Genomic DNA, 57,671 nt, shown 5'->3' on the forward strand with positions numbered 1-57,671 from the left:
CTGTCGGTCGAGCTCATTGCCAAGTTCTTGGACAAACTCTCCATTATCGGCAACTACAAAACGTTTGCTATCGGCTTCGGTATAACTGTAGCGTTCGTTTTCTAGTTTGCGTTTCCATTCGGTCAAAACGATAGCGCCATCTTCAGTAATCAGGGCACCAACTTGTTTTTGGTAGCGGTTAGCGGCCACCATCATCTCGTCGATCAGTTCGCCTTTTTTGCTATAAGCGGCCAAGATCCAGCGTTCATTAGCGCGGAAGGGGGGCAAAATAGCATAGAGTAGTAGGTCGTAGTTTTCGGTTTGGGCCACCAAAGCTTGCGACTGATAGCGGTCGGGGCCCATACGGCTCATCATGCCATCATCTAGGCCTGGAATAAAGGCCGAAAACTCTCTACCGAGGCGTTTGCCTGAAATATTTTGCCAGAGGTCTCTTTCATATTCTCGTTGCGCCTCGCTGCTTTCCCATTGGTTCTGGTTCAGTTGTAGGGGCAGGGCTTGCTCTTCAAATTGGGCCAGAAATTTGGCATAATTGGCTCGGCCTTCTTCTTTATCTTGCCCCAATTGGCTAAAAGAATACAAGCCAAAGGCAAAAAGGAGGGCCAGGGCCGAAAAACTAAGGATTTTCATAAGCAGAGGATTAAATGAGTTTACTAAACGGTCTATTGGGCTAGATGCACAAAAACCTAGCCTTGGTGCGGGCTTTTTTAGTTAATGCTTCTTCTCCTTAAAAGATAGGGATTTAGGAACTGTTTTTTTATTTTTTTGGGGCCTCCGCAGCAAAGCTGCGGCGCTACGCTTCAGGGCTCGCAGGTCTGCTCGGCCCTGCGGCCTGACGGCCTTGGTCTGCGGCTTTGCCGCCCCCTTTCGCATCGCTAGGCCTGCGGCCCTAGGGGCCTGCTATATGGGCCTGTAGGTTGAAACCTACAGCCAATTAACGAATGCATTTTTGTGTTCAATGGAGGGTTGAAACCCTCCATAAATAAACATTTTAGCCCTTCTTTGCTGATGCAGCCTAGTGGAACAGAAAAATCCCCTCGAATGAGGGGATGGCGTTTTTTTCGATAGCCTAGGGCCTTGGCCCTAGGGTTCCTATGAAATTTATGGGGGAAACAAAAACAAAATCAAACAACCGAAGAAAAAATAATCCTTATTCAAAGCGGTAGAGGATTTTAATCCTCTCCGCACTATAGATGTAGAATGGGGTTGTTGTATGGCTGCTGGTTTCAACCTGCAGCCACAGCGAGCAGGCGGCGAAGCCGCCGCAAAGGAGCGAAGCGACTTGGCCTAGGGGCCTGAAAGGGGGCCGCGCAGCGGCAGACCAAGCCAGCTTGCTGGCGCAGGGCCGAGCAGACCTGCGAGCCCTGAAAGGGCCCGGCCGCCGTAGGCGGCAGGCCCCCCAAAAAAACAGCAGTAAGAAATTTGATATTAGAAATTGGCGCCAAAATGAGCCGCCTGAGCATCTGTTGAAATAGAATAGAATTTTAGTTAAAGTAATTAGGGGTAAATGAAAAATATATTGTATATACTTGTAATCTTTTCTGTTTTTGCTTGTATGCCGCAGGGACCAACAGAGCTGTCTTATGCGGTATATGATGAAAAGGGTGAGTATTGTAATGATGTTCGGCTAAAAGAAGATAGTTCTACGCTCTATTTGATTGACAAGAATTATATGGACCTTGGGTATGAAGTTTTGCTGCCCATTTTTAATGAAAAGGACAGTATAATGTATGTTTCTTATGAAGATTTTATCGTTACTTGCCATGAATGCAAGGCGAAAGAAGCTGTTCTTTATGCCTTATTGGGGCCTTATGTAGTATCCTCGACAAAGGTGGAGGATGTCTATCAAGTAAAGTTATTTTTTTTGACAAAGGATCAATTTGAAGATTATTATGCTCCAGTTTACGATACGCTGTTACATCAGTTTTATTCTATAAATATAGATGATTTTAGTATTGTGGACCAAGGACAAGAGGGGCTGTTTACTGGCGGTGAATGGGCACCAAGGTTACAGTTTTGCGCTGAGGATTAAATTTATAGAACTAAAGATCATGAAGGGAAGAATAGCAAGTAATTTTATAATTTTTATCGCATTGCTGTGGCTAATGTCTTGTGAGCAGAAAGCTCCAGAAAAGAAAGCTATAGAAAGGAAAGCTATAGAAAGGAAAGCGCCTAGCTTGGCGCTTGTTAGAGATACCACAATTTATATTGGGGAAAATAAGAGTTGGGCAGGCCTTCACGGGGCTTATCGAATGAGACAAAGTTATGCAGAAGGTTTAGGGATACGGCTTTCAAGAGAAAAGGGCGTCTTATTAGTAAATAGAAAAGATACTGTTGAGCGTATTTACTTTCCTATCGTAAAGAGGCATTATCTAGATGATTATGTATGGAAAGAAGATAATATTTATAGCCTGAGTCGGACTAGGATGTTTGATGGAAAAAATAAGGGGGGGAGCATCATGTACTTTAACAAATGGGATCGGCAAACAGAAAGCCATCAGTTTAAAGAGATCTTTAGAGGAAATTATATACATACAGCCTACATGATCGATCTACCTTCGGCTGGCTTTGCTGTAGTTTTCAATTTGAATCAAAAAATTATTGTTCTTTTTCTTGATGCAGATGGCAAAGAACAAAAGCGTTATGAATCAGAGAATATAGGTATAGAGGGCAAGAGTGGATTGTCTATTCTTCAGCTTGAAAGAATGGCCGATGGTGGGATTGTGTTGGCTGTTGAAGTGCATTCGTTTTACGAGCAGCCTACTAAAATAATCTTGAAAAAGTTAAAAGATGGAGAGTTGCTTTGGACCAAAAGCTTTGAGGGGTTTACAGATAGAACTTGCAATTACCCTTCTACACAATTCTATTCTACTGATTCCAGCTTTATTTTGTTAGGGAAACATTATAACGCTTTACATTTAGATACAGATGGAGAGCTTATCGCTGAATATGCAGGTAAATTAGAGGCTTGTAGGGACTGCTATTTTTTAAAAGAGGAAAAGAAAAAGATCTATCTCTTTTGTAAGGAGGACGAGCAAGCTTATTTAGTAGAAGTTAATCAGCTAGGAGGGTCTAGAAAGTGGCCCGTGAAAGGCCGATTTTATAATGGTTTTCGCCTATTTGAAAATGGTAAAAAAGGCAGTTGGACCTTAGCCAATCGGGGCGATGATAGTGTGCGACTCATAGATTATCAATGGATTTCAGGAGATTGAGCTATTGACCAATCCAAATGGAGTCAGTCCATTGATTCAAAATAATTTTTTAATGAAGGGATATAAGTTTATATATATTGTTTTTCTTGTCCTTTTAGGAGGCTGTTCTAATTCTAACTGTACTACTGATAACCCAGGTTATTTATGTTCAAATTTTGATCAAAAAAATATGGACTTATTTAGATGTTCTCTTGAAAGGGTCGATAGTTTATGGAATGGCTTTACTGAGGTAGAAAAATCTAATGTAGTTAAGTCATTAATTAAAAGAATTCGAGTATATCAAAGAGGTGCGACATTAAGAGAGCACCTAATCTATGCCGATGATATGGATGATTTTTACGAGGATCAGTTAGTTCTGATAGGAGAAATATCGTCTTTTCTTAAGGAAAAGAAAAAGTGGTATTTTTTGATCGAAGAAGCAAGAAATAAAGAGGATGATGCTTATGCTTTGATTGTGTTTGAAAAGATTTTGTCAGATTGATTTTATAGGGGATTTGGGGCCCGCAGCCAGCAAAGCTGGCCGCCGCTATGCTGCGGGGCTCACAGGTCTGTTCGGCCCTTCAGCCGCCTTTGGCGGCTTTGGTCTGGCCTTCGGCCACCCCTTCGCAGCGCTGGGCCGTTTGGCCTTCGGCCATGGCGGCTTTGCCGCCTGCCATTCATCGCCTAGGGACAAGCCCCTAGGCTAATCCAATGGAGTCAGCCCTAAAGGGCTTTAAATTATGATTTACGGCTTTGCTCTGTTGTGATTGCAGAGAAGAGCCATATCCAAAGGCCCTCGCAGAGGGCTGTCCGCAATAGCTAGCCTAGGGGCTTGTCCCTAGGCAGCAAAAGAGGCACACACAAAATTTTAATATTAGTCCCTCAACTTTTTCTTGGGCGTTTTAAAAAAGGAGGAGGAAAAGAAAGCGTCTTTGGGCAGCTGGGCAGTTTTGGGCCCATGGGCTGAAGCCCATGGTTGTAGACTATGCAAACTGACGGGCTAAAGCCCTTGTTTGCTATAAATGATATGGGCCGATGGTTTTAGGCGGAAACCAAACATTAAAAAGAAACTCTCCTTGGGCGGTATAAAATCTGTTGGTTAGTGCGTAATTCTGTAAGGTTTTTCTACATTTGTCATGGGACAGCTCGAGGTTTTATTGTTCGTCGAAAAAACTTAAATCTACGGGGCTTGTCCCTTTTTTTATGCCTAATTCGCAAGGTTTTTTTGTAACTGGCTGGTTTGGAATGGTTTATTTGTGCAACAAGGCCATATGATCCTTCAAAATATCCAACAAAAATAGGTTTTGATGTTAGTAATTAAGCTGTTAAAATATAGTGTTTTATTCTTGTTGATTTGTTCTTGTAGTATTTATAGATTTGAAGACTTTGATCGACTCGATAAAATAAATAAGCGTAGAATCAAAGGCATTGTTTTGAATGCTGAAAATGTAGGAGCTTTGGATAGGAGCTTTTTTACCGTAGAAAATTTTAAAACTCAATTTCCTAACTTGGAAATAACAAGTATACATGGAGATCTAAATTTAGAGTTAATACTTCCCTGTCTAGTTAAAACAAAGCATCTGAATTTTTATCATGCTCGTAATCTAAATGGGGCGCCTTTAACTTCTTTAGTTGATTACGAAAGCTTGATAAAAATTGGTTTTTTGGCTTGTGATATAGATAGCCTTCCTCCTATCTGTACAGAGATAACAGATCTGAGCTGGATTCAAATATATGAGTCTCCCAATATAAATCATGAACAAGTATTTGCTGTTTTAGCAAATATGAAAAATTTAGAGGTACTATATTATGAAAAAAATCAACTCAAGCAACTACCTGAATCTATACTAAGAGTTAGGCAGCTAAAATCATTGAACTTAAATGAAAATCAACTAACTGATCTTCCTGCATTAGATAGTTTGAAGTATTTGTATACAGTAGATATTTCATGGAATAGTATTTACAGAATATCCTCTTTGTTTAACTAATTTGAGGCAAGATAAGCGAATTGATATTGTTGTAGCTATGAATAAAATTAAAGAAATTCCACTGTCTGTTTTCGATAGGAGATATAGAATATTTAATATCTATGGAAACCCTTTAAATGCAGAGAGCTTAAGGTTGTTAGATAGAAAAATGAAAGCTAAATATGAGACTTGGTGAAACTTTATTTATGATAGATCTCTTTTAAAGGCCCTCGAAGAGGGCCCATGGCCGAAGGCCAAACGGCCTAGGGATGGAAAAGGGGGCGGCGCAGCCGCAGACCGAGCAAAATGAGCCTAGCGAATTTTGCGAAGGGCCGAGCAGACCTGCAAGCTCTGACACAGCCCGGCCGCCAAAGGCGGCAGGCCCCAAAAAAACATCCTCACAGAACTATGTGTATGACGAAATCGGCAATTTGGTTCGAGATAGCTCGGAGCAGATTGAGGAGATTGTCTGGAACGTACAGGGCAAGGTGCAAGAGGTTCATTTTGAGGCGGGCAAGCCGGGGCCTTCGGTATTGCAATATGAGTACGACCCCATGGGCAACCGCTTGGCCAAAAAGAAATTGAATTAAAGATGATTAGTAATAGCGTAGTTGTAAAAAAAATCATGAAAAAATTTTTTATATTTATTGTATTAGGTTGCTTTTTGTACTTTTTGTATCTTATTTTTTATTTTACTTTCTTTGGGCCTTTCTGGAAGGAGGCAACAGGATTTAGAGCCTTTATGAATTTTCTTTTTAGGTTCCCAGTAAATTGGAGCGAACTAGGTGAAATATCTATATTTTTTCTGTTTCTACATGTTGCTTTTTATGGAACATTAACCGGTGGTGTTATTTGGCTTTTTTTTCAGAAATATTTTTTTCGCACTAAGTCTTCTTCTCATGCAACTAGGAAGTAAGTAGTTGTCTGTGCTAGTTATATACTTTGCCCAAAAGTATAGGAAAAACTGCAATAGGAGCAGCTACTTTAACTTTTGGCTTAAAAGGAATTTCTCGAGTTATGTGGGCCATGGCGATTGTAGATGCTATACAGTTTGTCGATAGTAAGATGTCTCATCCAGGGCAAATTATGCCAATTTATACATCAAAAAATGGAAAAACAAATTATAATGCGAGTCTAGATAAAGCTTACAGATCTTGGAGGACTAGAGCTCAGATGCCATTAAAATTTAATGAGCTAGGTATAGCTGTTCCTAAATGATGATAGGTTTTTAAACAAAAAAAGATAGGTTTTTATGATTCTAACTAGTACAGGTTTTTTACAGAGATTAGTGTTGGGAATAGCCATGTTTTTTATGCTAAACTCATGTATTGAGAAGGAGTGTAGTGGAACTAAAGTTTCTCTGACATTGAAAGATGTATTAGAGATGGATAATGGTTATGAAATGCATATTCTGGAGACTCGAAATTATTCTCATTGTAAATACAGGGAAGGAAAATTCAGTCTTATGGAGGATGGAGCCAGCTATTTAGATACTTGTAAGAATAGAGAGAGGGTGACAAGAATATTATTTTTACATGAATTTGATGAAAAGAAATTCTATTACAATACGAAAACTAGAATAATAAGGCCAGAGTATTTGTTAGAAAACCAAATTGGATATGTTGAGGTGAATAATGGCTTGCCAGCAGCTATAGGGAAATATAGCCGTAAATAGGTTTTCGTCGAGACTGTTCATGAAACTGTATTACACATAAAATAAATTCTTTTTGAACAAAAAAAAGATATAATTGTGGACAAAAAAATAGAAGAGATTTGAAAAAAAAGTCTTTAAGAAACTAAAATCTGGTGGCCAATTCAGAGGGAAAGCAGCTGCTCATCCGTACTAGTCGTCCCATCTGTATTGATTGGCAGTTGGGGCCTCCCGCCTTCGGGCTACGTTCGGCAGCTCGCTGCTCGCTCGGCCCTGCGCAAAAAACAAGTTTTTGCTTGGTCTGCGGCTTCGCCGCACTGCCTACCATCGCTAGGCCTGCGGCCCTACGGGCCTGCTATATGGGCCTGTAGGTTGAAACCTACAGCCAATTAACGAATGCATTTTTGTGTTCAATGGAGGGTTGAAACCCTCCATAAATAAACATTTTAGCCCTTCTTTGCTGATGCAGCCTAGTGGAACAGAAAATCCCCTCGAATGAGGGGATGACGATTTTTTCGATAGCCTAGGGCCTTGGCCCTAGGGTTCCTATGAAATTTATGGGGGAAACAAAATCAAACAACCGAAGAAAAAATAATCCTTGTTCAAAGCGGTAGAGGATTTTAATCCTCTCCGCACTATAGATGTAGAATGGGGTTGTTGTATGGCTGCTGGTTTCAACCTGCAGCCACAGCGAGCAGGCGGCGAAGCCGCCGCAAAGGAGCGAAGCGACTTGGCCTAGGGGCCTGAAAGGGGGCCGCGCAGCGGCAGACCAAGCCAGCTTGCTGGCGCAGGGCCGAGCAGACCTGCGAGCCCTGCAAGGGCCCGGCCGCCGTAGGCGGCAGGCCCCAAAAAAACGGCATCCTGATTAGTAGGAATTGTACTCCTTTGGTTCGTTTTTTATCGCTTCATTCCTGCTTAGGGCGCTTAAAAAGGGTTTTCTGTGCTAATTTCCGAGATTTCTGTTTTTCTCTTCTTCTTTTTTGCCCGACCTTAGTACAGAACTTAAAAATAAGTCTCTGATGATTATAGAAATAGATTCTCTTAGCCAGCTGCATAAAATGGCTGGATTGCCTGCTCCTCAGCATCCGCTTATTTCGGTGGTCGATGTTAGTGAGTGGGAGATTAGCGAAGACTTACTGGCGCAAAAATTCTGTTTGCAGCTCTATAGTATTGCCCTAAAAGATGGGGGCTGTGGGATGAATTATGGCCGAAATAGCTATGATTTTTCAGAGGGAGTGCTTTTGTTTACTGCGGCTGGGCAGATCAGCAGCATGCAGGAAAGCCAGAAAAAAGGAGAACGAAGGGGCTGGATGATTTTCTTTCATCCGGACCTTATCCGCAATAAGCAGTTGGGGCAGAAAATAGATGAGTATCATTTTTTCTCTTATGAGGTGCATGAGGCTTTGCATCTTTCTGCGGCCGAGCAAACTATCTTAAATCGCTGTGCGGATTTAATTCAAGAAGAATTAGCGGGTAGAATAGATGATCATACTCAAGACGTGATTGTGGACCATCTGCAGTTGCTATTGACGTATAGCCAGCGCTATTATCAACGGCAATTTAATACTCGTTCTGCTCAAAATAGCGATCTACTCAGCCGCTTTGAGCAGTTGTTAAAGACCTATTATCAAGAAGGCCGTTTTGCAGAAGAGGGACAGCCTGCAGTGGGCTACTTTGCGGCTGAATTGCAGCTTTCGGCCAACTACCTCAGCGATCTCATCAAAAAAGAAACAGGCTATGGGGTAAAGGAAAAAGTACAGCAATTTGTAGTCGAGAAAGCCAAATTGCTTCTGTTGCAATCAGCGTTTAGCATTAGTGAATTAGCCTATCAGTTGGGCTATAATTATCCACATTATTTCAGCCGAATGTTTAAGGCCAAAACAGGGCTGACTCCCAAAGAATACCGAAAGCGAGCTTAGAGAAAAAGGAAAGGAGCAAACAGTTAACTGTTTGCTCCTTTGGTATTTAAGCTTCCTTTTTTAGGCTGTCTAAGGCCTCTTCAATATGCTGAACGGCATTAAATTGCGAGCTAAACTCATGAATTAACTTGCCCTCGGCATTAAAGATATAAGTTACCCGGCCAGGTAGAAGGCCAAACAAGCTGCCCGGAACGCCAAACTTTTTGCGTAATTCCTTTTTGCTATCACTAAGCAAGCGGAAGGGTAGGCGGTGTTTGCTCGCAAATTTCTTGTGTTTTTCTGGTCCATCGGCACTCACGCCAACCACCTTTGCCCCTAAGTCCGAAAAGACCTCAAATTGGTCCCTAAATGCGCAGGCTTCTGCCGTGCAGCCAGGGGTATCATCTTTGGGATAAAAATAAAGGACCAAAGCCTGGCCCAAAAAGTCTTGTTCTGTGAGCCACTGCCCATCTTGGTCCTGCAAACGAAAGGCAGGGAGGCTATCGCCTAAACTGATCTTACTCATACAATTAGAAGTTGTTGATTTTTTCCCCATAACAAAATCGAGGGCCTTTTGTTGGCTTTCAGGGCATTCTTCTGTGCCTAGTACTTTAGATTAACTTTAAATTTACTTACATAAAGCAAGGATAATCAGTTAATTAGCTGTATTTGTACCTATGCAAGCTACCTAATTTAGCTAAAAAGGAGGATGGGGCAACAACAGAACAGGAAAAACTACGTATTTTAGATATTCCCTTTATTTTGCCCCGCCACTCAAAACCAAAAGCCATGACGCCCAAGTTACTCCTTATTAGTTTGTTATTGTTTAGCGGAACGCTATTGGCCCAAAACAAGGCGGCCATAAAGGCCTATAATACGGCCCTGAGCTATTACCAAAGTAGAGACTATGAAACGGCTGCTCCTCTTTTTGAGCAGGCTATTCAGGAATCTCCAGACTTTTACTATGCGCATCGCAGTTTGATCAGTTGCTATGAGCAAATGGGGCAGCTAGATAAAGCGGTGCTGGCCTATTTGGCTGCACTAAAACTGGCCCCACATGATTTTGATTTGCATTTCAATTTATCGCAAACTTATATTCAGCTAGAAGAATGGGCGGCGGCCAAAAAAGCCTTGGAGCAGAGTTTAGATATATCGCCTACAGATAGAAAAGCCTTGCAATCTTTGGAGCAAATAGAGCGCTATTTGGCCCAGAAAGAGGCCCCAAAAGAGGAGCAAGTGATCAAGGAGGAGCGCAGCAGCCCTTCTGATAAGGTGTATAATGCTGCTTTGGCCCTTTATCGAAAAGGAGAGTACCAGCAGGCGCGAGGCCAACTGCAGGCTTTTTCGGGCCAAGTGAGTCAAGCCGATTTCTATTATCTTTGGGCCCTTTGCGAGCAGCAATTGGGGGAACGAACGGCCGCTATTGAGCAATATGAAGCGGCTTTGGCCCTAGATGACCGGCATTTTAATAGTAATTACAATTTAGGGATTCTCTACTACAATGATAGAAACTATGAAGAGGCCCAAGCCCTGCTAGAAACAGCCTACCAAAAGCAACCCAAGAAAAAAGACTTGGCCAAGCATTTGGCCCTTAGCTATTATTTGGGCAATAATATGGAGAAAGCCGAGCCTTTTTTGGCCAAGCTAGCCCCAAAAATACAATCGGCAGAGCTCTACTATTATTGGTCCAAAACACTGCTGCAGTTAGGGCGGAAAAAAGAGAGTCAAAAAGCCTTGGCTAGGGCCAAAAAACTAGACAAAAGCGGAGAGCTGCAGGTGGATATCCAAAACGATCTGGCCGAATATGGACAACTGGCTAGTGAGTACCGAAAAAATGGAAATTATCAAAAAGCTATTGAGGTTCTAGAAGAAGCCATAGCCAAACATGGAGATGAAGCCGCCCTGCATTTTAATTTGGGCCTCAATTACCTAGAGGTGGGCAATAGCCTAAAGGCCCAAAAGGAATTTGCCAAAACCGTAGCCCTCACTCCCGGCCATGCCAAAGCCTATTCGGCCCTAGGCGATATTCATTATCAGGCGGAGAAGTATAGTGAGGCCGCTGCCTATTTTAAGGCTTGTATCGAGGCGGGAATGCAAGATGCTTATAGCTACTATCAGCTAGGAAGTAGCTTGTATAAACTGAACCGCTTTCAGGAGTCTGCCGAAAGTTTTGAGCAAGCTATTGCTAAAAACCCCAAAGAGAAACAATTTTACTTTGCCCTAGGCCTGAGCTATTTGCGCCAAAAGAAAAATGATCTTTCGATCCAGAATTTTGAAAAAGCCCTGGCCTTAGATCCCTATTTTATTGATGCTCAATATCATATTTGCGTCAATTATATTGAAACCAACCGCTTTTTAGATGCCATTGATGAGGCGGAGAAAATTATTGAAAAAGACCCCAAATTTGCCAAAGCTTATTTGACCTTGGCCCATAGCCATAAGCGTTTGGGCAATTTGGCCGAGGCCGATAAGTATAGAAAAAAGGCCATTCGCTTAGATCCTTCTTTGCGTTAATTGGCGTCCTACAGGCCCGAAGGGCCGCAGGCAATAGCCAGATTTAAACGCACTTACTTTTATAGTTTGCAGCAATTTTCGGCTAGTCGTCCCTATTTTTCTCGACCATAGCGAAGGCTATGCCCTTAAAAAATAGCTGGCCTAGCCAAAAATTCATAGCCAACCATGGCCAAAGCAGCGCGATTAAATCTGGCTGAGGGATAGTAGGCAGTGGCCGCAGGCCAGACCTAGGCGCGCAGCGCCGCAGGGCCGAGCGAGCAGCGAGCTGCCGCATAGCCCGACCCGAAGGGGCAGCCCCCAAAAAAGAAAAAGCGAAAACGAACTGAAGCTCGTTTTCACTTTATGATTAGGCTTTGGCCTTTTTGGGCCAGTTGATCCAAAAGACGGCAGCCAGAATTAAGCCAACCCCCAGCCATTGTAGGCTGCCCACCTGCTCATTGAGCAAAACATAGGCAAAAAGAATAGAGACGGGAATTTCCATAGAGGCGATGATACTGCCCAAACCCGTGCCCGTAATCGGCATGCCTTCATTGAGCAAAATAGGAGGGAGGACGGTCCCAAAAACCGCAATTAGCAGTCCCCAGCTAGCAAAATCGGCCCAGCCGAAATTGTCGATTAGGCTGAGGTTCCAGAACAAAACCGTGATGATCAATCCGCCCCAAACCATAAAATAGCTGCGCTCCAAATTGGGCAGACGCAACACCACTCGGTTGGAAGAATAAAGGGTGACGGTATAGCTAGAAGCGGCGGCCAAACCAAAGGCCAAGCCGCGCCAATCAAGGCTTAGGGATTCTTCTTGGCCCAAAATTCCCGTGGCTAAAAAGGTACCGACCAAAACGATAGCGGCGGCCATAATTTTAATGAGGGGCGGAAACTTGCGCTCTAATACAGCTTCTAACAAAATGCCCATCCAGATGGCTTGCATGAGCAAAATAATGCCCACCGAAACGGGAATATATTGGATGGCCAAATAATAAAAGGTACTAGTCAGGCCCATGGCCGTTCCGGCCAACAACAGCTGCCCTTTTTCTTTTAGAGAGGCGGGCGCAACCGCCTTTTTGGCCTTGCCACCAAAGAGCAAGCGCAAAATAAAGAGGATCAAAATGCCCCAAACAAACTGACCCAAGGTCAAATTGCCAATATGGCCGCCATCATTGGTCGCCATTTTTACAAAAGTGGCCAAAACGCCATAGCTGCAGGCCCCAGCGGCCACCAGCAAAATTCCTTTCAATTGTCCCATGAAGTATGCTAAAAAAGGTCATAAAAAAAGCCCTTTGGTCCATAACAGGCCAAAGGGCGCACAAAATAGATAAATCTATTTACAACTCATCTTTATCCATTAAAATTTTTAGCTTGAAGAGGGCCGCCTGCGAAATCACATCCGTAATTTCATCATTTAGGGCCATCTCAATGGCTTGGGCCAAAGGCAGGCGCCAAAGCCGAAGTTCTTCGCTGCTTTCGGGCTGGGCCTGGCCTTGGCTGAGCTCTTGGGCCAAATAGACGATGCCCGATTCATCTGTGACAGAATTGGAGGTGTGCAGCTGCAATAAAGGCCGCCATTTTTTGGCCCGCAGGCCAGTTTCCTCTAAGAGTTCTCTTTGGGCAGCCGCCAAAGGGGACTCCGTTTTGGGGCAGCCCCCTTCGGGAATTTCCCAGCTATAGGCCGAGAGCGGATAGCGATATTGGCCCACCAAATAGGTGTAGCCCTCGGCATCTATCGGAATCACGCCCACCGCAATATTCTTAAAGTGAACGACCCCATAAATGCCCGCTTTACCGCTAGGGTCCAAAACTTGGTCTTCCTCCAACTCAATCCAGGGATTGTTATATATTTTTTTGCGCGACAAAAAGGTCCAGGGATTTTTCTCTTCCATTTATCCGTATTTTTCAATCAGTTCGGCCACCAAAGCGGGCAGGCCCGTTGTGGCAGGCTCCGCCAAAACTTTCAAATTATCTAGATGAGGCAGTTGGGCGGGCTTGGGATCTACATAAAACTTAGGCGAGGCTTTGGGGACATAATGAATCAAACCCGCTGCGGGATAGACCTGCATAGAGGTCCCCACCACAATAAAAATATCGGCTAATTCGGCCCAAGCCGCAGCCACGCCCAGCATAGGCACATCTTCTCCAAACCAAACGATATGCGGCCGCCATTGCCCGCCTTTTGGACAAGTTTGGCCCAACAAAATATCTTCTTTACAAGGCTGAATATTTTCGGGATCTAGGCTAGAGCGCTTCTTAAACAGCTCGCCATGCAAATGCAAAACCCGACTGCTACCCGCCCGCTCATGCAAATCGTCCACATTTTGGGTAATCACGGCCACCTCAAAATGCGCCTCCAAATCCTTGAGGGCCAAATGCCCCGCATTGGGCGCCACCTCATGCAGTTGCGCCCGCCTTTGGTTATAAAAATCAAGGACCAAAGCCGGGTTTTGGGCAAAGCCTTCTGGGCTAGCTACCTGCATCACATCATGCCCCTCCCAAAGTCCATTGGCATCTCGAAAAGTCTGTATGCCCGATTCGGCACTGATTCCTGCACCCGTCAAAATGACGACCTTTAATTTTTCTGACATCTGTTTATATTTTTTTGGGGCTGCCCCGCCCTGCGGGCGGGTCGGGCTGTGTCGTGGCTCGCAGGTCTGCTCGGCCCTGCGGGGCTTTCGCTTCGCTTCAGCCCCTGGGTCTGCGGCTGCGCCGCCCCACTTTCCATCCCTCAGCCGCGTCGCTTCGCTCCTGTAAAGCTTGCCCCTTAAATGTTAAAGTTGGAAAAAAAAGTGACAGGGATTTGTGGATTAAAATCTAATCCCTACATTTGTATTGTCTTTGTGTTTATTTGTTTGGGTTTTTAGGGGAGGCTGTTCCGAATAGGAGCAGCCTCTTTTTTTGTTTAGGCCATTTCGTAAAGGCTAATCAGCTCAGCGTCAGGGACATAATTGCGGACCAAATAGCTCATGAAGTTGAAAGAGCGGTCTACACGGTCCAAAATCCAGGCATCGGAGCTGGCGGTTAGTTTATTTAACTGCACCAATTCTTTATCGGGATTAAAAGCGAGCTCTACCTCCCAGGGCCAATTATTTTCTTTGGCCATTTGCAGCATTTCTTGTTTGAGTTTGCCAGAATTAGAAATGGGGCGGTCAAAAATCCAATGTGCTTTTTCTACTTCTAGGTCCAAAAGGGCTTGGCCCATAATTTCGATAGCCTTTTGGGTTTCCATCACTTTTTTGTAGCTACCGTGTACAGAGGCCAGGTCTCGGATTTGGCCATCTTCACATTCTAGCAAATAGCCCTTAGAGAGGGCGGCCTCCATGCCAATGAGTAAATTATAGCCATCAATATAGAGCGTTTCGCCAGCCAGCATTTCGGCTGGAATTTGTTTGTTGAGGCGATTGGCTTGGGCTTCTTGGCCAGAGCTCATGAGGAGCAGGGCCTTTTTTTGTCTTTTGCGGAGGCGGTAGCGATTGCCTACGAGTTCGGAGGCAGATTTTTCGGCATAGCCGCGGTCCAATAAAAAGGAGAGATCTCTAACGGCCTCTTGCAGGCTCCAGAGTTGGGTTTGTTGTCCAAATAATTGTTTATCCTGAGGGTGTTTTCCTCTATGTTTCATTTTCTTATTTCAAGGGGTTATATAAAAAGTGGGGGGAGTAGTTGGGCGCCCGTAGGGCGTTTTTCTTGCGCAGCAAGTTTTCATTTGGCCTAGCGATGTGGAGCAGTGGCCGAAGGCCAGACCAAGGCGGCTTTGCCGCCGCAGGGCCGAGCGACCCGACCAACGGGAGCCGACGCAGCGAAGCAAGTAATAGCGAGCTGTGGAACGTAGCGCCGCAAGGCGCAGCCGCAGCGGAGGCCCCAAAACTTAATACTTAATACCGATCGACTTATAGATAAAGTGCAGCAGCCAGGCGGGGCCCACCAACAAAAACTGCAGATCCTCTAAAAAAGAGGGTTTGGCGCCTTCAATTTTGTGGCCGATAAACTGGCCAATCCAGGCGATAAAGAAGAGGCCAAAGGCTAGCCAACCGTAGGCGAGGCCCCAACTAGCGCTGGCTTGGGCCAGATAATGATTGCCATACAATAGGCCGAGGCCAATGGGCAGAAAGCCCAGGAAAATGGGCAGCGATAGCCGCAGATAATAGATAAAAGTGAGGCCGACCAAAATGCTGGCCCAATTGAGCAAGGGTGCAGGCTCGATAAAAAAGGGAATACTATACAGCAGCCCGAGCAGGCTAAACATAATTGTAGGCACGCAAATCCAGTGAATGGCCTTATTGATAGAATTTTGGTGGCTTTCGCCATACTTTTCGAGAAGGGTATCGATGGCTCGCTTTGGCATATCCATTAGCTGTTGAGGAGGTAAATACTGGCATTGAGCAGGGCGGCAAAGCTGACCCAGGCCAAGTAGGGAAATAGGAGGTAGGCGGCTTTGGGCTGTATGGACCAAAATAGGCGGATGCAGTAAAAAATACTGGCCCAAAGTAGGGCAATTTCGACCAAAGCGGCGCCGGGAGATTGGGCAAAAAAGAAGAGAAAAGACCAAAGTCCGTTGAGGCCCAACTGCAGCAGGAAGACAAAGCGGGCTTTGGCACTATTGCCTTTGCCTTCTACCATTGCCCAGGCAATGGCCATTAGCGTATAGAGTAGGGTCCAGACGGGGCCAAAGAGGTAGCCTGGGGGATTAAAGCTGGGCTTTTGGAGTTGAGGGTACCAATCTTCCAAGCCTTGAGCATTAGCCCAGCCGCCTAGGGCGGCTACTCCAAAACAAAGGAGTAGGGCCAAAAGTAAACGTTGCCAAAAGGACCAATTTTTCATTTAGACTTGACGTATTTTGAGCTCTTCATAATAGGCGCCCCAATAGGCATCTTTATGCGCTTTGGCCTCTTCTAGGCTATCAAAAACAAGGGCTTTCATGGGTAGGCTACTATAATTGTATTTTCCCATTAGGTATTCTTCTTCGGTGCCATTGAGGCGATAAAGGACAAAGCCAGGGCGCTTGAAGCGGTAGACCATTTCCTCCATTTCTCGCATTCTTTTGTGCAAGGGGTCTTCGGTAGAGACCGTTTCATCTTGGATGGTGGCTAGGGAAATGCGAATTTCCTCGCTACTTTCCTTCTTAATTACGACTTCTTCCGTTGTTTTTGGAGCCTGGGGGGCTGCGGCCTTGCCCGCTTGATAGCCGTCAAAGTAAATTTGCTCTAAAATGGGGATCAGGGTTTCTGGGGCCATTTGGGCCAGGGCAAGCAGGTCAATTTCTTGCTGCCCAATTTTTAGCAGATGTTCTTTATTCATTAGTAATTTTGATGAGTTTGTCCATTAAATTAAGTTTTTTGCAGCAAAAAAGGGCCATTTGAGGCATAAAAAAAGCCAGTCCGAAGACTGGCAGATAGACCGATAGTTCTTTATGGCTTGATTAGGCGCAAATTGCGGACAATTCCATTTTGTTCTAGGCGAATAATATATTGCCCCGCAGGCCAGTCATTAATAGGTAAACGCAGGTTTTGCCCATTTTGTTGAACCTGCAGCGGAAGGGCTTGCCCTAGTTGATTAAAGGCTTGTAAATTAGTATTTTCTAAGCTTTGAGAGCTGCTAATTTCTACCCAATCTTTGGCGGGATTAGGGAAAAGTGTAAGTATTGCTTGCTCACTGTCTACAAAAAGCGATTTAACCGAAGAGAAGCTATAGCTGCCATCTTCTTCCCAAATTTTGAGGCGGAAATAATGTTGGCCAGGGCCCAACTCTTCCTGTAGGTAGCTATAGTTCTGAATTTCGTTTTGGTTGCGAGCGGCAATGAGGGTTTCGCTCTGCCAGTCTAGGCCATCTAGGCTATGCAGGAGCTCAAACTCCAAAAGGTTTTCTTCTTGGGCCGTTTGCCAGCTCCATTGGGCCTTGTTTTCTTCTGCTTGATTTACCTCAAAGCGAATTAAATCTAGCGGAAGTGGGGTGATGGCCTCATTGATAGAACCCAATGTCACAATATCGCCATCTTCTAGCTCTACATTGGCAAATAAAATTTGCGTGGCGCCAACAGGCGTGCCCATACGAACAGGGACATCATTATCAGCAAAACCGTCGCCATCTCGGTCAATCAACAAACGGAGGTCATTGAGGTCGAAACGATTGAATTGGGCTACATCAAAAATGATATCAACGGCTCCTAGATCGCCAGTTTCTTGCATGCGCCAGCTTCTGTTGAGGCGGGCTTCGATGATTGTTCCATCCACATCGCTGGTATTATTAGTACTAATATCGGCATTGTTGTGGCCCCAGAGTAAAAACTCGCCATCCTCCATATTTGAGGGATTATTGATGCGGATAAAAGAAGAGCCTTGGGCATCATCATGTAGGTTATTGACATCATCTCGGCCAATACCGGCCACCTCATGTCCATAGGTATTCTTAAAGCTGAAATAGTCGCGGGCGATAGTCATATTGTATTTGGCCGCTAGATAGTTTTCGACAATTACTCTTTGGGCCGAATTAAGCGCATAATTGAACTGGATAAGCTCGGCATATTCGCCACCAAAATAGGTCCCATAATCAACATTAAGGGCGCCGATACAGAGGTCTTGGTTGGAGTTGGGCAGCGTGCTAGAGCTCTCTGCCGCTGTGCGAATAAGCTGTCCACGCTCATAAATTTTACTTCTTTGGCTACTGGCCAGACTACCATCAAAAATAAGGCTAGGCATATAGTTTACGCCATTGCTAAAGCTGTTTGAAGTAGAAAAACGGTTGTTTTGGGTATGAATATCGGCCGTAATATTATTGCTGTTCCAAAAAAAGAAGGTATAGGCATATTCCACACTAACGGTATAGGTAATGCGTTTGCCAAAAATACCTCTTGGGTTGCCATCAATATTATTGCCTCGAACGACAGAGAAGAAGGTCAGGCCATTGCTACCATCTAAAATATCGGCATCGGGCACAATCATTTGGTCGTTGCTGCCATCAAAAAGAAGGGCCGGTTGGCCATTGATATTGGAGTTGCTAACATAAGTGGGTTGGCGGCCTGCTACGGCATGTTGGGCATGGTTGGCATTTCCGCTTTGGTCGGGCCAAAAACTGATAGGCGTTCCATCGGCCACTTCGGGAATGGCATCTGCGGCCAGCCAAAGGCCATTATTGCTGCTATTGCCCACGCCTGCGGGGCCAAATTGCGCTTGTACAAGCTGCTGAGAAAAAAGGAGGGCTAGGAGTAAGTAAAAATTCTTATTCATCATTGTTATTGGTTTCATATATTCATATAGATAGCTGAGGGACAGCTAAGTCACAAAATGAACGGAAAAAATCGTACGAATGTATAGCCTCAATTTTGGCCCGAAATACATTATAGTTTTATTTAATATGTTTTTTGCGTGGGATAATTAAAGCGTGAAGCTAATTTGTAGGAATAGTATTCTGTCTAATATTTTTTCCATAGAATTATATTCTGAATGTTAAAGTCTTAGTTTTTAATATTAAATTAACTAACCGCTTAAATTTCATTAGGGGTTTGGGGCCTCCACTGCGCTACGCTTGTGGCGCTATGTCCGCTAGCTCGCTATTCGCTCGGCCCTGCAGCCCTGCGGGCTTTGGTCTGCGGCTGTGCCGCACTAGCTCCCAGCGCTAGGCCTTAAAAAGGCGGCGAAGCCGCCTGCGAGCGAAGCGAGCCATGGCCCAGCGCTGCGCAGCCGTGGCCGTCAGGCCAGACCGAGTTTTTTGAGCAGAGCGAAAAAAACGAAGGGCCGAGCAGACTTGCGAGCGGCGCAGCATAGCGGCGGCCGCCCGCCCTAATTGGGGCGGCCGCGGGCCCCAAAAAAAAGGAAAAAAGAACCAATTGTCCACCCTGAAAAAAGGCCATTTTCTATGGCTTGCCTTAAATTGAGACATGTCAAAATTTGTTAACCGAACAAAGCGTTTTAGATGAAAATTAAAAAGATAAAGCCAGAGGAGTTTCAGGCTGGCTTGGCTTGGCCAAAGTACAAAAAGTTCTACCTGTCTTGGGGGGAAGAGCTGGCTGTGGACCACAACAGTCCAGAAACAGCTACGGGATATTTTTTGAAAGTAGACTATAAGTACTCGGATAACCCCAAGGAGACGCCCATTTTGGTGGTCGGTTTTTTGGCTCCCGCTTGGAAAAAAATCGCCAAGGAAGAGCTAAAAAAGAACAAAAAGATGGTCAGTGTGGGCAAGGCCTATATAGAAGGTGTAGCGGAAGGCGATGCGACTATTTGTTTGATCGTGAGCAAAGGAACCTCTAAGGCGCCCATTTTGAAGCAGCTCAAAAAGGCCCTTAAAAATAAATATAACTTCAAGTTCGTCAATGCCGATGGCAGTGAACTGGGAGCAGAGGAAAATGCTGTTGTTGCTCAAGCGCCTGAAGTTCAGGAGGAAGAAAATGCGGTGGAGCAAAAGGCGATCAATGCCAAAGTGAAGCAAGCTTTTGAGCAATTGCAAGCTGGGGTGATGGACAGTAAGCCAGAGCTTAAGCAAAAAGTAGTGGCCAACCTCAAGCAGTTTGTAGAAAACTTTAGAAAGAAGTTTGCCGATCTGCCCGAGGAGTACACCACCGCCTCTAAATTTTATGATGAGGTTTATGATTTTGTTTCTAACCTTCATGTAGAAAAAGCGCCTGTAGAGCTCTTTTCTGCTGGGGCATTCAAGAGTATTGGAGGAAGTCCGGGTTGGGGTTGGAGCGATCAGTACAAAAACATCTGTAAGGCCTTAGAAGAATATGAAAAGGTGAAGAATGACCCCATTGCGGGGCCAGCCTTGCTCAAGCGCCTAATAGCAAATATGGACGCCTGGGAGCAGCGTTATCCTGCTGCTGGCCGAAATAGCACCGAGCGTAAGCAAGCCAATGCCATTGCCCAGCTTCGTCAGCAAATCAATGCAGGCAATGGCCAGCTAGGCGATAGCGATATGGAGAAAGCTGCCGCTCAGGGCACTAAAATGTTTGAAGAGCGGGCGGGTTCTGCTGCTTCATCGGAGCGGGCGGCAGAAATGCTAAACAGCAGCGTAGATGAGCGGGCCAGAAAATTGGCAGAATTGCTCAAAGGCGGCAAAGCTTCTTCTTCTGATACACTTTTCTCTGCGGTTACACTTTGGTTGGTGGACAGTGATGACTTTGCCTTGGACCAAGAATATCGTAAGGCCGTAGTAGAAATTTTTGGTCATAACAGCTTGGGCATTTTGCCTGATCTACAAAAAGTATTTGGGGCCGAAAGCTTGCAGTTTCTCTACCTAAAGCAGCATTATCAGGATAGCGTTTCCAACTTTGTTCGTCCGGCCATGGCACTTGGCCTCTTGGGCAAGGGCTGGTTTGCCAAAGAAGTAGGCGATGCTTTTGCCTATATGAATTCAGCGCTTTCTTCTGCAGAAATTGATACGATTCTAGATATCAATAAGGCAAAATCAGATCGTTTTGCCCTGGCCATTAACCAGAAGATTGGAGGCAAGGATAAATATCGGGCTCAAATGCAGGCGCTCTCTTTGCTCAAGCGAGAGGATGATGTTAGCCAAGAGTTGCAGACCATCAATAATACCACGGGAAAAAGCTATACCTCTAAGAGCGATTACTACCTTATGGCGAGCTTCAACCGCCTAGGTAATGATTTTGAGGGCCTCAAAAAAGTGATCAATGAGTGGTTAGAAAACTCTACTCCTGAAGAACGGGCGGCTGTTTTGAATAGCAACAGTGAGTTTTCTAAAAAACTAAAAGACTCTGCTGATGGCGTATTTACAGGTCTAAAAGACAGCGAAGCTGCTTATTTGCGTTCTTTGATCGAGTTTCATTCAGAGCCTGTTCAGGGCCAAGAGTCTACTCGCGTTATTGATCAAATGAAGCAGCTGGCCAAACAGCAGGCGCAGAAAGGAAGCTACAGCAAGTGGAAACAGAATGAGGAAATGGGCCAAAAGATGCAAGATTTGCTCTTTGGAGAGAATGTAGAGTCTCCCCAGGAAACCCTCATCATGAAGTTCTGTACTGCCGCAGAATTGGCAGAGTTTACTAATCCCAACACAGATCCAAATCGGAAAACGGCCATTTTAAATAAGGCCAAGAAACATCTGATTCCCATCCTTAAAGAGGCCGCTATCCATGATGACTATATGGTCAAAATTCTGGATATGGTAGATAGTGATGGGGCTAGAGGCGACAATTACCGCCAATTAGAAAAGCTCACTGATAGTAACTTTTTTGTAGCCGAAAAGGCCATGAAGGTAATTAAGGACCTAGATCCAGATTCTAAGGAAATTGTAGCGATCAAGCAGGACATCGGCATGCTCCAACGCCTAAAACAAAATGCCTTAAATGGTACCTTTAAGGGCGATACCGAAAAAGCGGAGTGGAAAGTGGCCATGGCCAAACTCGGTCTACCTCCTGCTCCCTCTCTAATTGAAGAGGCTAGAAAAGCGGGGGACCAAGAGCTTGTTGAATTGCTCGAATGGCAAACAAAAATTGCTGATCCGGAGATTGAAGCGACGGCTACAGATAGCGCCACTGCCGAAATGATCAGCAAGCCCAAGCGGCACAAAATGATGAGCAAGGCCGAAATTAAGGCTGCTCAAGCTGAGGAAGAAAAGCGCAAGGAAACGCCAATGTATTGGGCTGCCCGTATGGCAGAAGAGCATAAAAGCGATACCTCTAAGGCCATGTTGGCCAATATTGCCTATGAGGCCAGAAACTCAGGGATTGATATGCAGGAGGTCTTGGCAGAATTGGGTAAATTAGGCTACACGATTAGCAAAGAGGTCGATGCCCTAACCTACCAAATTTTCCATGGAGAGAAGCCTTCTGTTATCGATATGCTTAAGCATAGCCGAGATGATACCTTCTTGCAACGCCGTGTTCCCCTAGAAGATATTGAAGCCCTTACCGAGGGAGTAGATGCGACGGTCTTGCTCAAGGATTGGTTCGATATTCCCAAGCTCAAGGGGCAGATTGCCAGCAAAAAAGAATTGGTAGAGAAGATTAGAGCCCTCCAAGACAAAGCTGCACAAACAGCGGAAGATGTGGAGGAAATGGAGGCCCTAGAAAAGCAATTGCAGCAGGTTTCTGCTCAAATTCGAGCCTTCGACATCAAAAAGGATATTCAACTACAACTCGATCAAACTGCTTCTGGCGATAAAATTGCCGATTTTAAAAAGGGCTTGAGAGAACAGATTGCCGCCGCCCTAGAAGATCCTGCTCAGCTAGACGATATTCGAGGGGTTTTGGGTGAGGCTGGACTTAGCGATGCTGAAATTCAGATGCTAGGGGCAGATATTAAGGCCATTTCTACTGTAGAGTACCAACGTCAACTACAAGAAGGTATCCAATGGAGCTCACTCAGCTCTAGATCGCAGCAAAAAGAGCATGAGGGCGCCAACTTCCTCAAAGAAGGCTGGAAAGGAAGAGAAAAACTCGATGCGCTAGCTACTGCAGATCCCGAAGTACTGGCAGAAGAGCAGGCTAAATACACTGGAAACCTAGCCGATGCTAGCGAAAAACTAGAAGCCGCTCAAGAACGCTTCCTAGAAACTAAAGAGAAGTATGACGGTCGCCTCCGTATGGTGGTTTCTATTGTTGCTGGATCTATTTTGATGGCTGTTTCTAGTATGGCTGGAATTCCCGCCGCTCCAGTTCTTATGCAGATGCTTTGGGCCATGACTTCTACAGCTATTACTACGGTGATCAATGAGGCCGTAGAAATGGCCATAAAAGGGAACAACTATGGAGGAGCTAGCGAGTTTGTCGCCCAGTTCCTTGCCAACCAAACGGCCAATATGATGACTTTCTGGGCCGGTGCTGCCTTAGATGCTATTGACCTAAAGGGCCTATTGACCAATCTTGAAAAAGGCATCACTGGAGGAGATAAAGATACCCTATTCTTGAACCCCCTCAAGGAAATTCTACTAGGAGCTCCTACTGATATGGCTGATCTGATTGCCGATTCTATTACAAATAGTATCTTCCATGAGAAAACAAATCCAGTAACCTCTACAACTGCTGAATTGCAGGCTTGGGGAAAGGATTTCTTTCTTTCTATGCCAGCCACTTATCTTAAGGGCGTATTGGCAGAAGGCGCTGGTCAACTCAAAGATGGAGCACTAGACCTTATCTTTGGAGAGGATGCTTCTAGTAACTTTAATTTTGATGACGCCTGGGGCGAAGATGAGGACGAAGGAACAGAAACCTATTTGGTGGCTGCCGAAAATCCTAGCGAGTTCTTTAGCGCTATGGCGGCTAATATGAAAAATCCTCAGGTTTACATCAATATCGTTAATGCTGTTCTCGAAGGAGAGGCCGATGAAAATCTGGATATCTCATTAGGGACCCAAATTGATGAGTTTGTTTCTAAGAAGATGGAAAAACTCAACAACTTAGATCTTCCCGAAGATGTTGAACTTCCTGATCCTGAAGAGGTGAAAACCGAAATGCTGGCCTCGCTCAAAGAAGCACAAGCCAACTTTAAGGAGAATATGGCTAAGGAATTGGCTAAGAAATCAGCCGATGAACTAAGCGCTATGGGCTTGGCGCCTGGCCAAGATTTGTCTAGCCTTTCTCTGGGCCAGCTCTTGAGCATGAGCAATAAGTTGCCCCAGCCTTATGAGTCAGCCGATGCTGTTCGCGCCGCTATGGCCACCTATATTAACATAGAAACCTCAATCTGGGCGGGCTTTAGTTCTTGGATGGAAAAGGATAACAAAACCTACTCTATCGAAGAGTATGTCGACCTTTATCAGGCGGCTAAGCTTTGCCTAAGCGATGGAAACTTTTTGTCCGATGTAGTGACTGGAAAAATTTGGGGCCAATATACCCTAGATTATGGCGACGGAGAGACCGAGCCCATAAAATTAGGAGATACCTACCATTTGTCCGATATTTCTGACTACTACGAAAACTGGCAACAGCTTCCCGAAAATGCAAAAGCCTAATTATTCAACCCCACAATCAATTATAAATGGAATCTGTAATTAGAATGAGAGGAGCGCTCATGAGCCTCCCTTTCATGACCGACGATAAGGAGGGCCTCCTCCGCCAATGGCTGGGCCAAATGCGCCCCTTCATGGAAGAGCAAACTAGGCTGCTCAATAGCACCGCTTTCAATCAATCTGATGTCTGCTGGGGGGTAGAATCTAGCGACCATAAGTTGCTGGCCAACCGCTATGCCGAATTTGTGAAAATGGCCGGACTAAATGCCAATGAGCTCAAGGTCTTTAAAAAAGGACTGCAAATTGCCGCAGGCGAAGGTAAGCTGCAGCTCTTCCTAGAGCTAGGCGAAAGCCTGCAAAATACCGGCTGGGCCCTTTCTGGAATGTATCCCCTGGGCCAAACCCTAAAGCTGGTCCCCGCCTCTACGCATCGCGATCAAATTGAAGCTTGGTACGCCCAGCATGAAGCCGATGCAGCCGTGCTTTTTGGCCGCTCTCTAGCGGCCGATACCTACAGCTTTTTTGCCACTGAGCTCTTTGGGGCCAATGCCCGCGAAAATGCTCAATTGCATATTAGCCAAGCCAAAGCCCTAAATGTTAACCCTTTACCCGATGCTTTGTTGGGCGTTCTGATAGAAGATGAACCCGCCTATATGGAGAGCTTCTTCAAGTTCGGAAAGACTGGTTTACTCGAAATGGGCTTGCGCATTCCCAAGCCTAGCGAGCAAATGATGACTAAACTCGCTCTGGTCCTCGGCAACTCTGGCCTAGACGGTATGGCCGCCTATGAAGGTAGCCTCGGCAATGGCTTCGAGAAACGCTTTTTGCAAATTAGCCGCCGTAGTTCAGGCATTATCGCACACAACCAATATGCCCTGATTTAAGACAATTTGTTGTACCGAACTCATCACTCCTGAGCTCGAATAGTTAGATCGACCCTAGTAGTTTTCTGCTAGGGTTTTTTGTTTTTGGGGCCTCCGCTGCGGCCTGCGGCCTTGCGGCGCTACGCTTCAGGGCTCGCAGGTCTGCTCGGCCCTGCGCGGGCTGCGCCCGCTTGGTCTGGCCTTCGGCCACCCCTGCACATCGCTAGGCCGCTCAACAGTTGTGCGGCTCTTGGCTTTCCGCTTCGGCACTAAATGTAGCTCTTTCTACGGTCTAGGGGCAGAGGCTTAGGTGATTTGTTAGACTTTTGTTAAAGTGCAGACTAACTGAACTTAATAGAAAACCTCCATGAGCTAACTTCTCACTAGCTCGAGCTAGGTTTTTGTTGGGACTGTTCAGGATTTTGTGTATCAGAATAAAATTTGGCCAATAGTCGCCTAGGGACAAGCCCCTAGGCTAATCCAATGGAGTCAGCCCTGAAGGGCCTCAACTGCTTATATAATTAGCCTTGCTCATCTGTTTTTGCAAAGAAGGGCCATATCCAATGGCTGGTTTTGCTTTTTGGGGTTTATTAGTCCCTCAACTTTTTCTTGGGGGGCTTTGAAAAAAGGAGAGAGCTAAAGAAAGTATCTTTTAGTGACTGGCTGGTTTTGGGCCGAGGCTTAATGGAAAGCTACAAGTAGAAAAAGCGAACAAGGACTTTAGTCCGTCAGTTCGCTCAGTTAATAACCCTGGGCTTCAGCCCAGGGCGGTAAGGATAGCCGCTTATTAGTCCCTCAACTTTTTCTTGGAAGTTTTGAAAGGGAGGGAAGAGAGAAGAAGCCTCTTCATAACTAGTTGGTTTTGGGTCCATGGGCTGAAGCCCAGGACCGCTTAAAGATTATATTGGCTCGCCTTTTCTGCCCTGGGCTGAAGCCCATGCTTGTGAGACTATGCAAACTGGCGGGCTAAAGCTGTAGGTTAAAACCTACAGCCAATTAACGAATGCATTTTAATATAAAATGGAGGGTTAAAACCCTCCATAAATAAACAGCTTTCCTTGTATTAGAAGACATTATGGGCCGATGGTTTTAACCTTCGGCCCATTTTTATTGCGTTTAGCTTGGCCTCCTTTGTTGCTGTAGGTTTTAACCTACAGGTCCATATATCCATCCTACAGGCCCGAAGGGCCGCAGGCCTAGGGGCCTGCAAGGGGGCCGCGCAGCGGCAGACCCAGCCAGCTTGCTGGCGCAGGGCCGAGCAGACCTGCGAGCCCTGCAAGGGCCCGGCCGCCAAAGGCGGCAGGCCCCAAAAAAAAGCGCCCCAAAAAGGGACGCTTAACTAATTAACGAACTATGGATTAGAGTTCTCCTCTTTCGTATTGGTAAAGAATTTTTTCAAATTCTTTCATACTAAAAGAAGCATCTTTGTACTCGATACCTTCACGCTCTGCTTTGTCTTCTACAAACTTGCGGCAGTGGCGGAATAGGCTAGCGCCCACCGTATGTATCTCGCCAATATTGGCCAGGCTGTTCATGATGTAATTTTGGTTGATGAGTCCCCAGTAGTTTTTGCCAGAACCCATTAGCAGCATGGCCACATATTCATCATTTATATTGGATTTGATTTTATACTGGTCTTTTTTCTTAAACTCATCCAAGAAAAGATGAGCCTCCTTAGTTTGTCGGAAATAGAAAAAATGGCCCACTGTTTTTAACTTATAGCAGTCATCCTGATAAATATAAGTAGAACCATAAGTACCAATAGTCGTTCTTTTGAGGCAGTAGACATCGCCATTTCGCTTAATGAAACTGGGGCCTTGGGATTTCCAAAGGCTATTGATTTTATCCCCATTTTCTAGCTCTACGCTGATGTTGTATTGAAAGTAGTTCTCGTAAATATTGACAAATTTTGCCTTTTTGACTTGGCTAATTTTTTGCCCTTCATTATTTAGAAAGGCGGTCAAATCTGGATAATATATATCTTGGGCCTGCAATTGTAGCCCTAGGAAAAGCAGCAAAAAGCTGCAAATTAGTGATTTCATATAAATAGCTTATTTATCTTCCGCTTTGATGCGTTTGAGGTCTTTACGAATTTGTTTCTTGATAGATCGGGACAATTGACCAATCTTCCCATTATATGGTTTTGTATTTGTACCCAAGGTCTCATAGGTCGAGTTCTGGGTATTGAAGATGGTAGAGAAGTAAATTTGGTTACCTCTAGATCTCATGTTGTTGACGAAGTGAGCTGGAAGTTGGAAAAACAAACCAGTTGAGGCAGCAATCACAAAGAAGGCTCCCGTGTTCTGTAGTCCATCGTCTTCAGCATTAGTAAGAGCAATACCACCAAAGAGGAGGCCTGCATAAACACCATAGGTAATTGCTCTGCGGCGGAGTCGTTTTTTCCCATCGATGCCTTCTTGCATATAGCCTCCAGTAACTACATAATGGCTGCCGTATTTCTCGCAAATTTCATCTACCTCTCTTTGGTTAAAGATGGGATGATTGCGGTCATTAACATTCATCCGAAGACGAATCCAATCTTTGAGAATAGCTACATCAGCATAACGCTCAGCCGTGAGTGTCTCTACCTCTCGAGTATCTAGAGTTTGTACAGAAAGGCCTAGTTTGTCGGCATTTTTATGTACTTCTGCATAGTATTTATCGAGTAGTTTCTGATTGTTCTTGAAATCAATTGAGTGATTATCAGCAAGGTAAAAACGCTTGCGCTTCAAGCTCAACATATAAGGATTGACATAAAGAATAGAGTCAATGCCCAAGTTGCGGTCTACCTCTTCTTTGGCAGCTTTGCGGCGTTCTGACTCTGCATCATAGAGCGAGTCTCGTTCTTCCTGCGCTTCATGATAATCTTCCGTACGGCTATAATAGTCCTCAAAGTCCTCATCTTGCATTAGGTCCGAAAGAATATAACGGGCAAGATTATAGCCTTTGTCTAAATTACTGTAGCCATATTCTTTGCGGTAGCTATCAAAGAGAACCTCAATATTTGCATCCTGAAGCACCTCGATAAGGCTATCTTTGGTCACTTTAGGTACAGAGTAGTCTTGTGCTGCAGGGGCCTTGGCCAAATAGGCCTTGATTTCGGCTTCTTGCATGGCTTTGGGCAATTGCTCAAAGTTGGGAATATGCTGTTGCAAGACATAGATAGCATCGCGGTAATAATCAAAGATATAGCGATCTTCTGGATAATCTTTATGCAGTTTCCAAGCCTTATAAAGGGCCAAAGCAGAGAGCTCTACGGCCCGAAGGTTGCTGCTCAAGAAATAAAGTTGCTGCTGTCCGCCCTCAATGTTTTTGTAGGTCTCTCGCTGACGGCGATAGTCACTAGACTGAAAGCTTCTAGACTCATACATAGAAAAACGAGAAATAGCATGTAGGGCCTGTACTTCCACTTCTCTCAAGTAGCGGCTGTTGGGCTCTTCTTTGCGTAGCAATTGGACCACATAAAGGGCATCCTCAAAACGGAAATTATGTAGGTAGTAGCTGGCGAGCTCATAACGAGCTGTTTTACGCATGCGCTCAAAATCTGCCTGAGGCTCAATAAACAATTTATCGCCAGCAGTTTTGCCCGCAATCGCTTCCTTGACAATCTCCCAACGGCGAAGCGTACTAGGGTGAGTGCTTTTTAAGGTATCTGTGTTTTCTGCATCATCTACCCAGGCCGAAATATGTTTTAGGCTGTCTTTAGCCAAAAATAAAGAAGGATCTAGCTGGCAGCTTCCTTCATTATAATAACTAACATCAAAACGACTGGTATCATAAAGCAAATAGGCATAGTTGAGCATCCGAAAAGAAGACTCTAATGCATCTACGCTATAAGGCGTTTTGAGGAAAATCTCTAAACCTCCCTTATCCGCTTCAAATTCTAGTTCTCTAGAGTAAGAGTTAGACTCGAGCAGGGCGCTGTTAAAGTCGGTTTTCTTAAAAAGACTGCGCTGACGATTCTCCTTGAGAATGGCAATGTCTTTTTCATACTGACTCAAACCATGCTGTTTTTGTACATGCATGAGCTCATGAGAAAGTACAAAAGCCAGTTGGGCCTCATTCTCCAATTGGGCCAAAAGTCCCATATTGATGCAGACCAAACCCGTTGCCGTAGCAAAAGCATTGACCGCAGAAGAGCGAATAATAAAAAAATCAACCTTGCCTTTGAGTTCAGGAGTTTGCTCCAACAAACGATTACCCACCCGATTGACATAATCATTGAGGGGCGTGCCAAATAGTACTTTACCAGAACGAAGCAAATCGTCAATGGTGTAAATGGCCTTTTGCTGGTACTTTTCTTGGGTTTTTCGGTCTCTGTTGCTTAGGCCCTCATCCAATTGGGCCAATCCTAGCTCGTACTTTTGTGCCGAGCTTAAGGAAAATCGTTCGGGAACTTCACCGCTGGATCTAAGACAGCGGTAATCGTCAAAGTTTTGGGCCCAACTATTTTGTCCAAGAAAAAGAAACAAAATAAACGCCCAGAATTGCGTGTTTTGCATGGTTTTAGTTCTAGAAAAAGGTTAAATAAGAAAATACGTTCTACTAGATGCAAAATTAGGGGTTTTGGTTCCTTCCTTCAAATATTCATTTTTAGAAAATGATAACTTTTTGTTTAGCCTAGCTCTACCTTAGGGTGCTATTTTTTTGAACCAGTTTGTTTTTGAGAAATTAAGTTTTGTTTATGGCGCTTTGCTCTTGCTAAGTTTTGGTTTTTTGAGTCACTCTATTTTCTTTGTTTCATTTTGACTGTCGTTTTGTGACAGCTATTACTGCGCGAAAAAAAATATTGTTTTTCTATTTCTTTTTTTTGCTCCATTTTTTGGGGCCCGCGGCCGCCCTTTATAATGGGGCGGCCGCCGCTATGCTGCGGGGCTCACAGGTCTGTTCGGCCCTTCGCTTTTCGCTGCGCTCAAAGCTCGGTCTGGCCTTCGGCCACCCGCTCCGCAGCGCTGGGCCGGGGCTCGCTTCGCTCGCAGGCGGCTTCGCCGCCTTGAGTAAGGACCAAGAATAATTTTAACTTTTTTTTAGGCTCAGGGAATTTTTTTGCCAAAGGGGAGCTTTAACAAGCCGTCAAACAAAAAATAATATCGTGGCAAAGAAAGAAAAATTAAAATCAAAGGAAATTGCGGCTCTAGGATATAAAGATGCCGTATTGAGAAGCATGGCCATGCTGGCCGTTGGGAAACATTATAAGTATACGCCCAAAGAAGAAAAAATGGCGCTTTTGGCCAATCTATGGAAAGATGCCGAGGCTTATCGACAAGATGCGGTTCTTGGTCCCTTGGCCCTAAAAGTACTGGACTATCAAGCGGAGGTCCCCCAATATGACTTTGTAGATAAAGACTTCCCCATTTTTGGGGTAGAACAAATTGCTCAAAATGCTTTGGACCAAATGAAAAACGCTATGCGTTTGCCCATTACCAAAGGGGGCGCCCTTATGCCTGATGCCCATCATGGCTATGGTTTGCCTATCGGCGGGGTCTTGGCTACCGAAAATGCCATTATTCCCTATGCCGTAGGTGTAGACATCGGTTGCCGAATGTGTATGAGCGTTTTTGAAGCCCCTAGCGATTTTCTGGAAAAAGAAAGAGCCCAGTTGCTAAAAAGCTTGAATCTGCATAGCCGCTTCGGTCGAGCTACTTTTGAAGATAACAAAAGAGGGGATGATTTCTTTGATCGCCCCGAATTTGGACAGTTGTCTATTCTGAGAAGATTAAAAGATAAGGCTTATGCCCAAATTGGCTCTTCTGGTGGCGGAAACCACTTTGTAGAATGGGGCTATTTAGATTTGGAAACCGAGCGCTTTGGTTTGCCCAAAGGCCGTTACTTAACCCTCCTAACGCATAGCGGATCTAGAGGTTTTGGGGCTTTTTTAGCTAATCATTATAGCCGCCTAGCGCAGAAAAAACGCCAATTGCCTAAAGAATATGCGCATCTGTCTTGGTTCAATATGGAGGAGGCTGAAGGGCAAGAATATTGGATGGCCATGAATATGGCTGGCGATTATGCCTCGGCCTGTCATCATCATATCCATCGCCGAATGGCAGAAGGCTTAGGGCTACAACCTTATGTCCGAGTGGAAAACCACCATAATTTCGCCTGGAAAGAGGTCCATAACGGCAAGGAGCTAATTGTTCACCGCAAAGGAGCAACTCCCGCTGCCGCTGGCGAGCTAGGCGTAATCCCTGGCTCTATGACGGCTCCCGCCTTTTTGGTAGAAGGTAAGGGCTTGGCCGCAGCTTTGGGCTCTGCCTCGCATGGCGCTGGCCGAAAAATGTCTCGCCGAAGAGCAACCGAAACCTTTTCTAAGGCAGAAATGAAGGCTATCCTGAAAAATGCAGGAGTAGAACTTATTGGTGGCGGATTGGATGAATCTCCAGATGCTTATAAAGATATTGAGTCAGTCATCGCCGCACAAACCGATTTAGTAAATGTTTTAGGCCGATTTTATCCTAAATTGGTCCGTATGGAGTAAAGTGAAAGGCGATTGGCCTTAATTTCAGTTTGGTTCCATTAAGGAGCTTATTACCTAATTATAAAATAGATGAAATGGAAGTAATTAAAGGCTATGTTGATCGATTAGATTTGTGCTTTTTTGAAGAAAAAGAAGAAGGAATGATTGACGCTTTTTATAAAGAAGCAGTTTTAATCAAAAAAGCTATCTGCAATACAGTTAAAGGGGTTGGGGTAATATATAAAAAACGAATAGAGATAAAAGATTCTATTATTTCAGAGTTGACTTTTTTTGAGGCTACTTTTTATGGAGGGCTTACGATCAGCAATTCAGTCATTGGATCCTTTAGGTTAATGGATAGCCGTTATCGCCAAGAGCCAATTATTATTCGTAATTGTATTTTTACAGGAGATATTGACTTTAAAGGGGGGGTATTTGAGAAAGATATTGTCATAGAAGGCTGTATTTTCTTAAAAGGGCACAACTTTATACAGGATATCGAGTACCCTAAGGGGGTAAGAAGACCAGAATATTTTAAAGTTAAGTTGTAGGGAGCTCTCTCTAGTAGGTATTGATTGCCAAATTGTTACTTGCTAAGGGGCTTACTATATATAATTATAAAACAAATAAAATGAAGGTAACTAAAGGATATGCTGATTATATAACTTTTCTTTTTGATGATGAACAAGGATCTCCTATAATTAGTAATCTTCTCAAAGAAGAAGTTTTAATAGAAAAATGTATTTGTCGTGTCGTTGATACTATTACTGGGTACTATGAAAAACGAATAGAAATAAAAGATTCTGTCATTTTAAGACTAGATATGTACGCTGCTTATATATATGGGGGGCTGACTATCACTAATTCTGTTATTGGGTATTTCAGATTGATGGATGGTGGCTACAACCGTGAGCCAATAATTATTCGCAACTGCGTTTTTTTAGGAGAGGTTGATTTTGACGAAAGTGTACTTAAGAATGATATTATCATAGAAGACTGTATTTTCCTAAAAGGGCATGACTTTGTGGAAGATATACGCTATGCGGTAATGAAAGAGGAATACTTTAAGGTTAAGATTTAGGGTAGTTGCTTATTCTCTTTGGTCATCGCCGCACAAACCGATTTGGTAAATGTTTTAGGCCGATTTTATCCTAAATTGGTCCGTATGGAGTAAAGTGAAAGGCTACTGAGAAGCAGTAGCCTTTTTTATTGTGAGCGTCTAATTGTGTTAATTTTTAATAGGTAATAATTTAAGACTATGGATAAAGTGTATTGTAGAAGCGCTAAAGATCATATAGGCTACGATGATCTACGGTTTTCAGATATAGAATTACTTATACTGAGAGAAAATAGCCAGACGGTAATCTTTTTTGATGGGGGGACTTTCTCTCGTAAGGATAGAAAAGAATTTGACCTGTCTCTGTTTAGAGAGGTAGATATATCTTTTGATGAACAAAGAAAAGAGGCCAAACTTGTTGATGTACGATACCACTATGATGAGTTAGATCATTATATGTTGTTTGATAACTCTACTATAGTTCAAATTACAAGTCACCCTATAGGCTATGGCGAGACTATCCTACAAACAACCATAAAATATGATGCTGATAGCCAAAAACGCAGCTCTTATAACTCAGCTAAAAGCTCTTATTTAGAGTCTGATATTTGTGAAGATCTGAATCTTGAAGACTGGTAAAACGGCAAACTAGTCCCTCAACTTTTTCTGTTCATAGCAGCTAACCAAAACGATTAGGCACACAAAAAAAATATGAAAGAATTATTAGAGAACCCAGTATTAGCGCCCTTTGCTGCTGATTTTAGCTTAGTGGAGGAGGCTAGAGGAAAGGGAATAATTGAATATTTCCACTTAGCTCAAATTAAAAATTATCAGGCTACCTCTTATCTAGGAAATATCGCTTGGGATACTTTTGAGACAGCTCACAGCCTTGAATGGGATCTATTAGATCTAGAAGATATCGAGGCTCGTTTGAAAAAATCGTCTTTGTCTGAACATGAGGAGGTATTTTTACAATTAAGTTATGGGGAGCCTATCTTGAAAATATCCACAAGTTCATTTATAGCACATTGGTATGAGATATTATATCAGTCCGTAGAAGGGTTTCCACTGGCTACAGCAGATGGAAAACTGTTTTTAGAGTGGTTAAATAATCCTAAGTCGATATACGCTAACTTTTTAATCTAGAGCCAGCTTATCTAGCTGTTTTCCAACCAAAATAAATATGAACTCATTAGATGTATTAGAAGACTGGGCTCTGTTGTATTCTACTAAGAAAGAGCAAGTTAAAGACTTGATTCACATTTATAATATTGATAACCCAGGCTGGGTTATTGAAATTGATTTAAAAGAAACTATTTTAGATGGGATAAGTATAGAATGGGAAATAATAGAAGGATCTAAAGATGGTTGGCATACAGGAGACTGGCATGGAATTGCTGTAGTAGATGCTGCTTTTGATGGATCTGGAGGTCCCAGAAAACTAAGATTCTTATTGCATTATTTTAAAGCTTTAGTAGAACAAAAAAAGAAAGAGTTAGGCTGGAATAGTCCTGAGGACGGTGAAAAATGGCAAGAAGAGGATAACACTGACATATTAGCTTGGATAGAAGACTGGTACAGCTTTCATTGTGACGGGGATTGGGAACATCAATACGGCTTTACCATAAAGACAATCGAAAGTGGTGGTTGGTCTGTGCAGATAGAACTAAGAGAAACTCTTTTAGAGGATACCGAGATAGCCTGGCAATTAGTGAAAAAATCAGAAAATGATTGGTATGGGCTGGCTATAAAAGATAGTGTATTTACGGCTTCTGGAGATCTCCAAAAATTAAGTTTTTTATTGCATTCTTTTAAGGCACTAGTAGAAGCTGCTGATGAAGATTTTGAGGAATAGGGGCCTCCGCTGCGGCTTCGCCTTGCGGCGCTACGCTTCAGGACTCGCTGCTCGCTCGGCCCTGCGCAAAAAACAAGTTTTTGCTTGGTCTGCGGCTTTGCCGCCCCCTTTCGCATCGCTAGGCCAGTCGCTTCGCTCCTTCTAGGCGCGGGAAATTAGTGCATTATTATGCAACTTTTTTCTACCTTAAACTTATTGTACCGATTTTGGGGTAAAGGGACTTCCAAGAGTAAAAAAGGATGGAGTGATGAGGCGAAAGATTTTATGGCGGGACTTCGAGGGAAAATAAGAGAAACTGAAAAATAAGTTTAATATGGAATTTCTAAATATTGATAAAGCTAGGTATAGTGATTTTAAAGAAGATATTATTCTTTTTGAAAATCTAAAGGGGAATGAGATGAAAATTTCTAATTTTCTATTAGAAATGGTTTGTAGTTTTGAACTTGTATTCACAAATTGGCTTAGATTTAAAGATCTTTTTGCCAAACAGTACACAGAAAAGTACTCTTCTAAGTTATTTAACTTAAGTGATTATTTTGATGATCCTATGGAATGTATTTTACCTTCTTCAGTGGATGAAGCAAAATCCCTTTTTGTTAATGTATTAAACGGATGGAAAATCCCAAAAGAAATTGAAATATGGTTGGTCGCCCTTACATATTTAAAGTATAAATCTTTAAAGTTTTACGATAATTTTTGGTTTACTTTAAATGACTTTTCTTTGAGCCAAAGTGTAGAAGAATACTTATGTGAAAAATATGATTTTTTTGAATGGTTCATTACTGATTATAAGTCAGCACGCCTGCCATCTGCAAGAGGTTTATTATGTTTAGATGACACTCCGTACATCGATTATGGTTTAATAGACGATCCTTTAGATAATTTCCTATTTTTCCCTAAAGATTATTCTAAGTTTATCTATGCCAATGAATTAGGCATTGATGTAGGTTTTAAGGGGTATGACTTATATGTTTATAGATCTTTTTTGAATATGTTAAATGCTCATAAAGAGGGATTTATTCATCTCGTGTGTCATCCTGCATGGGATTTAGATTAAGTTGGAAGAGAGCTGTTCATCCGTAGTTGGTCGCCGAAGCCGCCTGCAATTCATCGCCTAGGGGCTTGTCCCTAGGCAGCAAAAGGTAAAGCACAAAATTTTAAATGCTCTCCTTTTGTAGTCTCTGGTTTTCTTTATTAGTCCCACAACTTTTTCTCGGCATTTTTGAAAAAAGGGAGGAAAAGAAAGTGTCTTTTAGCGGCTGGACGGTTTTGGGCCATGGGCTGAAGCCCTTCTTTGCTGATGGAGTCTAGTGCAACAGAAAATCCCCTCATTCGAGGGGATGGCGATTTTTTCAATAGCCTAGGGCCTTGGCCCTAGGAATGGCCGAAGGCCAAACGGCCTAGGGGCCTGAAAGGGTGCCGCGCAGCGGCAGACCAAGGGCGAAGCCCGCAGGGCCGAGCAGGCCTGCGAGCCCTGACAACCAGCCCCTAAGGGGCGCCAGTTCGATGACCAACGGGAATAAAGGGCCCGGCCGCCGAAGGCGGCAGGCCCCAAAAAATAAAAAGACAAAAAAAGGTGCAAAGAAAAAACCTTTCCTTTGCACCTAAGCTATTGGACCTAAGTAATTTATTGCTCGATAGCTTTGAGGCCAGGCAATTCATTTCCTTGCAAATACTCTAGGGTAGCGCCACCGCCAGTAGACAGATGGCTAACCGCATGGGCCTTACCCAATTTTTTGAGTGCGGCAACAGAATCTCCGCCACCGACCAAAGAAAATGCACCCTTTTGAGTTGCTTCAACCACCGCTTGGCCGAGCTTTTCGGTCCCTTCGGCAAAGGCGGCAAACTCAAAAACGCCCATAGGGCCATTCCATAAGATGGAGGCCGCCTGTTGAATTTTGGCGATAAAGGCGGCTTGGGCCTTTGGTCCAATATCTAGGCCCATCCAGCCGGTGGGAATATTTTTATTATCGGCCAATTTTTTTTCTGCCGTAGCCGAAAACTCATTAGCGATATAAGAATCTTCGGGGAGAACTACTTGAATACCTTTTTGGGCCGCTTTTTCTAAAAAGTTTTTGGCCAAATCTAGCTTGTCATCTTCCACTAAAGAAGCGCCAACTTCTGCGCCCTGTGCTTTGAGTAGGGTATAGGCCATACCGCCACCAATGAGCAGAACATCTACCTTTTCCACTAATTTTTCGAGCAGCAAAATTTTATCAGATACCTTGGCGCCGCCAACGATGGCCAAATAAGGGCGTTGGGGTTCATGCAATAACTTATTGGCCTGTTCTACCTCTTTTTGCATCAGCAGGCCGATGGCTTTGGCTTGGGGCAAAAAGAAATCGGCCACAACAGCGGTAGAGGCATGAGCGCGGTGGGCCGTACCAAAGGCATCATTGATATAAACATCGGCTAGGGCGGCCAATTCTGCGGCAAAGGCTTTGTCGCCTTTTTTTTCTTCTTTATAGAAGCGAGTATTTTCTAGCAGTAGAATTTGGCCATTTTTCAAATTGGCGGCAGCGGCTTGCACCTCTGGGCCAATACAATCTTGCTGAAAAAACACGGCTTGGTCCAAAAGTTCAGATAGGCGTTGGGCGATAGGAGCCAGAGAAAAACGTTGTCGATCGATATCGCCATTGGGCAGGCGTTTTTTATCTGGTCGGCCCAAATGCGAGCAGAGAATCAGGCGGCCCCCTTCTTTTATCAAATACTTGATGGTGGGTAAGGCGGCTAAAATTCTAGAGTCGTCGCTAATATTTTGCTCGCCATCTAGGGGACAATTAAGGTCTAGGCGAACTAAAATGCGTTTATTGGATAAAGAAAGATCGCTAAGCTTCAAAGCAAAAAGATTTTGGTCAAAAAAAAGGCGGCCCTTAAGGCCGCCACAATATTAAGATTTTTTGGCTAAAAAGAGAGCCGTTTCGGCCAATCGGTTGGCATAGCCCGATTCATTATCGTACCAAGCCACTAGGCGAACTAGGGGACCTTGTTGGCTAGTTAGTGGGGCATCAAAGATGCAAGAGTGGGGGTTGCCTACAATATCAGAAGAGACCAGAGGGGCTTCGCTATAGGCCAGAATGCCTTTAAAATCGCCTTGGGCAGCGGCTTTATAGACGGCATTGATTTCCTCGATGCTAGCGCTATTTTTGGGCAAAATGGTCAGGTCAATCAGTGAGCCAGTGGGGACGGGCACCCGCATAGCGGCGGCAGAAATTTTTCCTTTTAGTTCGGGCAAAACCAATTGGACCGCATTGGCGGCGCCGGTGCTGGTGGGCACAATATTGAGGGCAGCGGCACGGGCACGGCGGAGATCGGAATGTGGGGCATCCTGTAGATTTTGGTCGGCCGTATAGGCGTGAACGGTTTCCATGATGGCATGTTCAATCCCCCAGCTATCATTAAAGATTTTGAGGATAGGAGCCAGGCAGTTGGTGGTACAAGAGGCATTAGAGTAAATCAGTTGGTTGCTAATGACTTCATTTTGGTTGATCCCTTGTACGATAGTGGGAATGCCTTCACTTTTGGCGGGAGCAGAGAGCAGGACCTTTTTGGCCCCAGCTTGCACATGCTGTAGGGCTTTTTCTCGGGTTCTGAAGATACCCGTACACTCTAGTACCATATCAATTTCTAGGGATTTCCAAGGGAGGGCCTTGGGGTCGCGTTCGGCTAGAATTTGAATTTTTTGTCCATCGATGAGGAGCTGATCCTCTTCCAACTGAAGGCTTCCTTGATACGTTCCTTGGCTAGAATCATATTGGAAGAGATGAGCTAGGCTGGCGGCTGGGGCCAGGTCATTGATAGCTACAATTTGAATTTCAGGCATTTGTAGTAGGCGGCGGCAGGCTAGTCGGCCAATGCGGCCAAAGCCATTGATGGCTAAGCGTATTTTGTTCATATTGATTTATATTTCTTTGTTAGCAAATTTCTGTTTCCTTGCTTCGAAGCAAGAAAGATAAGTTAGAAAAAAAGTTTAGCTAGAAAAAGTTTTTTTGTGGAATAATTTACTGGTCCAGTTGGAAAGGCGGCGTAGCCGCCGCTGGGGAGCGCAGCGACCGGCTGAGGGATGGATAGCAGTGGCCGTAGGCCAGACCCAGTTTTTGAGCCTAGCGAAAAAACGCAGGGCCGAGCGAGCAGCGAGCTGCGGCACAGCCCGACCCGCCCGCAGGGCGGGGCAGCCCCAAAAAAAACGGATAAAATGGGACTAAATTTATAGACAGTAGTATTTAAAGAACTTCTTTATTAGCTTTGCGGACTTAGAGCGAATGCGTTCAATAAAATTAGAAGAAACATCCATGATGGAAGAAAACAACTTGGCAGCGGCCAAAAAGCAGGAGTTAGCGTTTAGCCTTTTGGAGGTTATTGGGAGTATTTGGCGTTGGAAAAAAGGCCTAATTATTTTTGTCATTGCGGCCATGGTCTTAACGGCTGTGGTTAGTTTGATGATCCCGAATTATTATAAGGCGCAGGTGACGATTATGCCGGCCAATGAGGAGAAAGACCTGTTTGGTTCTCAGACGAAGAACAATGGTTTGTATGGGGATGAGGATGCGGTGGACCGCTCGATTATTTTTGCCAATTCTTCGCCTTTGGTGGCTTTTATGGTGGATAGTTTTAAGTTGGCGGAGCGTTATGATATTGATGCGAGCACGCCTAAGGGGGAGTATAAGGTGGCCAAGCGTTTTCGGAAATTGTATCAGGTGAAAAAGAATGAATTTTCGGGGATTGAGATCAGCTTGGAGGATCAGGATGCGGCCAAGGCGGCGGAGATGCTTCGGGCAGTTTTGGCCAAATTGGAGGCGATACACAAGCAGGCGACGGGGCCAAGCAAGCGGCAGTTGTTGGGGACCTATGAGCAGGCCTTGAAAGATAAGCGGGAAGAGCTGCGTCGGATTTCGGATAGCTTGTATGTCTTGCGTGCGCGATATAAGATTTATGATGTGAAGCGGCAGGGAGAACTTTTGGCCTCTGCCTTAGTGAAAACGCAGGCTAAATTGGCGGAGGGCGAGGCGAAACTGCAGGCCTTTAAGTCGGTAGGGCGCAAAGACTCGGTGGCGGTTATTTCGGCGCAGATTGCGGGTTATCGCGAGCAGCTCAAGCAATTGAATGAGGAATCGGATACGATCCAATCGGCCATTAACCTAAAGGCCTATAATGAGGGGCGGGAGCGAATTTTGGCCTATGAAAACGAAGTAGAAAACCTAACCGATGACATTGGGGAGATTCGTTCGGAGTTTGCCAAATTTAAGGCGCAGGCGGCTAGTCAGGCCAGTTCTATTATTGTTTTGGAAGAAGTGGAGATTCCTAAAATCAAGTCTTATCCTCGTCGCTCTTTATTTGTATTGGGGGCGGGCGTTTTGGCCCTAATTATTGGGGTGATGGCTGTTTTGGTCCTAGAACTCAACCGAAAAATTGACTGGAAAGAAGTGCTCGATGCCTAAATTTAGCTTAGATTTTACGATTCATCCGCGTTTGCAGCCCATTAAGCAACAGCTTTTTTGGGCCTTGGCGGCTTTGAGTCTGCTCGCTATATTGGCCAGTTTACTCTTGGAGGAGCTGGTCTTTTTAGCCCTGCCTTTTGGGGTCTTGTTGGCCTATCAGGCCTTGGTGGATTATCGGGTCATTTACTATTTGTTGTTTACCACTTTGCCGCTTTCTACAGAGGTGTTTTTTAGTGATAGCTTGGCTACCGATTTGCCTACCGAGCCGCTGATTGTGGGGGTGCTCTTGCTCTATATTTTATTGGTTTTGACCAAGCCCAAAACGATTTCGGGCGCTTTTTGGCTGCATCCGCTCAGCCTCTTGCTCCTTTTGCATTTTGCCTGGACGGCCTTTAGCTGTTTGCTCTCCGATAGCTTTACGATTTCGCTAAAGTTTACCCTCGCCAAGCTGTGGTATATTGGCTGTTTTTATTTTATGACCGGGCATTTGATTCGCAAAGAAAAGCAGCTGCATCATTTGTGGTGGTGGGTAATTATTCCCTTGGCTTTTGCTAGCTTTAAGGTGGTGGCGCATCATGCCTTGCTCGATTTTGGCTTTAAGGAGATTAACCGAGCAACTAGCCCGTTTTTTCGAAATCACGTCAATTATGCGGCGGTGCTGACCTTCTTTTTGCCCATTCTCTACTTTTTTGGCCGCAACCTGAAAAAATGGTCTTGGGGGCAGCTCTTTATTGGGGCCTCTTTTTGCCTTTTCTTTTTTGGTATGCTAACGGCCTACACTCGGGCGGCCTATGTTTCTTTGGTCCTTTCTGTTGTGGCCTATTTTATTATCCAGTTCAAATTGATGCGTTGGGCACTTTTAGGGGCGATTTTGGCCGTAGTTTTGGCTTTTGGCTACCTCATTAAGGACAATAATTTTATGGAGCTAGCTCCCTCAGAACGGACCATCTCGCATAAAGAATTTGGCGATATTGTAGCCGCTACTTACAAACTAGAAGATGTATCGACCTCGGAGCGCTATTACCGTTGGATAGCCGGTGCACGAATGTCCACAGAGGCCCCTTGGGTCGGTTTTGGCCCAGGTACTTTCTATACCTACTACAAGCAATATAGCCTCAATCGCTTTCAGACCTATGTGTCGGATAATCCCGAACGCTCAGGGATTCACAACTACTTTTTGATGTTGTTGGTGGAGCAGGGCTATTTGGGCATGTTGTTCTTCATCTTTTTCTTATTTTATGGTCTTATTTTAGGCGAAAAAGTCTATCATCAAAGTCAAGATGTTCGACAAAAGCGAGCCACTATGGGCCTGATGATGATGCTCGTGATTATCTCGGCCTTTTTGCTGATGAACGACCTTATTGAAACGGATAAAGTGGGTAGCTTTTTCTTTTTTGCCATGGCCATTTTGGTCAATTTTGATCTCCGCAATCGCGCTTTGCTAAATTCCCCAAAAGATGTCTCTCAATAGTTTTTTGCGCTCTTTTAAGCTGACCTATCAGCTGAGTAATCTCCTCAACCGCTCTAAGTTGGACTACCTGCGCCCCTTATACAAAAAGTACGGCATCAAAAAGCCGCCGCATGCCCCTATTTCCTATGCCGATTTTAAGGATTTACCGCAGGATGACCTCCCTTTTTGGGACCGGCATTCTTTGGCCCAAGCTGCCGATAAAAATGCCGATTTTCAGGCTTTTTCGCCCCTGATTCAGGATAGTATTCGCTCTTGGTCCGAGAAGGGCTACGCCATTATTCCAGGCTATTTTGCCCAAGAGGCCGAGGCCGTCAATCAGGAAATTGAGCAGTTATTGGCCCAGAAAAAAATTGCCTTTCGCTATGGCAACAAGCTGATGTTTGTCTGGAAAAAATCGCCTTTGATGGCGAGTTTGGGCCAAAAACCAGAGCTCATCCGCCTGCTTTCTTTTTTGTTGGGCCGGCCCGTAGAGCTTTTCCAATCGATCAACTTTTTGCAGGGCAGCGAGCAGCGGGCGCATTCCGATTTGATCCACATGACCACCCATCCGTTACATCATTTGATTGCCGTTTGGGTAGCTCTAGAAGATATTAAAATTCCACAAGGGGCCCTATTTTATTACCCAGGCAGCCATAAACTCCCCTTTGTCTCTAAGCTCGATTTTGAGCATGGGGGCAGCGCTTTTCGCCTCGGCAAAAATGCCTACAAAGCCTATGAGGATAAAATTGAGGCCCAAATCAGAGCAAAACAACTGAAAAAAGAATATTTTGAGGCCAAAAAGGGGGACATCCTAATCTGGCATGCCAATTTATTGCATGGGGGCAGCCCCATCGCCTCGGCCGAGCTCAGTCGCAAAAGCATGGTCTTTCATTATTATGCAAAAGACGTCATTCGCTATCATGAAATTAGTGAGCGACCCAGTTTAATGCAGTAATTTTGGGGCCTCCCGCCTTCGGCGGGCGCTACGTTTCGGGGCTCGCTGTTCGCTCGGCCCTGCGCGGGCTTCGCCCGCTTGGTCTGGCCTTCGGCCCCCCCTGCACATCGCTAGGCCAAAAGCACGGGCCAAGGCCCGGAGCGCAGGCGGCCAAGCCGCCTGCCCAAAAGCTAAAATTTGGCCCAAAATCTGAAGCAGCAGCCCTTTTTCCATGAGTTCATAAAAAGAAGTAAATGTATCAAGCACTTATTGCCCAAGAAAAGAAATTAGCAGTTATTGGTCTAGGTTATGTGGGCTTGCCCATCGCCTTGGCCTTTGCCAAAAAACTATCGGTTATTGGTTTTGACATCAATGCCGAAAGAGTGGCCCAAATGCAGCAGCAGCAAGACCCCTCTAAGGAGTTGGATGCCCAAGCTTTTGAAGGAGCAGATATTGTCTTTAGCCATGAGCTAGAGGATTTGCGCCAAGCCCATTTTTATGTGGTGGCCGTGCCTACGCCTATTGATAGCCATCGCAGCCCCAATCTTCATCCTTTGCTCTCGGCCTCCAAAACGGTGGGCCAAGTGCTCAAAAAAGGCGATTATGTCGTTTTTGAGTCTACGGTTTATCCCGGTTGCACCGAAGAAGATTGTGTCCCTATCCTAGAAGCCGAATCGGGCCTAAAGGCGGGCCTAGATTTTAAAGTGGGCTATTCGCCCGAGCGCATTAACCCCGGAGATAAGGAGCGCACCATCGAGAAGATTGTCAAGGTGGTTTCTGGAAATGATGAAGAGGCCCTAGAAAACATTGCCCAAACCTATGAGCTCATTATTGAGGCCGGGGTGCATCGGGCCAGCAGCATCAAGGTAGCCGAGGCCGCCAAGGTCATTGAAAATACCCAGCGCGACCTCAACATTGCTTTGATGAATGAGCTCTCTATCATTTTTGATAAAATGGACATCAATACCTATGAGGTCTTGAAAGCCGCAGGGACCAAATGGAACTTCCTTAATTTTTATCCGGGCCTAGTGGGCGGCCACTGTATTGGGGTAGACCCTTATTACTTGACCTACAAAGCGCAGCAGCTCAATTATAATCCTCAAGTAATTTTGAGTGGCCGCCGCATCAATGATAATATGGCCGAATATGTGGCCAAAAAGGCCTTGCAGTTTATTTTGCAGACCGATACGCATCCCAAATCGGCCAAGGTATTGGTGAAGGGCATTACCTTTAAGGAAAATGTAGCCGATATTCGCAACTCTAAAGTGGCGGATTTGATTGCGGCCCTAAAAGATTATGCCTTGCAAGTAGAGGTGGTTGACCCCTATGCCGCAGCCGATGAAGTGGCCCATGAATACGGCATCGAATTGGCCCAGGAGGTTGGAACAGACTACGATGTTGTCATTGTGGCCGTAGCCCATGAGGAATACAAGCAGCTAGATGCCGCTTATTTTCGTTCTATAAGCAAAGAGGGCGCGCCTATTTTGGACCTCAAAAACCTATATGCGAATTGGGCCGAAGATTTGCCCCTTCGTTGGACACTTTAGGGCAAAATGCTTAGAGAGAAAACCCATAGAAGAGCGCTTCTTTTATGGGTTTTCTTTATTTTAGACCTAGATCTATTTTGCTTCAAATTACGTATTAGAAAGGGCTATTAGGGTCCACAGGGCGCGAAGCGCCCGCAGGCTGAGGGATGGAAAGCAGTGGCCCAAAGGGCCAGACCTAGGCGGCGAAGCCGCCGCAGGGCCGAGCAGACCTGCGAGCTGCGGCACAGCCCGACCCGAAGGCCCAAAGGGCCGTAGGGGCAGCCCCAAAAAAACATAGAAAACATAAGCTTATGCGACAGATATACCTATTTATATTTCTTTTGACAGTGCTTTTGCCCCTACAGGCTCAGGTTGATTTGGGGGCGGACCAGCCGCTTTGTCCCGGCAGTAGTTTGACCCTAGATGCGGGCAATGCCGGCAGTAGTTTTTTGTGGAGTACCGGAGCGACAACGCAGAGCATTGTCGTGAATAATCCGGGCATTTATTGGGTGGATGTAGATGCGGGTTCGGGCCCTGTTCGAGATAGCATTGAACTTTTGGCCGTGACGCCTTTGTCGGGACCAACATATTTGTCAGATACCACAGCTTGTGTGGGCAGTCCGTTGTTGTTTTTGGGCGATCCTTTGGCGGCCTACCAGTTTTGGTCTAGCCCTTTGGGAGGACTTCTGGGGGAGGGCGACAGCCTGTCTATGCTGCTACAGCAAGAGGACAGTTTGTATTGGAATGCCTATGCCAGCAGTTTGCAATATAGCCGAGGCGAGCAGCAAAGAGGAACCACCTCACAGGCTGGATTTTATGCAACAGGCAGTTATCGGGGGATCCGTTTTGATGCCAAAGAAGCCTTTGTTTTGCGATCGGTAGAAGTAGAATTTAATGGAAGTTATACGGGCCAAGTTAGCCTGCTGGATGCTTCTGGGCAGAGGTTGGCCAGCTATACGATACAGACCGCTGGGGCTGGCGTATTTGTTTTGCCCTTAAACTTTTCGGTACCGCAGGCCAATGGTTTGGAGCTGCGCCTGACGGGTAGTGGCGGGCAGCCTTATATGGAATATCCCTACTCGAATTGGGGGAATCATGATTATGAAGAATTGAGCTTAGTGGCGGGAACGCCCTTTGCTACCGTCTATAGTTGCTTTTATAATTGGGAGGTAGAGCGTTTTGCTTGTTTGGAGCAGCAAGGCGTTGCTTTGGGCAGTTTGTATACGCCCAGCACCAACTTTCCGGAAGATACCCTAAGTTGTGGCAGCTCCGTTTTCTTGGATGCGACGAATGCTGGGCCAACAATTTATAACTGGAGTAATGGAGCGAGCACGGCCAGCATTTTGGTGGGAAGCACGCAGCAAGTTAGCCTGAGCATGACTGATAGTAGCGGAAACTGTAGTTTTACAGACAGTATTTATGTAGAGGTCCTGCAACCGCAGGGAATATTTACCAACTTTACAGATAGTACGGCTTGTTTGGGCCAGCCTCTGCTCTTGGAAGCTTATAACACGGCTAATACGACCTTTTGGCGCAGCCAAGCCGATGATAGTCTTTTGGCCATAGGCAGTAGTTATAGCTTGACGGTAAGCGGGGCAGATAGTCTTTATGCCCAAAGCTTTGGAGGCTATGAAATCTTGAATCGGGGAGAAGCACAGCGGGGAACAACATCTCAGGCTGACTTTTACAACCTAGGCAACTATCGGGGCATTGTCTTTAATGCCTTGACTGATTTTTATTTGGAGTCGGTAGAACTAGACTTTAATGCGGGTTTTCAGGGCGAGCTACAATTGCGTTCGCCTTCGGGGCAGGTTTTAGCTAGTCATCCTTTTACTGCAGCCAATGCGGGGAGCTATACTATTTTGCTCAATTTTACGGTACCTGCGGGCAATGGGCTAGAATTGCGTTTAGTAGGGGCTGGGGGGCAGCTCTATATGGAATTCCCTTATAGCAATTGGTCCAATTTACAGTATCCAGAACTAGAATTTGTAACGGGAACGCCCTTTGGGACCGTTTATGCAGGATTTTACAACTGGAAAATTCGGGACTTTAAATGTGAGGAGCGGGCCTTGGTCCGTTGGGATGCGGCTTACACGCCCTTAGTTGATTTTCCGACAGATACCATTAGCTGCGGGGCCGATGTTTTATTGGATGCGACGAATGCCGGACCAACAATTTACAGCTGGAGTGATAGCAGCCAACAGCCGCAACTTTTGGTTAGTAATAGTGGTCCTTATACCATTGACTTAGTAGATAGCACTGGCACTTGTGCTAGCCGAGACAGCATTTATGTCAATATTGTTGCTCCTTTGGGGGCCAGTAGCTCTATAAACGACAGCAGCATTTGTATAGGGCAAGAAATAAGCGTTTTGGCTCAATCAGCAGGCAGCCATCGTTTTTGGAGAGACTTTAACGGGCAGCTTTTGTCCGCTACAGACAGTCTGTCTTTGCTAGTACAACAAACAGATAGCTTTTACTTGCAAGCTTTTGGCGCTTATGCCTTGAACACTAGAGGCGAAACACAAAGAAATACAACTACACAAGCAGGCTATTATAATGTGGGAAATTATCGAGGACTTCGTTTTAATGCCTTGACTGATTTCTACTTGGAATCTGTGGAAATAGATCTTAATGCTCCTTTTAGTGGTAGCGTACAGCTACTAGATGCTTCTGGGCAAATTTTGGCCACTTCTGCGGTCAATGCCACATCTGCGGGAACCCTACAGCAAGCCCTTAACTTTGTGGTTCCAGCGGCCAATGGCTTAGAATTGCGTTTAGTTGGAACGGGCGGGCAGGTCTTTGTGGAGTTTCCCTATTCAAATTGGTCTAGTTTGCAGTATGCCGATTTAGAAATATTGGGGGGAACACCTTTTTCCACAGTTTACAACTGCTTTTATAATTGGCAGCTTCGGGAGTATTTCTGCGAGGAGCGAGATACGGTAAATGTCGACGCCTTGCCTACCCCTACTTTTGACTTCCCTCAGGATAGTTTAGTTTGTGGGCAACAAGTAACCTTAGATATGAGCTACCTTTCTGCGGGCAGCTATAATTGGAGTAATGGCAGCAGTTCGCCTAGCATTCAGCTCACGCAATCTCAAAATATAGAACTGTCAGCGACTATCGGAAGTTGTAGTTATCAAGATAGTATGCAGCTCTACATTGTAGATACCGTTGCTTTTCAATTGAATGATACGGTTTCTTGTGGTGGCGACTTAACCTTAGCCGCCAATGGAGATAGCTCGGGTATTTACCTTTGGTGGGATGCCGCTCAAGCTGGTCAGCTTTTGCATCAAGGACAAAACTATACTACAACTTTGTACGATAGTAGCCAGTTTTTTGTAGAAGCCTATGCCAAGTTTCCAGAGATACTCACAGTAGGCTTTACGCAAAATAATAATACCACCCAAGGCGATTATTTTATCTTGCCTTCTGACCGTAGAGGAATTCGTTTTGATGTGGCCGAGGATATTTATTTGGAAACGGTTGATTTTTATGCCAATGGTCTAGTTAATGGCCGAGTACTAATTTTGGACCCTAACGGCCAGTCTATTCATGAGCAGTTTTATAACTTCAATCATTTTGGCGCACTCACCATTGATATAAACGTATTTTTGAGACAGGGGACCGGCTACCAAATCCTTTTTGAGAAGTATGCGGGAACAGGGGCCCTTTATGCCGATTATCCCACGGCTTATCCCTTAAACTATGGCGCAATTCAAATGCAGGAAGGGGTGCCCTTCACTCAAGTGTATTACTATTTTTATAACTGGAAGTTGAGCGAGCTGAGCTGTCCTAGCCAAAGACAAGCCATGCGTGCCGATATTCTCCCTACGGTAAATACCAATTGGGCTTCGGATTCAACAGCCTGTGGCAATAGCCTAACGCTAGACCTTAGCCAGCCTAATGCTAGCTATCTTTGGTCAGATGGAAGCACGGGCCCTTCTATTACCCTGAATCAAACGGATACGATTTGGGTGCAGGCCCAACTAGGAAGCTGTATTACAGAGGATACCCTAGCCGTATACCTCACTAATCCGCCTAGCTTCAATCAGCTGCCTAATGATACCACCCTTTGCGCTGGCGGAGTCAATTTATTGGCGAACAGTACAGGCTATACCCAGATTTGGTATGCCGATGCCGCTGGCCAGCAGATTTTGGGGTATGGCGATAGCCTCAACCTCACGGTTAGTGATAGTCAGACGGTTTGGCTGGAGGGCGTAGATTTTATGCCTTCTTCTCAAAATTATGCTTGGCAGGAGTTTCCAACCCTAAATGGTCTTTTTGAAGAGATAGGAAACTCTTTTTATCCCGAAAGAGGCCTTTTCTTCGATGCAAATGAACCTCTGCTCCTCGATCAGTTTTCTGTTTTTGCCGATTCTTCCGCAGAGGTCGAAATTCTGCTGCTCGATCGCTTCAATAATAGTTTGTACAGCCAAAACTATACGCTACAGTTTGGCGAAAATATTATCCGCCCACAGTGGTTTTTGCCCCAAGGCAATGGTTACCGCCTCAGCATTCGGATGATTTGGGGTAAGGGAATTTATACCATAAGCAACTTTTCTTATCCGCTAACGGCTGATGCTATTACAATTCAATCGGCTTATCCGCAGGCTTTGGCCACGACTTATCCTGCCTTTTTCCGACTAAAACTGAGTCGTTTGGCCTGCGCCACCAACCGCATTCCGGTCCAAATAAATGTACCTGAAGCCGCCCTGATTACTATGCCTTCAGATACGGCAATTTGTGGCTCGGCCAATAATTTAGTCCTTAGCGCTACAACAGCAGCCAATCCCAATTATCAGTATCAATGGAGTACGGGAGATACTACGGCACAGGTTCAGCTGAATCAAGCAGGAAGCTATAGCGTTACTGTGACCAATATGGGCCTTTGCGAAAGCCGAAAAAGCTTTGACCTGCAGCTGCTTTCACCCCCATTGCCCTATTTTGCCAGCGATAGCAGTATTTGTAGCTCCAGAACGCTAGAGATGTTGGCGCCGCCCAGCGATGGCATCCTCCAATGGCAAAATAGTCAGTCGGTTGTCTTTTTAGGGGCACCCTATACCGCCTATATAGATAGTAGCCAAAGCTTTATTATCCAAAACCAAGCAAAGGCCTATACCCGCTTAGGCGAACAAATGGCCCAAAATCCACAAGATCTTAGCCAATATCAACCCTTTGTGTTGCCCAACCTCTTTGATGTGGCGCAGCCAATGCTGCTCGATTCGGTGGCGGTTTATGCCGCAACAGCCCCCACTACGGTGGAGCTGGTCCTTCGAGATAGCAGCAGTCAGGAGCTGGCCCGAAAGAGCTTTACGATCCAACAAGCACAAACAAAGGTGTTTTTACCCGCCAATTTCTTTATTCCGATGGGCAATGGGTACCGCTTAGAATTAGTGGGCCTAAATAGCGACTTTTTGATCCAACAAAACTTAAGTTATCCCATTAGCTCCAATGCGCAGTTGGCAACACTTACTGGAACCAGCTTGCCTGGCCTTAGCTATAGCCCTTTCTTCGATTGGCATTTTGGCTATGGGATGTCAGGCTGTGCCGCTAGCCAAACCGATAGCTTTAGCGTAAATGTACGCCTGCCTTTGCTTTTGCCCGATAGCCTCTTTAGCTGCGATACGGCCCTGCTGGATGCTAGCTTTGCGCAGGCCCAATCTTATAGCTGGAATACTGGAGCCACAACGGCAAACATTATCGCCGATACAACAGGCCTTTATTATTTGAGTATGGATGCCGGAAATGGCTGCCAGGCTAGCGATTCGGTCTATTTTAGCCAGCCCATTCCCTTAGCCCTGCCTGCCGATGGCCCTCTTTGTACCGATGAGCTCAGCAGTAATTATACGGATAATATGGCCCAAAGCTTTAGCTGGTCTACGAGCGAAACAACAAGCCAGATTATTCCCCCTAGCCCCGGAAATTATAGCCTCAGTTTGCTCGATAATTTTGGTTGCCAGCTTTCGGACTCTATCTTTATTAGCCAGTTGGCCAGTCCGCCTATTGTAAATATTGGTTCGCTGCGGCCTATTTGCGACAACCGCTTACTCGATGCGGGTTTTGGCAACCAAGGCTATAGCTATAGTTGGTCGACTGGCGATACCACACAGACCGTTTTGGCCAGTTCGGCTGGGGTCTATGAGGTGACGGTAACGGCCCCAACGGGCTGTAGCGGACAAGATTCGGTCATTTTGTATCAGGATAGTTTGCCCACGGCCAATTTTAGCTATACGGTTAGCGGCACTTCGGTGAGCTTTAGCAATTTGTCGGTCAATCAAACGAGCCAAGTTTGGTATTTTGGCGATAGCACGGCCACTAGCTTTGGCAGTCCCTTCCATTTTTATCCCGATACGGGCTGCTATGAGGTTCGCCTCTATGCCTACAACGATTGCGGTTCGGATACGATTATTCAGGCTTTGCCTGTGGGGGTGGACCCCGCAACTTGCCAGCTCGGCACGGCAACGCTTCCCCTGGTCCAAGTTTATCAAGAGCTGCAGCTTTTCCCCAATCCCTCTTCGGGGCAGCTGAATGTACAGCTCAAGGCGGCTCCTTTATCGGATGGCGAACTTCGGATTTATAATTTATCTGGACAGTTGCTCAAACGGACCAATTGGCCGGCGGGGCAGCAACTACAGGCTTTGCAGTTAGAAGATTGGCCCAATGGCCTTTACCTGTTAGAGCTGCATTTGCAAGGCGAAAGCTGGCGAAAACGCTTTGTCTTAACGCACTAAATGAAGAAAGCCTCCAACTGTTTTAGCTGGGGGCTTTTTTATGTTTTTTTGGGGCCTGCCGCCTTCGGCGGCCGGGCCCTTGCTGGGCTCGCAGGTCTGCTCGGCCCTTCGCTTTTTTCGCTTTGCTCAAAAAGCTCGGTCTGCCGCTGCGCGGCACCCTTTCAGGCCCCTAGGCCTGCGGCGGCTTTGCCGCCTGCTAGTTGAAACCAGCAGCCATATAATAGCGGTATTGCTTCGCAATGGTCTATGAATGAGGGTTAAAACCCTCATGAAGTGAACTTCTCGGCCATCCTTTGATAAAGAATTCCTAGCGCTTTTTCTTTTGAGGTTTTTGCTGCAAAAAACAATCAAAAAGGCGGTCGTAAATAGCCAGTTGCTGGCCATTTTTGCTGCTTTCTTCGGTTTGTTGAAGTGCATAGAAGTAGTTGCCGCCCAAAAATATGAAGACGACAAAGAAAACTAGAAGTACATGTTCTCCAAGAAGAAATAAAACAAATGGTCCACAAAAAATTAAGGTCTTAAGGGCAGCTCGTTTTACCCAACGCCAGTAGCTTTTTTTTGGCGAGCTCCAATATAGGCCCAGCAAAAACTTGCCAAAAGTGGCTTTCATGGGGCTGGTTTCAAAGGCCCAATGGTAGGCAAAAACAATAGCCGTAAAAAAGGGAATCCAGTTGAGCTTTTGCCCCAAGCGATTGATCTGTAGGGCCTGGCTGTATTTTGCTGAAGAAGGGTCTATACTAAGCTGTTGATAATAGAGCTCATATATTTGTTCTGAAAATAAATGAGAGAGGTAAATAGAGAGCACTAAACAAAAAACAAGATCCAGAAAGCTGGCAATTGTTCTTCTTTGTAGTCTGTCGCTTAAGTCTTTGGATAATGCCATGTTGGGCTAGAGTTTACAGAGCGGAAAAGAAATTTAGTGGGGGCAAAAAGGCCAAAAGCAGGGCGGCCGCCTTCGGCTGAGGGATGGATAGCAGTGGCCCGAAGGGCCAGAGCCAGCAAAAAAGCGCAAAGCGCTTTTTTGCGCAGGGCCGAGCAGACCTGCGAGCTGCGGCACAGCCCGACCCGAGCGAAGCGAGTGGGCAGCCCCAAAAAAAACAGCTAGCTTTCTTGCTCAGGCAAATAAGTAAAATAGCTATTGCTCATTAAGCCGTGTAGTAATTGGCCCCGAGGGTGTTCATAAATCATTTTGCTGCCAATGAGGAGGATGGCCAAATAGATAGCGCCCGCAAAGAAAAAAAGGTCCTGATCATAAACATACATATATATCGGAATGTTGACGACGGTCGCCTTGATGAATAAACGAATAGAAAACTGAATAAAAGATGGTCTTTTTCCCTTTGTAGTAACCAATGTTAAGTTCTTTAGATGTTGCATTGGGCTGGCCGACCAGAGCGAGAAAGCCGTATAATGATAGGCCAAGGCCACGCCAAGTTGGATAATCCAGCAGTAGAGCCAGTAATCTTGAAAGTACAGTTGCGATAGCAGTGGACTAATATCCCATAGAATATTGACGCCCATGATGGAAAGAGTAACGATGATTATGCTATCTAGGATAAAAGTCAAAATACGGATACTAAATTCAACTTTTTGCATGATTTGTTGGGACTATAGTCCTCACTTGAGTTCAAGGAGGAAGTAAAGAATAAAATTTAGCGCTTTTTTTTCTCTGGCAAATAGACAAAATGGCTATTGCTCAGTAATCCATGAAACATTTGTCCCTTGGGGTTTTCATAAATCATTTTGCTGCCAATGATGAGAATGGCCACGTAAATCAGGCCTGAAAAGAGAAAAAAGTCGCCATCATAGACAAATAAAAAAAGCGGAACATTGATGATTAAGGCTTTGAGAAATAGGCGAAAAAGAAAGCTCAAAACGGATAACTTTTGTTCCTGAGCATTGACCAATTTTAGGCGGGCCAGCCGCTGGCTGGGGCTAGCGCTCCAAACCGACCAAGAAACATAATGGTAGCCTAGGGCGAGGGCCAGTTGGATGATCCACCAATAGAGCCAGTAGTCCTCTTTGGGGAGTAGGCTTTGAAGCTCCTCGCCAAGAGTCATATAAGGTCGCAGACGGATCTCCTCTAAGATGTTAATCACAACAATTGAAAAGACAACAATAGCAATGCTGTCTATAGCAAAGGTCATTATTCGGGCAGTAAGTTCAACTTTTTTGTTCATCGGGATTTATTTTGGCGTTCTTTAAGGCGCTCCGCTTCGGTTTCTTTGGCCCAAAATTCTTCCTCCATTCGCTCTAGAGAAATTTTGGCTTCCTTTTCTTTTTTGGCTAGGGTCCAACCCGACCAACTATCATGAAAAAGCTGGCCTAAAGATGTCTGCCGAGCTTCATTGTAAAAAAAGAGTAGCATCAGCAAATAATAGGCCCCTACGCCTAAAAAAAAGCCATCCTCCAGAAAAAAGACAAAGCTCATCGGAATAAGCAGCAGAAACAGAATTTTACTCCAAATATGAATATGGATACTGCCCCAAGATAAGGATTGTTCGGCTTCTTTGTCCACAGCCTGCCAATAGAGGCCCAAAATGCGCTGCCCAAAAGTGGCCCGCCAACTAGAACGCAGGCCCATATATTGGTAGGCCAGACTAAAGGCGATAAAAAAGCCAAGCGCAAAGGTAAAATCGCTGCCATCGGGGGTGCCGCCCCAAATTTCAAGCAGTTTGTCCATCATCTTGACAATAAAGGGCAGCTCTTTCATCCCAATAAGCAGCCCAATAATTACGGCCAGATGAATAGCCGTATCTATACCAAGGGCCAGAATACGTCGGCCAAAATGAGGGGGAGGAGTTAAGGTTTTTTTCGCCATATTGGGTTTGTTGAAATTAGCTTCTGTTTGGCCCATTTATCGGGATATAAGGGGTAGCTGAGAAATAGTAGCTGATAATAGCTAACAAATAAAAAAGCATAGTAAGGGATAAGGATTAAGAAAAAGCTCTTTTCTATGCAAATTAAAAGAAGAGGGAAGTTAAGGAGAAAAAGCTTATAGATTAGCCTTTTGAGTAGTTGTTTTTGATTGGGCCGCTCCCAAACTAAGCCCAAAACTATTTTGCCTAAAGTTCGCTTAAAAACAGATTGACAAATATAACTGTAGGCAATGTAAAAGCTAAGGTAGAGCCCCCAATATAGAACTAAGCTTGGAAGCTTCAGGGCAGCAAGAAAAGAAACAAGGCCCAACTCTCGACTAAAAAACAAGAGTAGGGCCATGAGGAGATGATCTAATAAAAAGGCAGAGCGTCTAGCGACAAGCATTTTTTGAACTATTTTCAATATAATATTAAGACCTTAAATCTTTCCCCAAGGTTGTAATTTAGCCGCTCTTAACCAAAAAAGAGCTATGAGACCCTCGCCCCACAGCTCTTAAAACCAAAACTTAATCTATGCTAAGACAAACGCTTAGATAACTGCGCATAACTATAGGCCTCTAAACCCAAATAAAAAGGAAAATAAAGGATGTAGTAAATCGCAAACAAATAAGGACCTACCTCCGGAATAACCAAAAACAAGGGAAACGGAATAAAAGATATCACCTTAGCCGCAAATAAACTCCACTTATAACCATGCGTAATCTTATTGCTCTGACTAAGGGCCTCTGAAGGCGATAACTCCTTGTCGAGCAAAATATACAAACTCATAGAGTAGCTATAAGACAAAATAAGGCCCGGAATAATCGCAAATACATAGGCCGGCCCCAAAATCATGTTGTACAAACCCGCCCAAAGAAAAAATTCACCCATATTCTTCCGATAACGACCATCAAAAATAGCAAGCGGATTCACCGCCTTGCCCTTGCTCATCTCTACGGGCAAAGAAAAAAGTGCAATAGTGGTCCCTACGTTTACATACGGAATCCAAATCGTAAGCATCCATAGTAGGGAAGCCCCCAACAAGGACAAAAAGTTTTTGAGGCCCCAAACAAAACCTTTGCTCAAGAGCTGCCCCATGCCTAACTCAACCACTACAGCCGATGACTGTGCATTTGATACATCTTTCATGTTTAAAAATTTAAGTTTATTAAATAAGATGTAACAAGTATATTGCTTAATTTTCACTAACGCAAGTTGTGGACGCATTTTTTTGATATATTTTTTAAGTTGTGTCTGTTTTGGCCCTTTTGGGATGGGCTTGCGTTTTCAAACTGACTTTATTTTTTTAGCTTTGCAGCCCAATCTACTGGGTTCAAAAAAACAATCTTATGCGACTCTATTTTCCGCTATTTTTCAGCTTTCTTTTCTTAGGGCATGCGCTTTGGGCCCAAAAAGAAGAGCAGGAGGGCAGTCTGCCCGCCGCCTTCCTGATCGATATCAATTATGCTTTCCATCTGCCCGAAGGCGATATGAAGGCCGATTATTATCAGAGCAATAGCGCTGGGGGGCAGTTGGCCTATCTTAGCCCCAAAAACTGGATTTTTGGCCTTTCGGGCCAGGTCATTTTTGCCGATCGAGTGAAAACGGATGTGCTGGCCCCCCTGCGTGAGGCCAATGGCGAACTCATTAGCCTTTATGGCGATATGGGCCTGACGCAATTGGGCCAAAGGGGCTTTATTTTTACGGGCCAAATCGGAAAGTTGGTTTCGCTCAATAAAAAGAATCGCCGCCACAATCTGGAGTTTCGCCTGGGCGCCGGCTATATGGAGCATTGGGTGCGCATCCGCCTAATGAGCAGAGAAGAGGAGCTTCCACAATTGCAGGGCGATTATATTAAGGGCTATGACCAACGCCGAGCAGGCCTGAGCTTGCAGCAGTTTGTGGGCTACCGCTATATGAGCCGCAACCGCATGCTCAATCTTTTTGTGGGCCTAGATCTCAATCAGGCCTTTACCACTAGCGTCCGAGGCTGGGATTACCACCTCCGCCAAGCCAATACAGAAAGCCAGTTCGATATGCTCTATGGCTTCCGCGCAGGCTTCTGCATCCCCTTCTTTATCTATAATGAAAATACCCGTAGCGACGAGCTGAAGTTTTATTAAGATGTTTTGGGGCCTGCCGCCTTCGGCGGCCGGGCCCTTGCATGGCTCGCAGGTCTGCTCGGCCCTGCGCTTTTTTCGCTTTGCTCAAAAAGCTTGGTCTGCCGCTGCGCGGCACCATTTCAGGCCCCTAGGCCGACGGGCCTTCGGCCCTTTTTACTGTAGGTTAAAACCTACAGCAAAATGGCATTGCTTCGCAATCATTGATAGATGAGGGCTAAAGCCCCTCATAAAATTAACTTTCGGCCATCCTTTGATAAAAATTTCAGGCCAGTCAAGGCTTAGCTTTAGGCCCTCTCCCAAAACAAAAAATAGAAATATTACAATATCATGGCGCTTTTCTTCTATCGCCTCGGACTTTGGGCCTATCGACTAGCCCTACAATTGGCTAGCCCTTTTGTCCCTAAGGCCAAACTATGGACCCAAGGCCGCCAAAATTGGCGAAAAAAATATGCAAAACAATTGGCCCAACTACCCAAAAATAAAAAGCGCTATTGGTTTCATGCCGCTTCTTTAGGAGAGTTTGAACAAGGCCGCCCACTATTAGAAGCCCTGCGTGCCCAAGAACCCGAGGCCCTCATTTTGCTCAGCTTTTTTTCGCCCTCAGGCTATGAAAAACAAAAAAACTACGCCCTAGCCGATTGGGTGGGCTACCTGCCCATGGATGGCCCAAAAAATGCCCAAGATTTTATTGCCCTTTTGGCGCCCGAACAAGCATTTTTTGTGCGCTATGAGTTCTGGTATTTTTACCTTAAGATTTTAGCCGAAAAAAATATCCCCGCCTATCTGGTCTCCGCCAATTTTTGGCCCGCCCTACCATTTTTTAAGCCTTGGGGCGGCCTGTTTAGAAAAATGTTGGCCCAATATCAGCAGATTTTTGTGCAAGATGAATATTCTAAAGATTTGTTGGCTAGCATCAGTTGCCCCGCTATCGTTACAGGCGATACTCGCCTAGATCGGGTGCTCAGAATACGAGAAGAGGCCAAAAATTATCCCTTGGTCCAAGAATTTAAAGGCGAAAATAAACTTTGGGTGCTGGGCAGTAGCTGGCCCGCCGACGAAAAAATTTGTTTGCCTTTTTATCTGGACCATTTGCAGCCCAAAAACTGGAAACTACTCATCGCCCCCCACGAAATAGGCGAGGAGCGCATCCAAAAATTACTCAATAGCTTGCCCAAAGGCTCGGCTATCCGCTATTCTAGCCTGAGCGAAAAAGAATTGTCGGGCCAAGAAAATATCTTAATCATTGATAATATCGGTATGCTCAGTAGCCTCTACCGCTATGCCAATATGGCTTATGTAGGTGGAGGCTTTGGCAAAGGGATTCACAATACACTAGAACCCGCAGTTTATCAAATTCCCCTTTTCTTTGGACCAAATCACAAAAAGTTTGTAGAAGCAACTGATTTAATTAACTTAGGCCTTGCGCAAGCTATCCGCAGCCAAGAGGAATTGGCCACCGCTTTTAATGGGCTCAACTACAAACTGCTGGCCCAAAAAGCAGAGCAATATATTCAGGCGCAGGCTGGCGCTAGTCAAAAAATTCTGGACTACCTCAAGCAATCAACAGAGTGAAGTGGAGCATTAAGAATATGCAAGCAGGGCTAGTACGCCTTTGGTGGGTCAATATATATCCGTTTTTTTACTGGTTTCGGCTTCCCCTGGCCGCAAGCAGTCTTTTTTTGGCCCTTTGTATTTTTACAGGGGTGCAGCTGGGCTGGTTTCGAGCCCCTTTTTCGAGCCTTTCTCCCTTGGCGGCAGTCCCCTCAAGTAGCTCCGTCGTAATCGAAATCAGAGATTGGGAAAATAGCCAAAACCGCTTGCAGGCGGCCCAATATGCCGATGCCCTAAAAGCCATAGGCGCTAGCGAGCATTGGGTAGATGAATTGGCCCTTTGGCAAAAAGAATTGGCCCGCCTTAAACGAGACAAACACCCCTTTGCCAAAAAACAAATCTTTACGGCTGTTCAGCTCAATGGGGCACAGTCTCTTTCTTATCTACATATTGCCGCCCAATTCCCAAAAGAGTTGCGGCCCACCCAATTAGCCGCCCAATTGAAGGTCCCAATTACCGATAAACACAGCTATCGAGGGAGCCAAATTTATCAATTGGAGCTGCCTGATGGAGAGCGATTTAGTCTCTGCCAATACCGCTCTTTGCTCTTGTTTAGTCGAGAGTCGGCCCTAGTAGAGGCCGCCCTAGAGCAACTGGGCAGCATTCGCTCTAGTCTGAGCTGGGAGCAAGATTTTTTGGCCCTACAAGATAATCGCAGCGATTCGGAC

The 57,671-nt window shown here is 45.1% G+C and carries 45 protein-coding genes (2 of these 45 running past the window's edge); 26 read left to right on the forward strand and 19 right to left on the reverse strand.

What is annotated here, in order from left to right; translation table 11 throughout:
- On the reverse strand, positions 1–627 hold the 5' portion of the coding sequence (locus SGRA_RS17975; protein WP_015694241.1) for a hypothetical protein. Its footprint begins 51 nt before the window's first position; 627 of the gene's 678 nt are visible here — the first part of the coding sequence; its start codon is at positions 625–627; the stop codon falls past the left edge of the window.
- Positions 628–1,504: 877 nt separating this feature from the next.
- Here SGRA_RS17975 and SGRA_RS17985 point away from each other — a divergent pair.
- From SGRA_RS17985 to SGRA_RS18035, 8 genes are all read left to right on the forward strand, one after another.
- Entirely contained in the window at positions 1,505–2,029 is a 525-nt protein-coding gene (locus SGRA_RS17985) for a hypothetical protein (protein ID WP_015694243.1), read from the forward strand.
- A 19-nt stretch (positions 2,030–2,048) separates the two neighbouring features.
- The gene (locus tag SGRA_RS17990) at positions 2,049–3,209 is read left to right on the forward strand and encodes a hypothetical protein (protein ID WP_245538587.1); all 1,161 of its coding nucleotides are present in this window, start codon (positions 2,049–2,051) and stop codon (positions 3,207–3,209) included.
- Positions 3,210–3,261: 52 nt separating this feature from the next.
- On the forward strand, positions 3,262–3,690 hold the full coding sequence (locus tag SGRA_RS17995) for a hypothetical protein (protein WP_041329770.1): 429 nt from the start codon (positions 3,262–3,264) through the stop codon (positions 3,688–3,690).
- 805 nt (positions 3,691–4,495) lie between these two features.
- Positions 4,496–5,176: a leucine-rich repeat domain-containing protein gene (locus SGRA_RS18000; protein WP_015694247.1), complete on the forward strand. Its 681-nt coding sequence runs from the start codon at positions 4,496–4,498 to the stop codon at positions 5,174–5,176.
- Between the two features lie 389 nt (positions 5,177–5,565).
- Entirely contained in the window at positions 5,566–5,745 is a 180-nt protein-coding gene (locus SGRA_RS23885; protein WP_187288175.1) for a hypothetical protein, read from the forward strand.
- Between the two features lie 352 nt (positions 5,746–6,097).
- On the forward strand, positions 6,098–6,373 hold the full coding sequence (locus SGRA_RS18015; protein ID WP_148268397.1) for a hypothetical protein: 276 nt from the start codon (positions 6,098–6,100) through the stop codon (positions 6,371–6,373).
- 34 nt (positions 6,374–6,407) lie between these two features.
- Complete coding sequence (locus SGRA_RS18020) at positions 6,408–6,830, forward strand: hypothetical protein (RefSeq protein ID WP_015694251.1); 423 nt, start codon at positions 6,408–6,410, stop codon at positions 6,828–6,830.
- A 995-nt stretch (positions 6,831–7,825) separates the two neighbouring features.
- Positions 7,826–8,725 (forward strand): helix-turn-helix domain-containing protein, encoded by a 900-nt coding sequence (locus tag SGRA_RS18035; protein ID WP_015694254.1) that lies wholly within the window; start codon positions 7,826–7,828, stop codon positions 8,723–8,725.
- Between the two features lie 46 nt (positions 8,726–8,771).
- On the opposite strand, the gene SGRA_RS18040 is transcribed toward SGRA_RS18035, so the two are convergent.
- A complete protein-coding gene (locus SGRA_RS18040; protein WP_015694255.1) occupies positions 8,772–9,230 on the reverse strand; it encodes a peroxiredoxin in 459 nt (152 codons plus the stop codon).
- 143 nt (positions 9,231–9,373) lie between these two features.
- On the opposite strand from SGRA_RS18040, the gene SGRA_RS18045 reads away from it, so the two are divergent.
- Positions 9,374–11,218 (forward strand): tetratricopeptide repeat protein, encoded by a 1,845-nt coding sequence (locus tag SGRA_RS18045; RefSeq protein ID WP_015694256.1) that lies wholly within the window; start codon positions 9,374–9,376, stop codon positions 11,216–11,218.
- Between the two features lie 346 nt (positions 11,219–11,564).
- On the opposite strand, the gene SGRA_RS18050 is transcribed toward SGRA_RS18045, so the two are convergent.
- From SGRA_RS18050 to SGRA_RS18090, 8 genes are all read right to left on the reverse strand, one after another.
- Positions 11,565–12,458 carry an EamA family transporter gene (locus SGRA_RS18050; protein WP_015694257.1) on the reverse strand — a complete coding sequence of 298 codons (894 nt, stop codon included), beginning with the start codon at positions 12,456–12,458 and terminating at the stop codon, positions 11,565–11,567.
- Between the two features lie 79 nt (positions 12,459–12,537).
- Entirely contained in the window at positions 12,538–13,092 is a 555-nt protein-coding gene (locus SGRA_RS18055) for an NUDIX domain-containing protein (protein WP_015694258.1), read from the reverse strand.
- Positions 13,093–13,791: an SIR2 family NAD-dependent protein deacylase gene (locus tag SGRA_RS18060; RefSeq protein WP_015694259.1), complete on the reverse strand. Its 699-nt coding sequence runs from the start codon at positions 13,789–13,791 to the stop codon at positions 13,093–13,095.
- A gap of 314 nt (positions 13,792–14,105) precedes the next feature.
- Complete coding sequence (locus SGRA_RS18065; protein WP_015694260.1) at positions 14,106–14,822, reverse strand: DUF434 domain-containing protein; 717 nt, start codon at positions 14,820–14,822, stop codon at positions 14,106–14,108.
- Positions 14,823–15,068: 246 nt separating this feature from the next.
- A complete protein-coding gene (locus SGRA_RS18075; protein WP_041329997.1) occupies positions 15,069–15,545 on the reverse strand; it encodes an Mpo1 family 2-hydroxy fatty acid dioxygenase in 477 nt (158 codons plus the stop codon).
- 5 nt (positions 15,546–15,550) lie between these two features.
- Positions 15,551–16,021 carry a TspO/MBR family protein gene (locus tag SGRA_RS18080; protein ID WP_015694263.1) on the reverse strand — a complete coding sequence of 157 codons (471 nt, stop codon included), beginning with the start codon at positions 16,019–16,021 and terminating at the stop codon, positions 15,551–15,553.
- Positions 16,022–16,498, reverse strand: a complete 477-nt coding sequence (locus SGRA_RS18085) for a hypothetical protein (RefSeq protein ID WP_015694264.1) — start codon at positions 16,496–16,498, stop codon at positions 16,022–16,024.
- Positions 16,499–16,608: 110 nt separating this feature from the next.
- The gene (locus SGRA_RS18090) at positions 16,609–18,426 is read right to left on the reverse strand and encodes a DUF8202 domain-containing protein (RefSeq protein WP_245538588.1); all 1,818 of its coding nucleotides are present in this window, start codon (positions 18,424–18,426) and stop codon (positions 16,609–16,611) included.
- Between the two features lie 682 nt (positions 18,427–19,108).
- On the opposite strand from SGRA_RS18090, the gene SGRA_RS18100 reads away from it, so the two are divergent.
- Together SGRA_RS18100 and SGRA_RS18105 are read left to right on the forward strand one after the other, a co-directional pair.
- The gene (locus SGRA_RS18100; RefSeq protein ID WP_015694267.1) at positions 19,109–24,103 is read left to right on the forward strand and encodes a hypothetical protein; all 4,995 of its coding nucleotides are present in this window, start codon (positions 19,109–19,111) and stop codon (positions 24,101–24,103) included.
- 26 nt (positions 24,104–24,129) lie between these two features.
- Positions 24,130–24,984, forward strand: coding sequence for a hypothetical protein (locus SGRA_RS18105; protein WP_041329771.1), 855 nt, complete (start codon positions 24,130–24,132; stop codon positions 24,982–24,984).
- A gap of 1,337 nt (positions 24,985–26,321) precedes the next feature.
- On the opposite strand, the gene SGRA_RS18115 is transcribed toward SGRA_RS18105, so the two are convergent.
- Positions 26,322–27,005, reverse strand: a complete 684-nt coding sequence (locus tag SGRA_RS18115) for a hypothetical protein (protein ID WP_015694270.1) — start codon at positions 27,003–27,005, stop codon at positions 26,322–26,324.
- 9 nt (positions 27,006–27,014) lie between these two features.
- Positions 27,015–29,465, reverse strand: coding sequence for a M48 family metallopeptidase (locus SGRA_RS18120; protein WP_015694271.1), 2,451 nt, complete (start codon positions 29,463–29,465; stop codon positions 27,015–27,017).
- 590 nt (positions 29,466–30,055) lie between these two features.
- On the opposite strand from SGRA_RS18120, the gene SGRA_RS18130 reads away from it, so the two are divergent.
- The 7 genes from SGRA_RS18130 (at position 30,056) to SGRA_RS18160 (ending at position 35,389) form a co-directional block, all read left to right on the forward strand.
- Entirely contained in the window at positions 30,056–31,441 is a 1,386-nt protein-coding gene (locus SGRA_RS18130; protein WP_015694273.1) for an RtcB family protein, read from the forward strand.
- Between the two features lie 74 nt (positions 31,442–31,515).
- On the forward strand, positions 31,516–31,971 hold the full coding sequence (locus tag SGRA_RS18135) for a hypothetical protein (RefSeq protein WP_015694274.1): 456 nt from the start codon (positions 31,516–31,518) through the stop codon (positions 31,969–31,971).
- An 80-nt stretch (positions 31,972–32,051) separates the two neighbouring features.
- Positions 32,052–32,501, forward strand: a complete 450-nt coding sequence (locus tag SGRA_RS18140) for a hypothetical protein (RefSeq protein ID WP_015694275.1) — start codon at positions 32,052–32,054, stop codon at positions 32,499–32,501.
- Between the two features lie 177 nt (positions 32,502–32,678).
- On the forward strand, positions 32,679–33,116 hold the full coding sequence (locus SGRA_RS18145; protein ID WP_015694276.1) for a hypothetical protein: 438 nt from the start codon (positions 32,679–32,681) through the stop codon (positions 33,114–33,116).
- A gap of 72 nt (positions 33,117–33,188) precedes the next feature.
- The gene (locus SGRA_RS18150) at positions 33,189–33,623 is read left to right on the forward strand and encodes a hypothetical protein (protein ID WP_015694277.1); all 435 of its coding nucleotides are present in this window, start codon (positions 33,189–33,191) and stop codon (positions 33,621–33,623) included.
- 37 nt (positions 33,624–33,660) lie between these two features.
- Positions 33,661–34,332, forward strand: a complete 672-nt coding sequence (locus SGRA_RS18155; RefSeq protein WP_015694278.1) for an immunity 53 family protein — start codon at positions 33,661–33,663, stop codon at positions 34,330–34,332.
- Positions 34,333–34,645: 313 nt separating this feature from the next.
- Entirely contained in the window at positions 34,646–35,389 is a 744-nt protein-coding gene (locus tag SGRA_RS18160; RefSeq protein WP_015694279.1) for a hypothetical protein, read from the forward strand.
- A 570-nt stretch (positions 35,390–35,959) separates the two neighbouring features.
- Here the strand turns inward: SGRA_RS18160 and SGRA_RS18165 are convergent.
- Complete coding sequence (locus SGRA_RS18165) at positions 35,960–37,171, reverse strand: phosphoglycerate kinase (RefSeq protein WP_015694281.1); 1,212 nt, start codon at positions 37,169–37,171, stop codon at positions 35,960–35,962.
- Positions 37,172–37,222: 51 nt separating this feature from the next.
- A complete protein-coding gene (gene gap / locus SGRA_RS18170; RefSeq protein ID WP_015694282.1) occupies positions 37,223–38,227 on the reverse strand; it encodes a type I glyceraldehyde-3-phosphate dehydrogenase in 1,005 nt (334 codons plus the stop codon).
- Between the two features lie 367 nt (positions 38,228–38,594).
- On the opposite strand from gap, the gene SGRA_RS18175 reads away from it, so the two are divergent.
- The 5 genes from SGRA_RS18175 (at position 38,595) to SGRA_RS18200 (ending at position 50,411) form a co-directional block, all read left to right on the forward strand.
- Positions 38,595–39,770 (forward strand): Wzz/FepE/Etk N-terminal domain-containing protein, encoded by a 1,176-nt coding sequence (locus SGRA_RS18175; RefSeq protein WP_245538589.1) that lies wholly within the window; start codon positions 38,595–38,597, stop codon positions 39,768–39,770.
- Positions 39,763–41,241, forward strand: coding sequence for an O-antigen ligase family protein (locus tag SGRA_RS18180; RefSeq protein WP_015694285.1), 1,479 nt, complete (start codon positions 39,763–39,765; stop codon positions 41,239–41,241). Before SGRA_RS18175 ends, SGRA_RS18180 begins: the two co-directional genes overlap by 8 nt.
- The gene (locus SGRA_RS18185) at positions 41,228–42,175 is read left to right on the forward strand and encodes a phytanoyl-CoA dioxygenase family protein (RefSeq protein ID WP_015694286.1); all 948 of its coding nucleotides are present in this window, start codon (positions 41,228–41,230) and stop codon (positions 42,173–42,175) included. Before SGRA_RS18180 ends, SGRA_RS18185 begins: the two co-directional genes overlap by 14 nt.
- A 233-nt stretch (positions 42,176–42,408) precedes the next feature.
- Positions 42,409–43,701, forward strand: coding sequence for a nucleotide sugar dehydrogenase (locus SGRA_RS18195; RefSeq protein ID WP_015694288.1), 1,293 nt, complete (start codon positions 42,409–42,411; stop codon positions 43,699–43,701).
- Positions 43,702–43,991: 290 nt separating this feature from the next.
- A complete protein-coding gene (locus SGRA_RS18200) occupies positions 43,992–50,411 on the forward strand; it encodes a T9SS type A sorting domain-containing protein (RefSeq protein WP_015694289.1) in 6,420 nt (2,139 codons plus the stop codon).
- Between the two features lie 307 nt (positions 50,412–50,718).
- Here the strand turns inward: SGRA_RS18200 and SGRA_RS18210 are convergent, their stop codons facing one another.
- The 5 genes from SGRA_RS18210 to SGRA_RS18240 all read right to left on the reverse strand — a co-directional run bounded on the left by SGRA_RS18210 (position 50,719) and on the right by SGRA_RS18240 (position 54,418).
- Entirely contained in the window at positions 50,719–51,294 is a 576-nt protein-coding gene (locus SGRA_RS18210; RefSeq protein ID WP_015694291.1) for an RDD family protein, read from the reverse strand.
- Positions 51,295–51,512: 218 nt separating this feature from the next.
- Positions 51,513–52,007 carry an RDD family protein gene (locus SGRA_RS18220; RefSeq protein WP_015694293.1) on the reverse strand — a complete coding sequence of 165 codons (495 nt, stop codon included), beginning with the start codon at positions 52,005–52,007 and terminating at the stop codon, positions 51,513–51,515.
- A gap of 56 nt (positions 52,008–52,063) precedes the next feature.
- Positions 52,064–52,591 (reverse strand): RDD family protein, encoded by a 528-nt coding sequence (locus tag SGRA_RS18225; RefSeq protein WP_015694294.1) that lies wholly within the window; start codon positions 52,589–52,591, stop codon positions 52,064–52,066.
- Positions 52,588–53,232, reverse strand: a complete 645-nt coding sequence (locus tag SGRA_RS18230) for an RDD family protein (RefSeq protein ID WP_015694295.1) — start codon at positions 53,230–53,232, stop codon at positions 52,588–52,590. The genes SGRA_RS18225 and SGRA_RS18230 overlap by 4 nt, the downstream gene beginning before the upstream one ends.
- Positions 53,233–53,806: 574 nt before the next feature.
- Positions 53,807–54,418: a DUF975 family protein gene (locus SGRA_RS18240; protein ID WP_071823223.1), complete on the reverse strand. Its 612-nt coding sequence runs from the start codon at positions 54,416–54,418 to the stop codon at positions 53,807–53,809.
- 200 nt (positions 54,419–54,618) lie between these two features.
- Here SGRA_RS18240 and SGRA_RS18245 point away from each other — a divergent pair, with 200 nt between their 5' ends.
- From SGRA_RS18245 to SGRA_RS18260, 3 genes are all read left to right on the forward strand, one after another.
- Complete coding sequence (locus SGRA_RS18245) at positions 54,619–55,392, forward strand: hypothetical protein (protein WP_015694298.1); 774 nt, start codon at positions 54,619–54,621, stop codon at positions 55,390–55,392.
- A gap of 327 nt (positions 55,393–55,719) precedes the next feature.
- Complete coding sequence (locus SGRA_RS18255; RefSeq protein WP_015694300.1) at positions 55,720–56,964, forward strand: 3-deoxy-D-manno-octulosonic acid transferase; 1,245 nt, start codon at positions 55,720–55,722, stop codon at positions 56,962–56,964.
- Between the two features lie 17 nt (positions 56,965–56,981).
- Positions 56,982–57,671, forward strand: the 5' portion of a protein-coding gene (locus SGRA_RS18260) for a DUF3352 domain-containing protein (RefSeq protein WP_015694301.1). 2,004 nt of this gene lie beyond the right edge of the window; the window shows 690 of its 2,694 coding nt (coding positions 1–690); it begins with the start codon at positions 56,982–56,984; its stop codon lies beyond the right edge, outside the window.

This window comes from Saprospira grandis str. Lewin, assembly GCF_000250635.1.
GTDB lineage: Bacteria > Bacteroidota > Bacteroidia > Chitinophagales > Saprospiraceae > Saprospira > Saprospira grandis.

Excerpts from the sequence above, each read along its gene's own strand:
- SGRA_RS17985 (WP_015694243.1), top strand. The coding sequence starts at position 1,505 with ATGAAAAATATATTGTATATACTTGTAATCTTTTCTGTTTTTGCTTGT.
- SGRA_RS17990 (WP_245538587.1), top strand. The coding sequence starts at position 2,049 with ATGAAGGGAAGAATAGCAAGTAATTTTATAATTTTTATCGCATTGCTG.
- SGRA_RS17995 (WP_041329770.1), top strand. The coding sequence starts at position 3,262 with ATGAAGGGATATAAGTTTATATATATTGTTTTTCTTGTCCTTTTAGGA.
- SGRA_RS18000 (WP_015694247.1), top strand. The coding sequence starts at position 4,496 with ATGTTAGTAATTAAGCTGTTAAAATATAGTGTTTTATTCTTGTTGATT.
- SGRA_RS18020 (WP_015694251.1), top strand. The coding sequence starts at position 6,408 with ATGATTCTAACTAGTACAGGTTTTTTACAGAGATTAGTGTTGGGAATA.
- SGRA_RS18035 (WP_015694254.1), top strand. The coding sequence starts at position 7,826 with ATGATTATAGAAATAGATTCTCTTAGCCAGCTGCATAAAATGGCTGGA.
- SGRA_RS18040 (WP_015694255.1), bottom strand. The coding sequence starts at position 9,230 with ATGAGTAAGATCAGTTTAGGCGATAGCCTCCCTGCCTTTCGTTTGCAG.
- SGRA_RS18050 (WP_015694257.1), bottom strand. The coding sequence starts at position 12,458 with ATGGGACAATTGAAAGGAATTTTGCTGGTGGCCGCTGGGGCCTGCAGC.
- SGRA_RS18055 (WP_015694258.1), bottom strand. The coding sequence starts at position 13,092 with ATGGAAGAGAAAAATCCCTGGACCTTTTTGTCGCGCAAAAAAATATAT.
- SGRA_RS18060 (WP_015694259.1), bottom strand. The coding sequence starts at position 13,791 with ATGTCAGAAAAATTAAAGGTCGTCATTTTGACGGGTGCAGGAATCAGT.
- SGRA_RS18065 (WP_015694260.1), bottom strand. The coding sequence starts at position 14,822 with ATGAAACATAGAGGAAAACACCCTCAGGATAAACAATTATTTGGACAA.
- SGRA_RS18075 (WP_041329997.1), bottom strand. The coding sequence starts at position 15,545 with ATGCCAAAGCGAGCCATCGATACCCTTCTCGAAAAGTATGGCGAAAGC.
- SGRA_RS18080 (WP_015694263.1), bottom strand. The coding sequence starts at position 16,021 with ATGAAAAATTGGTCCTTTTGGCAACGTTTACTTTTGGCCCTACTCCTT.
- SGRA_RS18085 (WP_015694264.1), bottom strand. The coding sequence starts at position 16,498 with ATGAATAAAGAACATCTGCTAAAAATTGGGCAGCAAGAAATTGACCTG.
- SGRA_RS18090 (WP_245538588.1), bottom strand. The coding sequence starts at position 18,426 with ATGATGAATAAGAATTTTTACTTACTCCTAGCCCTCCTTTTTTCTCAG.
- SGRA_RS18100 (WP_015694267.1), top strand. The coding sequence starts at position 19,109 with ATGAAAATTAAAAAGATAAAGCCAGAGGAGTTTCAGGCTGGCTTGGCT.
- SGRA_RS18105 (WP_041329771.1), top strand. The coding sequence starts at position 24,130 with ATGGAATCTGTAATTAGAATGAGAGGAGCGCTCATGAGCCTCCCTTTC.
- SGRA_RS18115 (WP_015694270.1), bottom strand. The coding sequence starts at position 27,005 with ATGAAATCACTAATTTGCAGCTTTTTGCTGCTTTTCCTAGGGCTACAA.
- SGRA_RS18120 (WP_015694271.1), bottom strand. The coding sequence starts at position 29,465 with ATGCAAAACACGCAATTCTGGGCGTTTATTTTGTTTCTTTTTCTTGGA.
- SGRA_RS18135 (WP_015694274.1), top strand. The coding sequence starts at position 31,516 with ATGGAAGTAATTAAAGGCTATGTTGATCGATTAGATTTGTGCTTTTTT.
- SGRA_RS18140 (WP_015694275.1), top strand. The coding sequence starts at position 32,052 with ATGAAGGTAACTAAAGGATATGCTGATTATATAACTTTTCTTTTTGAT.
- SGRA_RS18145 (WP_015694276.1), top strand. The coding sequence starts at position 32,679 with ATGGATAAAGTGTATTGTAGAAGCGCTAAAGATCATATAGGCTACGAT.
- SGRA_RS18150 (WP_015694277.1), top strand. The coding sequence starts at position 33,189 with ATGAAAGAATTATTAGAGAACCCAGTATTAGCGCCCTTTGCTGCTGAT.
- SGRA_RS18155 (WP_015694278.1), top strand. The coding sequence starts at position 33,661 with ATGAACTCATTAGATGTATTAGAAGACTGGGCTCTGTTGTATTCTACT.
- SGRA_RS18160 (WP_015694279.1), top strand. The coding sequence starts at position 34,646 with ATGGAATTTCTAAATATTGATAAAGCTAGGTATAGTGATTTTAAAGAA.
- gap (WP_015694282.1), bottom strand. The coding sequence starts at position 38,227 with ATGAACAAAATACGCTTAGCCATCAATGGCTTTGGCCGCATTGGCCGA.
- SGRA_RS18175 (WP_245538589.1), top strand. The coding sequence starts at position 38,595 with ATGCGTTCAATAAAATTAGAAGAAACATCCATGATGGAAGAAAACAAC.
- SGRA_RS18180 (WP_015694285.1), top strand. The coding sequence starts at position 39,763 with ATGCCTAAATTTAGCTTAGATTTTACGATTCATCCGCGTTTGCAGCCC.
- SGRA_RS18185 (WP_015694286.1), top strand. The coding sequence starts at position 41,228 with ATGTCTCTCAATAGTTTTTTGCGCTCTTTTAAGCTGACCTATCAGCTG.
- SGRA_RS18195 (WP_015694288.1), top strand. The coding sequence starts at position 42,409 with ATGTATCAAGCACTTATTGCCCAAGAAAAGAAATTAGCAGTTATTGGT.
- SGRA_RS18200 (WP_015694289.1), top strand. The coding sequence starts at position 43,992 with ATGCGACAGATATACCTATTTATATTTCTTTTGACAGTGCTTTTGCCC.
- SGRA_RS18210 (WP_015694291.1), bottom strand. The coding sequence starts at position 51,294 with ATGGCATTATCCAAAGACTTAAGCGACAGACTACAAAGAAGAACAATT.
- SGRA_RS18220 (WP_015694293.1), bottom strand. The coding sequence starts at position 52,007 with ATGCAAAAAGTTGAATTTAGTATCCGTATTTTGACTTTTATCCTAGAT.
- SGRA_RS18225 (WP_015694294.1), bottom strand. The coding sequence starts at position 52,591 with ATGAACAAAAAAGTTGAACTTACTGCCCGAATAATGACCTTTGCTATA.
- SGRA_RS18230 (WP_015694295.1), bottom strand. The coding sequence starts at position 53,232 with ATGGCGAAAAAAACCTTAACTCCTCCCCCTCATTTTGGCCGACGTATT.
- SGRA_RS18240 (WP_071823223.1), bottom strand. The coding sequence starts at position 54,418 with ATGAAAGATGTATCAAATGCACAGTCATCGGCTGTAGTGGTTGAGTTA.
- SGRA_RS18245 (WP_015694298.1), top strand. The coding sequence starts at position 54,619 with ATGCGACTCTATTTTCCGCTATTTTTCAGCTTTCTTTTCTTAGGGCAT.
- SGRA_RS18255 (WP_015694300.1), top strand. The coding sequence starts at position 55,720 with ATGGCGCTTTTCTTCTATCGCCTCGGACTTTGGGCCTATCGACTAGCC.